The 57671-nt window shown below is 25.4% G+C and carries 50 protein-coding genes (2 of these 50 cut by a window edge); 46 read left to right on the forward strand and 4 right to left on the reverse strand.

Annotated features, from left to right (window positions below):
• From BN346_RS16310 to BN346_RS16430, 25 genes are all read left to right on the forward strand, one after another.
• A protein-coding gene (locus BN346_RS16310; protein WP_040330032.1) for an FtsX-like permease family protein crosses the window boundary here: on the forward strand, nucleotides 1-1836 show its 3' portion. Its footprint begins 36 nt before the window's first position; 1836 of the gene's 1872 nt are visible here — the last part of the coding sequence; its start codon lies off the left edge, out of view; the stop codon is at nucleotides 1834-1836.
• Nucleotides 1837-1952: 116 nt separating this feature from the next.
• The gene (locus tag BN346_RS16315; protein ID WP_040330033.1) at nucleotides 1953-2630 is read left to right on the forward strand and encodes a TraX family protein; all 678 of its coding nucleotides are present in this window, start codon (nucleotides 1953-1955) and stop codon (nucleotides 2628-2630) included.
• A gap of 154 nt (nucleotides 2631-2784) precedes the next feature.
• Nucleotides 2785-3741, forward strand: a complete 957-nt coding sequence (locus BN346_RS16320) for an ATP-binding cassette domain-containing protein (RefSeq protein WP_040330034.1) — start codon at nucleotides 2785-2787, stop codon at nucleotides 3739-3741.
• Nucleotides 3734-4420, forward strand: coding sequence for an ABC transporter permease subunit (locus BN346_RS16325; protein WP_040330035.1), 687 nt, complete (start codon nucleotides 3734-3736; stop codon nucleotides 4418-4420). Before BN346_RS16320 ends, BN346_RS16325 begins: the two co-directional genes overlap by 8 nt.
• A gap of 235 nt (nucleotides 4421-4655) precedes the next feature.
• The gene (locus tag BN346_RS16330) at nucleotides 4656-5231 is read left to right on the forward strand and encodes a VanZ family protein (RefSeq protein WP_040330036.1); all 576 of its coding nucleotides are present in this window, start codon (nucleotides 4656-4658) and stop codon (nucleotides 5229-5231) included.
• A 20-nt stretch (nucleotides 5232-5251) separates the two neighbouring features.
• Nucleotides 5252-5950: an ABC transporter ATP-binding protein gene (locus BN346_RS16335; protein ID WP_040330038.1), complete on the forward strand. Its 699-nt coding sequence runs from the start codon at nucleotides 5252-5254 to the stop codon at nucleotides 5948-5950.
• Nucleotides 5937-6773 (forward strand): hypothetical protein, encoded by an 837-nt coding sequence (locus BN346_RS16340; protein ID WP_040330039.1) that lies wholly within the window; start codon nucleotides 5937-5939, stop codon nucleotides 6771-6773. The genes BN346_RS16335 and BN346_RS16340 overlap by 14 nt, the downstream gene beginning before the upstream one ends.
• A gap of 12 nt (nucleotides 6774-6785) precedes the next feature.
• Nucleotides 6786-7985, forward strand: a complete 1200-nt coding sequence (locus BN346_RS16345) for a hypothetical protein (protein ID WP_040330040.1) — start codon at nucleotides 6786-6788, stop codon at nucleotides 7983-7985.
• Nucleotides 7986-7999: 14 nt separating this feature from the next.
• Nucleotides 8000-8356 (forward strand): GntR family transcriptional regulator, encoded by a 357-nt coding sequence (locus BN346_RS16350; RefSeq protein ID WP_040330041.1) that lies wholly within the window; start codon nucleotides 8000-8002, stop codon nucleotides 8354-8356.
• Between the two features lie 133 nt (nucleotides 8357-8489).
• Nucleotides 8490-10907: a hypothetical protein gene (locus BN346_RS16355; RefSeq protein WP_040330042.1), complete on the forward strand. Its 2418-nt coding sequence runs from the start codon at nucleotides 8490-8492 to the stop codon at nucleotides 10905-10907.
• Entirely contained in the window at nucleotides 10908-11846 is a 939-nt protein-coding gene (locus tag BN346_RS16360; RefSeq protein WP_040330044.1) for an ABC transporter ATP-binding protein, read from the forward strand.
• The gene (locus BN346_RS16365; RefSeq protein ID WP_040330045.1) at nucleotides 11833-12726 is read left to right on the forward strand and encodes an ABC transporter permease; all 894 of its coding nucleotides are present in this window, start codon (nucleotides 11833-11835) and stop codon (nucleotides 12724-12726) included. Before BN346_RS16360 ends, BN346_RS16365 begins: the two co-directional genes overlap by 14 nt.
• Before the next feature lie 159 nt (nucleotides 12727-12885).
• Complete coding sequence (locus tag BN346_RS16370; RefSeq protein ID WP_040330046.1) at nucleotides 12886-13959, forward strand: coiled-coil domain-containing protein; 1074 nt, start codon at nucleotides 12886-12888, stop codon at nucleotides 13957-13959.
• Nucleotides 13960-14208: 249 nt separating this feature from the next.
• Nucleotides 14209-14409, forward strand: coding sequence for a hypothetical protein (locus tag BN346_RS16375; protein WP_040330048.1), 201 nt, complete (start codon nucleotides 14209-14211; stop codon nucleotides 14407-14409).
• A gap of 527 nt (nucleotides 14410-14936) precedes the next feature.
• On the forward strand, nucleotides 14937-15941 hold the full coding sequence (locus BN346_RS16380; RefSeq protein ID WP_040330050.1) for an AAA family ATPase: 1005 nt from the start codon (nucleotides 14937-14939) through the stop codon (nucleotides 15939-15941).
• A gap of 15 nt (nucleotides 15942-15956) precedes the next feature.
• Complete coding sequence (locus BN346_RS16385) at nucleotides 15957-16820, forward strand: DUF58 domain-containing protein (protein WP_040330051.1); 864 nt, start codon at nucleotides 15957-15959, stop codon at nucleotides 16818-16820.
• 1 nt (nucleotide 16821) lies between these two features.
• Complete coding sequence (locus BN346_RS16390; RefSeq protein WP_040330052.1) at nucleotides 16822-18627, forward strand: vWA domain-containing protein; 1806 nt, start codon at nucleotides 16822-16824, stop codon at nucleotides 18625-18627.
• Nucleotides 18628-18639: 12 nt separating this feature from the next.
• The gene (locus BN346_RS16395) at nucleotides 18640-21414 is read left to right on the forward strand and encodes a VWA domain-containing protein (RefSeq protein ID WP_040330054.1); all 2775 of its coding nucleotides are present in this window, start codon (nucleotides 18640-18642) and stop codon (nucleotides 21412-21414) included.
• A gap of 177 nt (nucleotides 21415-21591) precedes the next feature.
• Nucleotides 21592-22425, forward strand: a complete 834-nt coding sequence (locus BN346_RS16400) for a hypothetical protein (protein WP_040330055.1) — start codon at nucleotides 21592-21594, stop codon at nucleotides 22423-22425.
• A gap of 15 nt (nucleotides 22426-22440) precedes the next feature.
• On the forward strand, nucleotides 22441-23661 hold the full coding sequence (locus BN346_RS16405) for a hypothetical protein (RefSeq protein WP_040330056.1): 1221 nt from the start codon (nucleotides 22441-22443) through the stop codon (nucleotides 23659-23661).
• A gap of 2 nt (nucleotides 23662-23663) precedes the next feature.
• Complete coding sequence (gene rlmH, locus BN346_RS16410; protein ID WP_040330057.1) at nucleotides 23664-24143, forward strand: 23S rRNA (pseudouridine(1915)-N(3))-methyltransferase RlmH; 480 nt, start codon at nucleotides 23664-23666, stop codon at nucleotides 24141-24143.
• A 67-nt stretch (nucleotides 24144-24210) separates the two neighbouring features.
• Nucleotides 24211-24864, forward strand: a complete 654-nt coding sequence (locus BN346_RS16415) for a VanZ family protein (protein WP_051540465.1) — start codon at nucleotides 24211-24213, stop codon at nucleotides 24862-24864.
• A 161-nt stretch (nucleotides 24865-25025) separates the two neighbouring features.
• Nucleotides 25026-26465, forward strand: coding sequence for an FAD-dependent oxidoreductase (locus BN346_RS16420; protein ID WP_040330058.1), 1440 nt, complete (start codon nucleotides 25026-25028; stop codon nucleotides 26463-26465).
• 277 nt (nucleotides 26466-26742) lie between these two features.
• A complete protein-coding gene (locus tag BN346_RS16425) occupies nucleotides 26743-27183 on the forward strand; it encodes a GNAT family N-acetyltransferase (protein WP_051540466.1) in 441 nt (146 codons plus the stop codon).
• 58 nt (nucleotides 27184-27241) lie between these two features.
• Complete coding sequence (locus tag BN346_RS16430) at nucleotides 27242-27916, forward strand: hypothetical protein (RefSeq protein ID WP_040330060.1); 675 nt, start codon at nucleotides 27242-27244, stop codon at nucleotides 27914-27916.
• A gap of 219 nt (nucleotides 27917-28135) precedes the next feature.
• Here the strand turns inward: BN346_RS16430 and BN346_RS16435 are convergent, their stop codons facing one another.
• A complete protein-coding gene (locus BN346_RS16435; protein WP_040330062.1) occupies nucleotides 28136-28705 on the reverse strand; it encodes a YcxB family protein in 570 nt (189 codons plus the stop codon).
• Nucleotides 28706-28814: 109 nt separating this feature from the next.
• Complete coding sequence (locus BN346_RS16440; protein WP_040330064.1) at nucleotides 28815-29444, reverse strand: GNAT family N-acetyltransferase; 630 nt, start codon at nucleotides 29442-29444, stop codon at nucleotides 28815-28817.
• Nucleotides 29445-29554: 110 nt separating this feature from the next.
• Here BN346_RS16440 and BN346_RS16445 point away from each other — a divergent pair, with 110 nt between their 5' ends.
• From BN346_RS16445 to BN346_RS16515, 15 genes are all read left to right on the forward strand, one after another.
• On the forward strand, nucleotides 29555-30358 hold the full coding sequence (locus BN346_RS16445; protein ID WP_040330065.1) for a MerR family transcriptional regulator: 804 nt from the start codon (nucleotides 29555-29557) through the stop codon (nucleotides 30356-30358).
• Between the two features lie 66 nt (nucleotides 30359-30424).
• Nucleotides 30425-32116, forward strand: coding sequence for a GGDEF domain-containing protein (locus BN346_RS16450; RefSeq protein ID WP_040330066.1), 1692 nt, complete (start codon nucleotides 30425-30427; stop codon nucleotides 32114-32116).
• A 135-nt stretch (nucleotides 32117-32251) separates the two neighbouring features.
• On the forward strand, nucleotides 32252-32809 hold the full coding sequence (locus tag BN346_RS16455; protein WP_040330068.1) for a GNAT family N-acetyltransferase: 558 nt from the start codon (nucleotides 32252-32254) through the stop codon (nucleotides 32807-32809).
• Nucleotides 32810-32956: 147 nt separating this feature from the next.
• On the forward strand, nucleotides 32957-34111 hold the full coding sequence (locus BN346_RS16460) for a DUF116 domain-containing protein (protein ID WP_242838444.1): 1155 nt from the start codon (nucleotides 32957-32959) through the stop codon (nucleotides 34109-34111).
• A gap of 1 nt (nucleotide 34112) precedes the next feature.
• Nucleotides 34113-34631 carry a GNAT family N-acetyltransferase gene (locus BN346_RS20690; RefSeq protein WP_051540467.1) on the forward strand — a complete coding sequence of 173 codons (519 nt, stop codon included), beginning with the start codon at nucleotides 34113-34115 and terminating at the stop codon, nucleotides 34629-34631.
• A gap of 128 nt (nucleotides 34632-34759) precedes the next feature.
• A complete protein-coding gene (locus BN346_RS16470) occupies nucleotides 34760-35611 on the forward strand; it encodes an AraC family transcriptional regulator (protein ID WP_040330071.1) in 852 nt (283 codons plus the stop codon).
• A gap of 622 nt (nucleotides 35612-36233) precedes the next feature.
• The gene (locus tag BN346_RS16475; protein WP_040330073.1) at nucleotides 36234-36611 is read left to right on the forward strand and encodes a PH domain-containing protein; all 378 of its coding nucleotides are present in this window, start codon (nucleotides 36234-36236) and stop codon (nucleotides 36609-36611) included.
• Nucleotides 36612-36798: 187 nt separating this feature from the next.
• Entirely contained in the window at nucleotides 36799-37077 is a 279-nt protein-coding gene (locus tag BN346_RS16480) for a CD3324 family protein (RefSeq protein WP_040330075.1), read from the forward strand.
• Between the two features lie 122 nt (nucleotides 37078-37199).
• Entirely contained in the window at nucleotides 37200-37769 is a 570-nt protein-coding gene (locus BN346_RS16485; protein WP_040330076.1) for a hypothetical protein, read from the forward strand.
• A gap of 60 nt (nucleotides 37770-37829) precedes the next feature.
• Nucleotides 37830-38402: a hypothetical protein gene (locus BN346_RS16490; RefSeq protein WP_040330078.1), complete on the forward strand. Its 573-nt coding sequence runs from the start codon at nucleotides 37830-37832 to the stop codon at nucleotides 38400-38402.
• Nucleotides 38403-38534: 132 nt separating this feature from the next.
• Nucleotides 38535-40559: a methyl-accepting chemotaxis protein gene (locus BN346_RS16495; RefSeq protein WP_040330079.1), complete on the forward strand. Its 2025-nt coding sequence runs from the start codon at nucleotides 38535-38537 to the stop codon at nucleotides 40557-40559.
• A gap of 428 nt (nucleotides 40560-40987) precedes the next feature.
• Nucleotides 40988-42433, forward strand: coding sequence for an aminoacyl-histidine dipeptidase (locus BN346_RS16500; RefSeq protein WP_040330081.1), 1446 nt, complete (start codon nucleotides 40988-40990; stop codon nucleotides 42431-42433).
• 166 nt (nucleotides 42434-42599) lie between these two features.
• On the forward strand, nucleotides 42600-46118 hold the full coding sequence (nifJ, locus tag BN346_RS16505) for a pyruvate:ferredoxin (flavodoxin) oxidoreductase (RefSeq protein ID WP_040330082.1): 3519 nt from the start codon (nucleotides 42600-42602) through the stop codon (nucleotides 46116-46118).
• Nucleotides 46119-46492: 374 nt separating this feature from the next.
• Entirely contained in the window at nucleotides 46493-47500 is a 1008-nt protein-coding gene (locus BN346_RS16510; protein ID WP_040330083.1) for a CAP domain-containing protein, read from the forward strand.
• A 224-nt stretch (nucleotides 47501-47724) separates the two neighbouring features.
• On the forward strand, nucleotides 47725-48294 hold the full coding sequence (locus BN346_RS16515; protein ID WP_242838445.1) for a TetR/AcrR family transcriptional regulator: 570 nt from the start codon (nucleotides 47725-47727) through the stop codon (nucleotides 48292-48294).
• A 39-nt stretch (nucleotides 48295-48333) separates the two neighbouring features.
• On the opposite strand, the gene BN346_RS16520 is transcribed toward BN346_RS16515, so the two are convergent.
• Complete coding sequence (locus BN346_RS16520) at nucleotides 48334-48954, reverse strand: GntR family transcriptional regulator (RefSeq protein ID WP_040330085.1); 621 nt, start codon at nucleotides 48952-48954, stop codon at nucleotides 48334-48336.
• Nucleotides 48955-49373: 419 nt separating this feature from the next.
• On the opposite strand from BN346_RS16520, the gene BN346_RS16525 reads away from it, so the two are divergent.
• A complete protein-coding gene (locus tag BN346_RS16525) occupies nucleotides 49374-50885 on the forward strand; it encodes a BCCT family transporter (protein ID WP_040330086.1) in 1512 nt (503 codons plus the stop codon).
• A 135-nt stretch (nucleotides 50886-51020) separates the two neighbouring features.
• On the opposite strand, the gene BN346_RS16530 is transcribed toward BN346_RS16525, so the two are convergent.
• The gene (locus BN346_RS16530; protein ID WP_040330087.1) at nucleotides 51021-52211 is read right to left on the reverse strand and encodes a coenzyme F420-0:L-glutamate ligase; all 1191 of its coding nucleotides are present in this window, start codon (nucleotides 52209-52211) and stop codon (nucleotides 51021-51023) included.
• Between the two features lie 133 nt (nucleotides 52212-52344).
• On the opposite strand from BN346_RS16530, the gene BN346_RS16535 reads away from it, so the two are divergent.
• The 5 genes from BN346_RS16535 to BN346_RS16550 form a co-directional block, all read left to right on the forward strand.
• On the forward strand, nucleotides 52345-53238 hold the full coding sequence (locus tag BN346_RS16535; RefSeq protein WP_040330089.1) for a LysR family transcriptional regulator: 894 nt from the start codon (nucleotides 52345-52347) through the stop codon (nucleotides 53236-53238).
• Between the two features lie 173 nt (nucleotides 53239-53411).
• Nucleotides 53412-53579, forward strand: coding sequence for a hypothetical protein (locus tag BN346_RS21775; protein WP_158644508.1), 168 nt, complete (start codon nucleotides 53412-53414; stop codon nucleotides 53577-53579).
• A gap of 459 nt (nucleotides 53580-54038) precedes the next feature.
• A complete protein-coding gene (locus BN346_RS16540) occupies nucleotides 54039-55406 on the forward strand; it encodes an MATE family efflux transporter (protein ID WP_040330090.1) in 1368 nt (455 codons plus the stop codon).
• A 138-nt stretch (nucleotides 55407-55544) separates the two neighbouring features.
• Entirely contained in the window at nucleotides 55545-56924 is a 1380-nt protein-coding gene (locus BN346_RS16545; protein ID WP_040330091.1) for a GTP pyrophosphokinase, read from the forward strand.
• Between the two features lie 66 nt (nucleotides 56925-56990).
• A protein-coding gene (locus BN346_RS16550) for a Bax inhibitor-1/YccA family protein (protein ID WP_040330092.1) crosses the window boundary here: on the forward strand, nucleotides 56991-57671 show its 5' portion. It continues 63 nt past the right edge of the window; 681 of the gene's 744 nt are visible here — the first part of the coding sequence; its start codon is at nucleotides 56991-56993; the stop codon falls past the right edge of the window.

Genomic DNA, 57671 nt, shown 5'->3' on the forward strand with positions numbered 1-57671 from the left:
AGAAATCTTAGAACATATATAAATTATATATTAAGTAGTGCTAGTGCTATTTTTATATTTTTTATAACATCATCACTTATAAATCATCCTGTTATAAATCAACATAATGGAGAAGATATAAAGCTTGCTATTTTGTATACAAAGCTTGGCGTTTTTATAATTTCTATATTTTTTATAATATATTCAATTGATTTATTTGTAAAAATGCAAAAAAAGAACTTTGGAATATTTTTAGCATTAGGAGTGGATAAAGTTAAGTTTTATAAAATTTTTATTATAGAAAATTTAATTATTGGAGGTATTTCATTAATCTTAGGAATTATATTTGGAGTTATATTTTTAAAATTATTTTTAATAATATTTAGTTCTATAACTAATATAGACAATATAAAATTTTACTTGCCTGTAAGTAGCATAATAGAGTCTATAATTGTATATGGAATTGTATTTTTTTTAATTTCTATATATGAGTGTAAAAAAGTTTTAGAAGAAAATTGTATAGAACTTTTAAAAAATAATAAAAGTACTAATATTAAAATTTCTAAAATATTCAAAGTGTTGTTTTTAATTTTAAATGTAATGTCAATTATTATGTTTAGCATAATGATAATATATAGAGATGCTAAATTTATGAATTATGCAAAACTAATTTTTATGCCATTAGTGTTAATAAGTTTAAATATATTTTTGTTGAAATATATTATTCCATGCATTATACAAGTATTGTCAAATTTGAAATGGATTAAATTAAAAGCTAATAATATTATATTGTTTGCATCTGTTAAAGAAAGTTTTATAAATATGGCAAATATAATAGTATTAGTTACATTTTTATTTACAGTTACATTTTTTATAATATCTATAAACTATGTTAACATTGTTACTATAAAAAGGAACTTAGAAATGGAAATACCATCTACATATAATATAATTATCAAAAATAAAAAACAGAGTATACCTTTTGAAAATGAACTTGAAAGTGTATTAAAAATGAACAATTTTAAATATGACAAAAGTAAATGCAAAATTTTAGTAACAGGAGAGAAGTATGATGATATTTCATTAATAAGTAATAGTGATTATAATAAATTAGCTATTTTAAGCAATAGGAAAACTGTAGAAGTAGAAGAAGATAAGTCATTTTTTGTGCCTGTATTTTTTACTGATTATGTAAGAGTAAAAATTTTAAATATTTTAGATGAAGAATTAATAGTAAATAATCAACAAGTAGAGAATGTAATTTATGGTCTATTTAATAATAATTTATATGTTGTATCTGATGAATTTTATAAAAAATTTGAAAAACATTTAGATTATATATATTATGTAGCATATAACTTAGAAGATTGGACTGATGCAACTAGTATAATTGAAGATGTTAGACAGCAATATTATAAGTATGATGAAGATAAACATTTTTATATGATATCTAGAGTAACAAGGTATGAAGAAAATATGTTAAGTGCAAAAATAGTAATGTATTTTTCAATTTTAGTTTGCATTTTACTATATTTTATGGCATTAAGTCTGTTACATATTAGATTTTATAATGAAAAAATAAATAATCAATATAACTTTAAAAATCTAAAAAGTATTGGAATAACTAATAAAGAAATAAAACAGATTATTTCTAAAGAAATGACAATAATATTCTTTATTCCATATATAATAGGAATATTTAATACATATATATTTATGAATATAATTAAAAAAATTTATGTTATAGATATAACAAAACAAATACAATTTATATTAATAAGTATATTGATTTTTAATATACTATACTTTTTTTTATGGAAATTCAAAAGTATAGATAAAATTTTGAGTGAATTATAATAAATGTATATTACAACATTGTAAGCTAATTGAAAGAAAATTAAATGTGTTCATTTTAACATATATAATAAAATATTTTTGTAGAAAGAAAAAATATTTTATTAGGAGGATTATAAATGGATGTATTTACACTTAAAATTTTAGCAATAATATGTATGGTATTAGATCATGTAGCAACAAATATCCCTGGTATGCCAGTATGGTTTCATTGGTTTGGAAAATTAGCTTCGCCTATATTTTTCTATTTTATAGTTGAAGGATTTTTCTATACAAGAAGCAAAACTAAATATATGGGAAGATTATTTGGATTTAGTATATTAATGATAGGAGTAGATTTAATATTTAATATTCATAACAACATATTTTTATCACTTGGAACATCAATATTATTATTAACAATAATAGAATACACAAAGAATAGCAAAAAATATATAATAGGTATCCCAATTGCTATAATAGCAGGACTTTTAGGTGCTTTTACAGAAGCATCATTATTTGGTGTAGGAATGACTTTAATATTTTATTTCTTTAGAGAAAAGAAAATAGCAATGTCAACTGTGTATATATTATTTTCGTTGTTAATAACTGGAACAATATCTATAGTGATGCAAGGCAATGCATATGAACAATTATTTATAAATGATCCACAATGGATGATGATATTTTCTATAATACCAATACTTTTATATAATGGGAAAAGAGGAGTAAATAATAAATTTACAAAATACCTATTCTATATATTTTATCCAGCACATTTAATAATAATTTGTACAATAGCTAAATTTATAGCATAGAAATATTATAATAAAAAAGAAGGATATCTACTTTATAAGTGTAGGTATCCTTCTTTTTACCATTGATTAATTGTGGATTTAGAACTTATAATTAATAGAGTGTATAATTTTAATATAAATTATATATAGAATCTTTTTATAAAGGTGGGATAAAATGATTTTTTTTGAAGAAGTAACGAAGATACATAATAGAGTAGTAAGTTTGGAAAATTTAAACATAGAAATTAATTCGGAAAAAATAACAGTAGTATTAGGCAAAGGGAAAAGTGGAAAGACTACAATGCTAAATATGATTAATGGTTTGGATAAACCAGATATAGGTGAAGTTTATATAAATAATATAAATATAAAAGAATTTGATTCAAAAATTTTAAAAAGCAATTGTGGCTATATGACAACTGGCGGTAATTTATTTTCTAATATGAGTGTAAAAAAGAATATATATTTATTACCTAAAAAATTGAAATGGGATAAAGAAAACTATGAAAGTAGGGTTCAAGAGTATTTTGAAATAGTAGAATTAAATTATTATGAGTATATAAATAAAAAAGTATATGAATTAAATGAAGTTGAATACTATAAGATAGCATTAATTAGAGCATTCTTAAATAATTCTAGTATTGTAATTTTAGATGAACCTTTTAAGGAAGTAACAGTAAATACAAGAATGGAACTTCAAGAGGATTTAATAAAATTTCAAAAAGCATTGAAGAGAACAATAGTATTTGCAACAGATAATATAGAAGAGGCAGTTAAAATAGGAAATTATATTATAATTTTAAATGAAGGTAAATTAGAAGTTTATGATAAGGCAGAGAGTATTATGTCTAACCCCAAAAGTAGTATTTTTACAGAAAGTTTATCAAATGACTTATATTTAAATATGTTAGAAAGTATGAAAATTGAAGATTATATGATACCTAAGTACGGAAAGGAATTTAGTGAAAAAATTTCTGAAAATAAAACATTGAAGGATGCACTTAGTTATATGTTTCAGAAAACTGTATATGATTTGGATATAATAGGTGAAAATGGAAAAATTGTAGGGGCTTTAAATGTTAAGGATATAATTAAAGCATTAACATATTTGAAAGGTGACCAAAATGAGTAAAAAAAGATATATATTAATATTAACATTATCAATAATTCTTGGAATTTCAGTTGTAGTTTTAAATTTATTTTCAAAACAACCATTTTGGAATATATCTCATAGTGTTAAGTATTTATTTCTAAGTCATATATCAATGGCAATTATAACTATGATAATAGGAATTTTATTTACAATATTTATATTTATAATTTTAAACACTAAGATATTAGCTAAATTTTATTATATATACAAATTAATTATAGATATTTTAAGCAATGTACCAAGTATAATAATGTTAGCAATTTTGGGCATTTTAGTAGGAATGGGTAGAAAATCTATATTTATAGTATTGATAATATCTAGTATAATTATTTTTAGTAAAATGATTATCGAGATGAAAAAAAATATGAATATAAATTTATTAAGAACAGCTAAATCTATGAATATGAATACTTTTGAGATTGGAATAAATATTTATATAAAAGAACATAAAAATAAAATATTTAAAAGTGTTGTAAAATCTATTAGAGAAAATATACAAATATTAATATTTGCGCCAATGGTAGGGGTGTATAGTTTAGGAACACCAATACTACTTGCAATTGAAAGAAAAAACATTGAGTTAGTACTAGTAGGAGCATTACCTATAGTAATAATGATGGTTATACTAACATTATTAATTAATAATAATGAACAATAAAGAAGAGAGAAATCTCTTCTTTTTAATTGCAAAAGAATTTAAATAAGTAGTCTAAGGTTTGTTTTTGCAAATTTAATATAAAATTTTAAAATAACATATTGATTTATTAGTGTATTAACTATATAATACATACATAAAGAAAAATAATTAGAATAGGTTCATATATTTTTTTGTCTTGAGTGTATTAATGTAATGATACATTCATTTTCAAGAATTATATAGAGGAGGTGTAATTTTGGAACTTAATCAAGGTATTGTATTTATTATTGGATTACCATTATTAATGTTAGTAGTTTTTATAAGAGATGTTAAAAGGAAAAATAAAAAAGAATATATAGACTATAATAGAGAATTTATATGGATTTTATTTGTAATATACATATTACTACTTATATCATTATTTATTTTTCCATTAAAAATAGATTTGAGAAATGATTTATCAAGACCTGATATTAATATAATTCCGTTTATCTATACTTTAGAGAAAATTAAAACTTTTGATTTACAAAACAAGGTATATATTATAACATTTTTAAAAACTATATTATCACATATGTTAATTGTTTTACCTATAGGAATGTTTTTACCAATACTGTATAAAAAATTTAATGATTTTAAAATTATAATTACTAGTGGATTTATAATATCATTTGTAATAGAAGGGACTAAATATATGTTATATTACCTTGGAAATGGTGAAAATTTTAGTATAGATAATATAATATTGAGAGTTTTAGGGATTCTATTAGGATATTTTATATATCATATATTTATGATAAAAATTAATAAATTTCTATTTGAAAATATATAAATTGAAGAGGTGAAGTTAAAGTGATAGAAGTAAAAAATGCCTTTAAAAAATTTGGTCGAATTAAAGCTTTAGATGGAGTAAGTTTTAATGTTCAAGAAGGAAAAATAACAGCATTACTTGGGATTAATGGAGTGGGAAAATCAACGACATTAAAATCTATAATGGGACTTGTAAAACTTGATTCTGGTGATATATTTATTGATGGTGAAAAGCTTAAACATAAAACATACAATAAAATTGCAATGGTTCCAGATGTGGACACACAATATCCTAATATGACAATAAAAGATGCTTTTGAATATATGGAAGTATTTTATGAAAATTGGGATACGGATAAAGCTTATAAAATGTTGAACGTGTTTAAATTAAGTGATGATAGAAAAATGGCTAAATTATCTAAAGGAAATTTAGCAAGAGTAAAAATAATTTTAGGTTTTTCACAAAACGCAAAATATCTATTATTAGATGAGCCATTTTCAGGAATAGATGTTTTTACAAGAGAAGATTTTATTGAATCAATGATAAATTATATGGATGAGGATATGGCTATACTAATTACTACTCATGAGATAAAAGAAGTTGAGAATATAGTTGATGAAGTTATTTTATTAGAAGATGGGAAAGTAGTTTTAGACTTTAATGCAGAAGAAGTGAGAGAAAATGAAGGATTATCTGTATTAGACAAGATGAGGGAGGTATATAGGAGTGCAAAAGAATAATAAATTTTCATATTTATTGAATAATGAAATTAATAGAGGAAAGAAAATTTTATTAACTATAATTATTGGACTTATGATACTTACATTGTTTATAGGAATATCAAGTTCAGTTTCAATAAATGAAGAAATAAAACAATTAATTAAAGAAGGTAATACTTTAGAGCAGGCCTTATATTTAAATTTTAATGGAAGGCTTATAGCACCAGGTGAAACACAAAATTATGTAAGATATGGTATAACACTAAGTTCACCTTTAATTGGTTCATTTATAATACTATGTTATGCAGCATTTTGTTGGTATAGAGAGTGGTTTGGTAGCAATAAAACTATATATTCACTAATTATGTTACCAGTATCTAAATCGGTAATAATACTTTCAAAATTAGTATCAGTTGTAATTTACTTTTGTGTATTAATTGGAACACAATTTATAGCAGAATTTATAAATTATAAAGTTTTTTATGCAATTTTACCTAAAGACGGTGTATTAAACGTAAATTTTTTAGAAGTTGTTAATAGAGGGAATTTATCTATTATATTTGGAGAATTTTTAAATCCTATAGAACTTATATTATTTTTAACTTCAGTTATATTAATTATATTTACTGCAGTTTTTATAGAAAGATTTATAAAAGGAAAAGGATTAATATTAAGCATAATTTATGGTTGTATATATATTGCATTATATACATATGTACCTTTTGAAATGCTTACATTATTTGCAGGTGAAAAATTATTATACTTCATAATTGTACCTTCAATATCAATAATATCTAATTTTTATTTATCTAAATACCTATTTGAAAATAAAGTTTCAGTGTAAGGAGGTAAAAGTATGAAAAAGACATTTAATTTAGTTATGACAATAGTAGCAGTTGGTTTGACTCTAACTTTTGCAATAAGCAGTGTTATAGAAAAGCAACCACATAATAAAGTTGAACTGAAAAAAATAAGTGGAGATTATTCGGCACTTAATGATATAAATTTAGAAATTTTAGAACCTAAAACTACTTATTCTGCTGATAAATTAGTGATTGGCAATGATGGTGAAAAGGTAAGTAAGGTTAAATATGATTCATATAGAAATGTATCAGAAGAAGTTTTAAAAAATAAAAAACTGTATAGAGATGCAATGAGGCATAGTGGATATATAAACTATGATAACGAAAATTACAAATTTGTTGTATCATCATCTTTTGATTATACAGGACGTTCAAACAGAAATAATTATAGAAATACTATACATGTAGCATATAAAAATAAGGAAAATAATAATATAGAAAAATTTGAAAAAGTTATAGAAGCAGATGGAAATATAAATTTATTAAAAGCATTTGATTTTGAAAATAAAGTAATGCTTTTACTTGAAAACTCATCAATGAATGAAAAAGGTGAATCATATAAAAGTTTATTTTTATATGAATTAGAATTACAAAGTAAAGATATTAAATTAATAAAAGAATTTAAAGTAGAGAAAATTTCAGGGGTAGGCTCAAAAGATGTATTCATTATTAATGACAATGTTTATATAAACAATATGAATAGTGTTCAAGATGATAAAATGAGTTTTATAGTATTAAACCTTAAAGAACAAACTATAAATACAATTGAAACTGAAAAATTAAACTTTGGTAAGAAGGATTTACAAGTGCATAGTTGTAGCGATTTAGATGGTGAATATATATATACATTAGTAAATATTAGAGAGCATTATATAACAAATAAAGAAGAACAATATTTTGTTAAATTTAATATAAAATCAAATAAATTTGAGGATATTAAAAAAATTGGGGATATTGACATGAGTGAAGGACAGTATAGTGACATAGTTGATTTAAAGGTTAAAGATGGAAACATGTATTTACTTTCACAAAAAGTTAAAGAAGAGTTAAATTATTATAACGATAAATTTGATTTGCAATTTAAAGTTTTAAATTTAAATGAAAATAAAAATAAATTAGAACTAAATATAGGCAATACGTCAGGATATTATAATCGCATAAAATTAACAGAAATGAATTTAAATGAAAATTAAAGGGAGATGGTTTAGTGAATTTTTTAGTTAATGATAAGGAACCTATATATCTCCAAATAATAAGGCATGTAAAACAGTCCATAGTAAAAGGTGATTTAATGCCTGGTGATACAATTCCATCTAGAAGAGAGCTGGCAGAAATATTAAAAGTAAACCCCAATACAGTTCAAAGAGCATATAAGGAGATGGAAAGTATGGAGATGATAAATACAGTTAGAAATTTTCCAAGTAGTATAACAACTAATGAGGAAATTTTAAAAAATATAAAAGAAGAACTTATAAATGAATCATTAGAAGTATTTATAGAAAATATGAAAGCTATAAATGTTTCTAAGAATGAAGTTATAGAAATAATTAATGAAAGATACTAAAATATAAAAATTTAAATAATTAAGAATTAAGATTTAAAGAATAAATTCTAAGATATATATTAGTTTTTAATCTACAATCATTAATTCTTAATTCTTTAAAAAGTTCGATTAAGAAGGGAAAGGGAGTAAGTACATGAAAAAAATAAAGAAAATTTTTAATATTGCTATTTTAATATTGCTAATAATTCAATTTGTTGTGCCACAAAGTGTGTTTGCAAAAGATAATAAAAGTGATATTAAAATAAATAGTATTGAAGTCGGTTACGATAAAAAATATAAAGTTGGGTATGAAGTGCCAATAAAAATAGAAGTTGAAAATATAGGTAAAGATTTTAATGGACAAGTTCAAGTATTGGTACCTACAAAAGATAATAATAATATGTTTATGGAAAAATATTCTGGATATGTTGCATATTCAAATAATATTTCAATTGAGGCTAATACAAAAAAAACAGTGACAATATATGCTGAAATAGCTGATTATATTAGTAATTTAGTTAGAGTTACTGATGGAGAGAAAGTTATTGTAGAAGAAAAGTTAAAATCTTATGGTGGCTCATACTCAGATACTCCGTATATTGGAGTTTTAACGGATAATCCTACATCTATGACATATGTAAAAGACGCAATGTTAAATGGGAACTCTAAAAGTACTGTTATAAATTTTACAGAAAAAAATTTACCAGATGTTTATGAAGGATTAAGGGCATTTAACTCAATCATTATAAGCAATTTTGACACTTCAAAATTATCAGAAAGACAATATGAAGCATTAAAAAAATGGGTTTTAAATGGTGGAAGTTTAGTATTAGGAACTGGAGAAAATTATGAAAAGACACTTAGCATATTCAAAGATGATTTTATTGTAGGTGAAATTAAAGGTTCACAAAAAATAGATAGTGATAAAATAGTAAGTTTTGTAAAAGGTGATGATGGAAATATTCCATTAAATATAGCTAGTATTAAAGTTGATGGAATGAAAATTATTTTAGAGGAAAATAAAGAAAATCCATTAATAGTTAAAAGTAATAAAAATAGTGGAAATATAATTATAGCAGCTTTTGATTTTTCAAGTAACAATATTTCAGAGTGGAATAAAAATAGTAATTTAATAGCTAATATATTAAATAATAACAAATTAATTGCTGATAGTAATAATACTTTCTATGATAATATTTGGGAACTGCCTAATATATTATCAAGATTTTCAGAGATAAATCAAATAAAGATAGGTACGCTTACATGGGGATTACTAATATATATACTACTTATATTCCCAGGTGCGTATATAATTTTAAAGAAAAAAGATAAGAAAGAAAAAATGTGGGTAGTAGCACCAGGTATAGCAGTTATATGTTCTATAGCAATGATATTTTATGTAAAGATGTCAGGGGTTAATAAAATTTATGCAACATCAGTTAATTTTGTTAATTTGAATAATAATAGGGAAAGCACTCAAAGTTTAATATCATTAAATAATTTAACTAAAAAAGAAAGTAGAATAGAGTCAGAAATAGATATTAAAAGATTAGAAACTAATAAAAATCAATATGATGATGGTAATGCAAAAATGGAAATACCTAATAAAATAAAGGCAACAGTTAATCAAGATGACAATTCACTAGTTCTAAATGATTTGAATTTAGTGGAAACTAACTTATTAAAAGGATATGGAACAAAAGGCGAAGCAGGTGATATATCTTTAGAATTTAAAGTAGAAGGTACAGAATTAATAGGAATATTAAAAAATAATACAAAGTATAAACTAGAAAATGCATTTATAATATCTAATTCAGGAACAATTATGAACTTAGAATCAATTGAACCTAATGAAGTTAAAGAGTTTAACTTAAATGATGTTAAACTTTCAAGTAGTTTATACAATGGTTCATGGGATGTAATAAATGAAATATTAAAAATTGATAGAAATCAAGATATAAGTAGATTAAAAGGAAAAGAGAAAGAGGAAAGAATAAATCTTGAACTGAAAGCCTCTATATATGAAATATTATTTAGGATGCAACAAGAGCAAGTTCAGAATGTTGGAAAATACAGTATTGGGGCAATAATAGACAATTATGAAACATCACCTATATTAGTAGATGGAAAAGAAATAAAAAAATATAATAGAAGTACTTTATTTACTAGTATGGATGTGAAATTTGATATTCCAACAGGCAAGGAATTTGAACTTCCGGAGGAATTTGTAAATTTCACTGTACAGCCAATAGGGAAAGAATTTAACTTTGACAATTATAATAACACATTTTATAGCAATTCAATGGGAGAAGTAATATATTCATTAGGCAATGAATTTGAATATTCTAAAGTAAATATAAACTTTAGTGGAACGAATAGTGATTATGAAATATATAACTTGGAAAAAGGCGAATATGAAAAGCTAGAAAAAGATATTAAAAACAAAATTATTGATAAAGAAAGTATAAAAAAATATTTAGATGAACAAGCTCAAATAAAAATTAAAGTAAAAGTAAGTCCTGAGGGGGAAGCACTAGTGCCTAAATTATCAGTTAAAGGGGTGAAAAGATAGATGCTTAAGATAAATAATTTAGTAAAAAAATATGGCAACTTTAAAGCTGTAGATGATCTAAGTTTACATGTTAAAAAAGGCGAAATATATGGATTTGTTGGGCCAAATGGAGCAGGAAAAACTACGACAATGAAAATAGTGAGTGGGCTTTTAGCATGTACTAGTGGAGAGGTCTATATAGATGGTATAGATGCATTGAAAAATCGTAGATTAGTAAAAAGAAAAATAGGATATATGCCTGACTTCTTTGGAGTATATGATGATTTAAAAGTAGAAGAGTATTTAGAGTTTTATGCATCTATATATGATATTGAAGGAAAAGAAAAAGATGAATTAATAAAAGATCTTTTAGCACTTGTGAATTTAACTGATAAAAAAGATGCTTATGTTGATGATTTGTCTAGAGGTATGAAACAAAGATTATGCCTTGCCAGATGTTTAGTTCATAATCCAGAACTGTTAATACTCGATGAGCCAGCATCAGGAATGGATCCTAAGTCTAGAATTGAAATGAAAAATATATTAAGAACATTAAAAGATATGGGAAAAACAATTATAATAAGTTCACATATTTTACCGGAACTTGCAGAACTATGTACAAATATTGTAATTATTCAAGGTGGAAAAGCAATAATAAGTGGTACAGTTAAAGAGGTTATGGATAATGTGTATAAAACTAAATCTATAAAAATAAAAGTTATAGAAAATGCTGACAATGTAATAAATACATTAAAAGAATATGTAGAAGTGAGCAATGTAAAAACATTAGTAAATAATATAATAACTGCAGATTTTAATGGAAATGATGAAGTGATGAGTAGTATTTTAGAAAGGCTTATAATGAAAAAAATAAAAGTAGTTGACTTTACAACTATGGAAGGTAACTTAGAAGAAGTATTTATGAAGGTAATTGGAGGTGAAAACATTGAAGAACATTAAAATGAATCCTGTATTGAAAAAAGAAATGAAAATATCTATGAGAAGTATAAAGAGTAGTGTAGTTGTAGCAATTTATCTTGGTATATTAGTACTAACTTTATGTGGTTCATTATATTTAGAATCGGCTTATAGAGGTATGATTATAAGAAGGGATGCAACAATAGCTTTTGTAATTTTAATGATTATTCAGTTTAGTTTAATATCATTAATAGCACCAACAATTACAGCAGGAGCTATTTCAGGTGAACGAGAAAAGCAGACATTAGATATACTACTTACTACAGATATGAAATTTTCCTCTATAATTACAGGAAAGTTATATGCATCTCTAAGTAGAATAGTGCTTTTAATATTAACATCAATACCTATATTTATATTTTTATTATCTTATATTGGAATAAATTTAAAATATGCTATATGGATATTAATTATGAATTTGATAACAGCAGCATTTGTTGGATCAATAGGTCTTTATGCATCAACTTATTTTAAGAAAACTATGGTAGCGACAATAGTTTCATATATAGTTATATTTTTAATATATGTATTACCAGTTATAATTTGTGGAATAACACAAATTTATAGTGCAAGCAAAGGAATGACACCATTAGTAAACTATGATAGAACATACTATTATATTCTTGTAAGTCCAGCTGTAGGCTTTGTGTCACTTATACTTTCACAATTGGGAATTTCAGTAGAAAGTATGTTTGGAAGTACTTTAAGCTTGAATTATCTAGGATTAAAGTCATATGGTGTTACAGCAATAATAATGATAATACTTACAATAATACTAATTATATTAGCTACAAGAAGAATAAATCCAATGAGAGAACGTAGGAAAAAAAATAAAAGAAAAAAAGAAGTAGTAAAGAGTTAATTTTTTTAGAGTTAAAAAATAATTAAATAGTAATATTAGAAAATTGAGAATGAAAAATTAGAAATAATAAAAGAAAAGATATTAATAAAATTATATTTTATATTCATTCTCAATTTTAAATTGATACATAAAAGTTTTAAATAGAGGTGGTGAATATAAGTGGATGTAAGAGATATTAAAAAAAAATTATTAAAGTGCAAAATTAGAATAGCTATAAAAAATTTCCTGAACAATATAGTAATTGCGTTGAGTGTAGTTCTTGCAATAGGATGTTGTATAAAAATAGCATCTATGATTATACCAATTTATGATATTTTAAATAAAACTATATGGTTGTCTTTTATAGTTTTAGCATTATCTTGTGTTTATAGTATTTACAAAGTTCCCAGTTATAAAGTTGTTGGAAAAGAAGTTGATTTTCTTGGATTAAAACAGAGAGTCACAACAATTTTAGAAATGAAAGAAGAAGATACTCCATATTACAAATTACTTTTTAATGATGTAAAAAATGAGTTAGACAATTTTGAAGTAAATAGTATAAGCATATTTCCACAAAAAAAGTATTTAAAAATTTGCTGTGGATTAATAGTAGTTTTTGCATCAATATTATTTATTCCAAGTCCAATGAAAGATAAAGCAGAAAAATTAAAAGCATTAAATGTTGAGCAAAAACATGAAGTTGAAAAAGTGGAAAAAATAGAAAAAGAAATAAAAAACAATAATGAAATTAATGAAATAAAAAAATTACAGATAGAAAAAGAATTAAAAGATTTAAAAAAAGAAATAAAAAAGAGCAAAGATGAAAAAGAAATTACAAAGTCGTTGGAAAAAGCTACAGTGAAATTAGATAATATAAAGAATAAGAATTTAAATGCTGTGGCAAATAGTTTAGAAAAGAATAAAAGTTTAAAAGGATTATCAGAAGCTATAAAAAATAAAGATAAAGATAAATTAAAGGAAGAAATAAAAAAAGCAAAAGAAACTTTAAAAAGTGCTGATGATAGTGAAAAAAAGAGTATTGCAGAAGCGTTAAAAAAAGCAGCAGAAGACATGGATGATGCAAAATTAGGTGAAGCATTAAATAAAGTTGCAAAAAACATGGAAGAAAATGATGATGAATTATCAGAAGCTACAGATGCTTTAGAAAAAGAGTTAGAAGATGAAATGAATGAAGATGCCATTGAAAGTGTAAAAAAACAAGTTAAAAAGAATTGCAGTAGTGGTGGAACATGAAGTGCTAGTACGGATGGTAGTGGAACTACAAGTGCAAAGGGAACAGGAAATGGATCTGGAAATAGTGGAAGTAGTGGAAGTGGTTCAGGAAGTGGTGCAGGGAACGGAACTAAAGTATCAAATACTACAAAGGGTAGTACTAGTATTAGTACTGGTGTAGGAAAAGATAAAAAGAGCAATTATGAGGAAACTGAATGGGATAAAGTTTATGTAGGTGAAAGAATAAATAAAGATGGAAATGATGAAAAGATGAATGGAAAAGTAAATGATGATGGAAGTAGCACAATGCAGAAATCAAGTAAATCTAAAACTTCAGCTGGAAGTTATGTAGAGTACAACAAAGTTATAGGTGACTACAAAAATGAATCATTAGAATCTATGGAGAATAGCAGTATTCCAAAATCAATGAGAAATATAATAAAAGAATACTTTTCAATAATAGAAGAATAAACTTTTAAGCTATTCATGATGTGGTTGAGAATGAGAGCGTTGCAATGTTATACACAAATTAACAATTAACTATGAACAATTAACAATGAAGGATAAAACTGAAGTCTCAGTTTTTTAAAATCAATTTTTATAATGCATTACAAAGGAAATTATTTAAACACCATATAAAAACTAAATTTTATAAAATATACAAAGTAATAATTATATTTACTATTAAAACTATGGTTAGTAAGAATATTATAATGGGGAATTTATTCTCCAAAATGAACTTTTTATGGATAAATATTATATTAATTTTATTTGAAGTGCAAATAAAACATTGTAGCGAGGATTTCAACCATCATTGTTAATTGCTAACTGTTAATTGTTAATTGGTTACAAATATAATAATGGAATAAACTGTAGGAATAGTAGTATCATTTGATAAAGCTATTATTTTAAATTTGAACCCTAGAGTTATATTCAAGAGAAATTGAAGATTATATGAAATATAAATTGAAACACAATAAAATGAGGAGATGATAAAGATGGAAAAACAAATAAGTTATGATGAAGATAGAATTAAGGAAATTATAGATAAGATAAATAAAGTTGAGAATGAGATTGGAAAAGCTATAATTGGACAGAAAGATGTTATAAGACAGGTTATTATAGCAATATTACAAGGCGGAAATGTTTTGTTAGAAGGTTCTCCAGGGCTTGGAAAGACACAACTTGTAAAGACATTATCAAATGTTATGGATTTGCCTTTTTCGAGAATTCAATTTACGCCAGATTTAATGCCAGCTGATGTTGTTGGTACTAATATAATTGTGAAAGATAAAGATGGAAATAGTGATTTTTCATTTCAAGAAGGACCTATATTTTCAAGTTTAGTTTTAGCAGATGAGATAAATAGAGCAACACCTAAAACACAATCTGCATTGTTAGAAGCCATGCAGGAGCATACAGTTACAGTTGGAAAGAAAACATATAAGCTTAAGGAACCATTTATGGTGCTAGCAACTCAGAACCCAATTGAAATGGAGGGAACTTATCCACTTCCAGAGGCACAGTTAGATAGATTTTTATTTAAACTAATTGTACCTTTTCCAACATTAGAAGAACTTAAAGAAATAATGAATGTAACAGTAAAAAATAACGCTATAGATTTAAACAATGTGATTACTGGAGAAGAAATTTTAGAAATAAGAGAAATTTTAAGAGAAGTTCCAATGTCAGAAGCGGTTGAAGAATATGCATTAAGAATTGTTTTAGCAACTCATCCCGAATATGAAAAGGCTCCAGAAATAACTAAAAAATATATAAGATTTGGAGCAAGTCCAAGAGCAGCACAAGCATTAATTACTGCCTCAAAAATAAGAGCAATAATGGAAGGAAGATTTAATGTAGCTTTTGAAGATATTGAATATATAGCATATCCAGCACTGAGGCATAGATTCTTTTTGAATTTTGATGCTATAGCAGATGATGTAAGCAGTGAAGATGTTTTAAAAGAAATATTAAAAATTCAATTAAATAATCTTCGCTAGAATAAGGTGAATCAAATGGAAAATAAGATTTTTGATAAAGAGTTTTTTAATAAACTAAAAACTATGTCATTACAAATAAAAGCATTGACAGAAGGTGGACAGTCTGGTGTACGTCGCTCAAAATCAAAAGGTACATCTGTTGAATTTTCAGACTTTAGAGAATACAACATAGGCGATGATATAAGAAGAATAGATTGGAATGCATATGGACGATTTGAAAAATTATTTATAAAATTATTTGTAGAAGAAAAGGAAGCTAATATAAATATATATATAGATTGTAGTAAATCTATGGACTTTGAAGAAAAACGAGAAGTTACATTGAAGATTTCAGCAGTAGTAGCTTATTTAGCATTAAATAATCAAGATAAAGTAAATATTAATTTAATTACTAGGGATGGAATAAAAAGTGAAAAATATTCAGGTATATTATCTTTTCAGAGAATACTTAATTTTATAGAAAAAGAGACTTTTGAGGGAACTGTAAAAATCAATAATTCTATAAAAAGAAATAAAATAAAATCAAAAGGATTATCGATAATCATATCAGATTTTTTAAATGAAGAAGATATAGAAGATAGTATTAGATTTTTAAAATATTGTCATCAAGAAATATTAATTATAAATGTTTTAAGTGACAGTGAATTAAACCCAAAGTTAAATGGTGAGGTTACACTTGTAGATAGTGAAAGTGATAAAAAAGTTCAACTAACAGTAACATCAAAAATTTTAATAAATTACAAAAAAGCATTAGAAAGATTTACATTAAACTTAAAAAATATATCACAAAAGTATGGTGGAAAATTAATTCAGGTTTCAAGTAATGAATCAATAGATAAAATTATTTTTGATAAGCTTTTTAAGGAGGGAGTGATATAAAATGAAATTTTTCTCTCCAATGAATTTATGGTTTTTAATTTTAATTCCAATGTTTATAGCTATGTATATATTAAAGAGAAAACATGAAGAAGTGAATGTTTCTAGTACAATGCTTTGGAAAGAAGCATTAGAAAATTTAGAGGCAAGTACTCCTTGGGAAAAGTTAAAAACTAATGTACTCTTTTTTTTACAATTGCTAACATTATTGTTATTAATATTTTCACTTGCAACTCCTTTTATTTATAGCAATTTAAAAGGATATAGTAATGTAATTATAGCTTTTGACAATAGTGGTAGCATGAATTATAAAACTAAATCTGGAACTAAGCTTGAAGATAGTAAAAAGGAAGCAATAGATATAGTGAATAATCTTCCAAGTAGTGCTGAAGTTACAATAATAAAATCATCACCAAAGGCAGAGATAATTTTATCATCATCAAAGGATAAAAAAGCTGCAAGGAATATAATTAATGAAATAACTTCAAGTAATGCAATTGATGCAAATGATGGTGCAATCTCACTTATAAAATCTATGGCATCTGTAAATAAAGATATTGCATATTATTATTTTACAGATGAAGAAATTAAGATAGATAATGTAAAGGGGCAGGTAGTATCCTTTGAGAATGTAGGAGAAAATGCATTAGTTGAAAATTTAGCTACTGCTGTAGAAAATAATGAAATAAATGCATTAGCAACTATAAGTAATAATTCAAAGGAACCTAAAAATTTAGAGGTATCACTTTATGGAGATGATAAGTTACTTCAAATTAAAGAAATTTCAATAGGTGGAGAAGAAAGTTTAAATGTTCAATTTGATAAAGTAACTAATAACATAGAAACTATGTATGTAGAAATAGATATAGATGATAGTTTAAATGAAGATAATAGATATTACAGTGTGGTAAATCAAGCAACTAGGAAAAAAATATTGATGATAAGTGAGCGGAATTTATTTTTAGAAAAGGCTATATCATTAAGAAATGATGTTGAGTTTTTTAAAACTAATGATGCAAATGAAATAAAGGAAGGCTATGATGTATATATTTATGATGGCATTATGCCAGAAGAACTGCCTAAAGAGGGAAATGTTTTAATTATAAATCCAAGTTTAGAGAATAAATATGTATCACTAGATAATGAAGTAGAAGGTGGAAAAGCATTATTTGTTAAATCTAAAGTTACCGAGTATATAGAAGGTGAAGGCTTTGAACTTGCTAAATTTAAACCTATAAATCTAAATGGAAACTTTGAAAGCTTTATAGAGTTAAATGATAAATCATTAGGAGCAGTTGGAGTAGTGAATAACTCTAAAATAGCAGTTTTATCTTTTGATATACATGATAGTGATATGCCACTAACATATAACTTTCCAGTACTTATGAATAATTTAGTAAATTATTTATGTGGAAATAACATTATAGATAGAAGCGATTTTATTTGTAGTGAAGAGGTAAAAATATCTATTTTAAGTGATGTAAAGAACTTGAAAATCATAAACAATAATAAAGATGAAAAAACTTTCAATACAGATAATGAAAAAGAATTAATTTATAAAGATACAATTAATCCAGGAATATATGAAGCAATTCAAAATAGTAAAGAAATAAATTATGATAATAAATTTTCAGTAAATTTTCCAAGAGAAGAGAGTAAGGAAAGTAATTTCAAAAACAATGAAAGTGTAGAAAAAAGTAATGATAATACATCTGTAAAGGGAATTAACATTACAAATTTATTAATAATACTTGCGATTATATTAGTTGTATTAGAATGGTTTTTCTATATAAAACTAAATAATAAATAAGGAGGGGACAATATGAATTTTTACTTTGAGAATAAGATATATTTATTACTATTGGTTTTTGTTCCTTTCATTATTTATTTTGGAATTAAGAAACTTAAATATATAGATGATAAAAAGAAAAAAATTATTATAACATTAAGAACAGTAGTAATAGTATCTTTAATTTTAGCATTGAGTGGAACTAGCTTCTATTGGAATGCTAAAAATACAACTACAATATTTCTTTTAGACAATTCACAGTCAGTAAAGTCAAGTCAAAAAGATTTTGAGGAATTTGTAAATAAGGCTATAAAAATAAAACCTTCAAAGGATAGTATTGGGGTAGTATCTTTTGGAACAAAGCCATATATAGAAACTTTTGTTTCAAAGGATGGAAAATTTTCAAAAATATCTAATGAAGTAAATAATGAATATACAAATATAGAAAAATCAGTTCAATATGCATTTTCTTTGTTTCCAAACAATACAAAAAAGAGAGTAGTTCTTTTAAGTGATGGATTTGAAAATGACGGTAATGTTTCCAATGTAGTTTCATCATTAAAGGAAGCTGGTGTTGATTTAAAAGTATATAAGTCAAAAGAAAAATCTTCTAGTGATGTTGCTGTAGATGAGATAAAAGTATCAGAAAAAGTTAATTTAGGAGAAACTTTTGATGTTAATTTAAAAATAAAAAGTACAGTAAATACAAAAGTTAAAATAACACTTTATAGTGGTAATGTAATTGTAGGAAAAGAAGAAGTCAATGTAAATAAGGGTGAAAATAACTTTGTATTTAAAGATACAGCTAAAGAAGGTGGCTTTAAAAATTATAGAGCTAGTATAGAAGCTGATGTTGATGAAGAAATAAGAAACAACGAAGCAAGTGCATTTACAGAAGTAATGGCAAAACCTAAAGTACTTGTGTTAGAAGATAAAAAAGAAGAAAGTGATGAATTAATAAATATTTTAAATTCGTTGCAAATACCATATAAAAAAATAGATGCATCTGTAGCACCTAAAACTATAGAAGAATTAACAGCATTTAAAGCAATTATAAGTTGTAATGTAGCTGTTGATAATATGGCAAAAGAATTTTTAAATTCAATTGATAGTTATGTTAAAGATTTTGGGGGAGGATATATTGCTATAGGTGGAGATAACTCTTATGCATTAGGTAGTTATATGGGAACACCTCTTGAAAAAGTATTGCCAGTAAATATGGAAGTAAAGGGAAAGAAAGAAGTTCCTAAAATGGCTATGGGACTTGTTATAGACCGTTCAGGAAGTATGTCTGATACTATAGGAGGGCTTAGCAACTTAGATCTTGCAAAAGAAGGTGCAATAAGAAGCTTGAAATCTTTAAGAAATGGAAAAGATGAGATAAGTGTAATTACCTTTGATGATGCATTTTCAAAAGTAGTTGATAGGCAAATAGTTAAAGATGAAAATAAAATAATAGAAGATATTGGTTCTATAACATTAGGGGGTGGAACTAGTATAGTTCCAGGACTTACTGAAAGTTATGAAAGTATGAAATCAAGTGATGCAAAGGTAAAACATATTATACTATTAACAGATGGTCAAGCTGAAAAAAGTGGTTATGATGAGTTAATAAAAAACATTAATGAAAATAATATTACGGTATCCACAGTAGCGGTTGGTCAAGGTGCTGATAAAATTCTTTTAAAGAATATAGCTGAAAGATGTGGTGGAAGGTATTATGAAGTTTCACAAGGAACAGATATACCACAAATATTTGCAAAAGAAACTTTTTTAGCACAAAAGTATTACTTAAATAATAGAGAATTTACTCCAGTTATAAATTCAAAAGGGGGAGTACTTACAGGAGTCTCAGAGAATGGACTTCCAACATTACTTGGATATATAGGAGCATCACCAAAATCAACAGCAAATGTACATTTAAAATCAGATGAAGATGACCCAATACTTACAACATGGCAATATGGTCTTGGAAAAACTGTTGCATGGAACTCAGATTTAACAGGACAATGGACAAAAAATTATGTTGGTTGGAATAACTTTAAAACATTGTGGAACAATTTAATAAATTATAGTACTAATAATTTTTCAGAAGGTGGAAATTATATTGAAAGTACTAAAAATGGAACTGATTTAAATATTGTTTTTAGAAAAGAAAGTGAAACTAATGTTGAAAATTCTAAAGCTAAAGCAATAGTTGTAACTCCATCCAAAGAAAGAATAGAAATTCCTTTAAATCCAAAATCATCTAAAGAGTATAACGGTACAGTTGAAGCAAAAGAAACTGGAGTTTACATGATACAAGTTGTAGAAGAAGTAGATGGAAAGGTAAATTCTACAGCTATAGGGGGATATTCTAATCCGTACTCAGAAGAATTTTCTTTAGATAATAAAAAGGATGTTACAGAGTATTTAATTAGTGAGTTAAATGCAAAAGTTATAACAGATGAAAATGAAGTATATAAAGAAAATAAAGTGGCAAAAAAGGCTAAGAGGGAATTAAGTGATATGTTCATCATAATAGCACTGATTACATTCTTTTTAGATATAGCCTTTAGAAGATTAGATTTATATAGTTATATGGGAAAATTTAAGAGGAAAATAAAAGTAGAAAAAAGTAATACTGTAAAAAATACAGATGTAAAAGTAGAAAAAACACCTAATGTTGAAGTAGAAAATAATTTAGAAAATGGCACTGAACTTTTAAGTAAGAAAAGCAAAACAAAAAAGGATAAGCAAAAGAAAAAGACTAAAATCCATGATGAAAAGAAAATATTAGATACAAAGTCGTTATTGAACAAGAAATAAGTTGAAAATATGATTTAATAGAAGATAAAGTACTTAAAATATCATTAGTAATTTGTACTTTATCTTTTCATTAGAAAATATACAAAAATTTCTTGAATTGTTTAATTATTAATACTATATTAGTAATTGGTGTGATTAAATAGATTTCAATATAAAAATTTTAGGTGGGATGGGGTTATGAGAAATAGATTTATTATACTTCAATATTTGATAAGTAATGAGATGGATAGAGCAAAAAAAATTTTATTTCCATGTATATTAGCATTTATGGGATTAATTTTAGGCTATGGAACAGTAAAAACACTAAAATATAGAAAAAACATATTTCAATTAAAAAAAAATAATAGTAGTGATGAGATTATATTAAAGCAATTTGGTGATTATTTGACATCAATAAACTTATTTAAAGAAATATATACCTTTATGATTATAATTCTATTATTGGGATTCATATTTATAATGATTTATTCAGCATTTTCATGGTATAGAGAATGGTTTGGTGAAAATAAGACAATTTATTCTATAATTATGTTACCAATAAAAAAAAGCAATATAATTTTATCAAAACTTATAACTAGTATTATATATTGCTATTTATTCTTTTCAACTCAAATATTTTCATATTTTTTAATTCATAAAATTTTTTATATTGTAATACCAAAATTTTTTACTTCTAAAATAAAGTTTTTATATACAATTAGAATTATTGATTATAAAACTATATTTAAATTTGGAGCATTGGCTAACCTACATATGCTATTGTTTTTTTTATCTATAGTATTAATAATTTTTGTTATGGTATTTTTAGAGAGATGTTTTAAAAAGACAGGTATTATATTAGCTCTATTATATGGCAGTCTATTTGTATTTTTATATGGAATACTTCCATTTAAGTTTGTAAGCTTATTTTCTTTTGAAAGATTGGTGTATTTTGTAATTATATCAATTATATCAATTGTATTAAATTTTTATATAGCAAATACATTACTAAATGAAAAGATTTCAGTATAAATGAGGTGATGGTGAGTGAAAACTAGAGGGAATTCTATAATTATTGGAGCTACAGCTTTTATAATGCTAACATATATAACGTTATCTGTTGTTGGAGCTAGAGAAAATACAGAAATAGAAATAGAAAAAATAAATGGTAAAATATCACAATTAGGAAATGTAAAAGTTGTAGCTATTGCACCTTATAGTGATTTTAAAGCAAGAAAATTGATATTTAATAGTAATGGAAATAATGAAATAGAAGAGATAAAATATGATAGATTTTATAATGTAGATGAAAAAGTATTAAATAATAAGGACTTATATAGAGAAACTATGTATCCAACAACTAGCTTTGAAAATAGTGATGTACAAATAATCGGTAGTGGCGATTGGAATGAAATAGATATAGCTGAAAATTTGAATTCATACACTATAAATATAGCGTGTAAGGAAAAAAATAGTGGAAAGATAGAACGAATAAAAACTGATAAAAAGGTTTATGATATGTCATTATTAAAAATTCAAGTAGTAGGAAATAAAACATATTTAATAGCAGAAGAAGTAGAAATGAGCAATGATAAAATGGAACCTAAGCTTGTAGTGTATAATGTAGATTTTAAAAATAAAGCAATTGATGAAGTTAAGAGATATGATGTTTTGGAAAATACTAGATGCATTCCATCAAATAATTCTGTTAAAAATAATAAGTTTTATTTTTTAATAAATCATAATGCTGATGATTATTTAGGGAAAAAAAGTGCTTATAAGATATCAATAGGATGTATAAATTTAAATACACTAGAACTTGATACAGTGGATTATGATTTGTTTGAAGTAAATGATATGGAGTTAGATAGTTCTGTTCAATATTATATAGAAGGAAATAAACTTTATGGAATTAGCACTGTAGCCACTAATTATAATAAAATAAAGAGTGATTATTTTTTTCAATTTGATTTAGAAAAAAATAAGTTTGATATTGTAAAGGAATTAGGTATAAATGTTAATACAACTAAAAAAGAAGAAGATATAATAGATTTTAAAGTAGAAAAAAATAAAATGTGTCTATTATTAAGAAAAAAATATAAAGAAGATGATGGAAATCCGATAAGACAATCTGAGTGTTTTGTTAAAGTAATAAATATGGATACACAAAAAGAAGTAATGATGGCAAAAATATTGCCTAACAGTGAATATTATTATTCAATAAAACTAGATAAAGATTTGTCTAAAACTAAAGAAAAGGGAGCATAAAAATGAATATTACAGTAGTGTCAGTAGGAAAATTAAAGGAAAAGTATTTAAAATTAGCAATAGATGAATATAGTAAAAGGTTATCAAGATATTGCAAGCTTGATATAGTAGAGCTGCCTGATGAAAAAACACCAGATAATGCATCAGAAAAGGAAGAATTAGCAATAAAGGATAAAGAGGGACAAAACATATTAAAACACATTAAAGAGAATAGTTTTGTAATAGCATTAGATTTAAAAGGTGAAATGATAACATCAGAAGGACTTGCAAAATATATAAAAGATTTAGGGGTAAGAGGAAATAGTAATATAGTTTTTGTAATAGGTGGTTCATTAGGACTAAGTAATGATGTAATAAAAAGGGCAAATTATAAATTATGTTTTTCTAAAATGACATTTCCACATCAACTATTTAGAGTAATGCTTTTAGAACAAATATATAGATCATATAGAATCAATAACAATGAGCCATATCATAAGTAAAAAATTGAAGTAACTAATATTTTAAATAAAAGGGTAAGCAAATGATTGGTTAATGGAGAAATTTAAGATGGGATATATTTTAGAAGCGTTGGCAGAATACGTTTTTATGTTATCAATATTTATTGTAATAGAGATAATAATTTGTTTCTATTATAAAAAAAAGGGTGTAGTAATAAAAAAAGGTTTTATCATAGGATGGCAATTATTAGCATGCTTAATGACTATGATTTTCTCAATTACTGGAGCAAGTGGGATTAGTGATATCGGAAATCATGGTAAAGCTATAATAAGATTAGATGAAATAAACTTAATCCCTATTATTAAATGGGGTATTGGAGATTTATTTGGAGTAATTATGAATATAATTATGTTTATTCCTTTTGGTATTGGAATTCCATTACTTTGGAAGAATAGAACTACATTTGTTAGAACTACATTTGTTGGTTTTGTGTTTTCATTGCTTATAGAAATAAGTCAGTTATTTAATTTTAGAGCAACGGATATAGATGATCTAATAATGAATACATTAGGAACAATGATTGGATATGGAATATATTATTTGTTGTTGAGAAAAATAACAATATTTCAAATGGATAATAGCAATAAGAAAAAGGTGTTGAAAAATACTGCATTAATTAATGTTGTTACAATATTTGGAACGTATTTTTTTATAGGAAATAGCATCATAAATTTAATATGGAGAAGTATATATAAGTACTAAAATAGATGTATACCCCCTTAATAATTATTTTTTAAATATTAAGGGGGTATATTTTTATTAATAGATGGTGTAAATATAATTAAGAGATAGTTAAAAATTTAGTTAATATATATCTTGGATATATAATCTTAAAAATGAAATACTAAATATGAGGTGATTTCATGGAATCGGTATGGAGTGAAAGTTGTAAGTTTAGAAAAAGAGAAGTTTTAAGTAGAGATATAAAAGCTGATGTTTTAATTATTGGAGCAGGAATATCTGGAATATTGACTGCATATATGTTAAAGCAAAATGGTAGAGATGTAATTTTAATTGATGCAGCTGAAGTAGCAAGTGGAAACACAAAGAATACTACTGCAAAAATAACATCTCAACATAACTTAATTTATCATAAATTAATATCAGAGTTTGGAGAAAAAAAAGCTAGACAATATGCAAAAGCAAATGAACTTGCTATAAAAAAATATAAAGAAATTATTGAAGAAAGAGAAATAGAGTGTGATTTTGAACCGAAATCGTCATATATATATTCTTTAAATGAAGTAAATAGTCTTAAAGATGAGATAGAGGCAGCGAATAAAGTTGGTATTGATGCAGAATTTGTAGAAAAAGTTAATCTTCCTTTTGAAATTAAAGGAGCTATTAAATTTAATAATCAAGCACAATTTAATCCACTTAAATTTTTAAAAGATATTTCAAAAGATCTAATAATTTATGAAAACACTAGAGCAATAGAAATTAAACAAAACTTAGTAATTACAAATAAGGGAAATATAACAGCAAATCATATAGTAGTGGCAACACACTATCCAATAATGAATACACCTGGATATTATTTTTTAAGAATGCATCAAGAAAGAGCTCATGTTATAGCTTTAGAAAATGTAAATGATGTTGATGGTATGTATATAGATGTTGATAAAGATGGATACTCTTTTAGAAGTTATAATAATTTATTATTATTAGGAGGGGTGAAGCAAAGAACAGGAGAAAATGAAGATGGTGGAAATTATGATAAATTAAGAGATGTGGCAAAAGAGTTATATCCAAAATCAAAGGAAAAGTATCATTGGTCAGCACAAGATTGTATGACTATAGATGGCATACCTTATATAGGAAAGTATTCTGATGAAACACCTAATATATATGTTGCCACAGGATTCAATAAATGGGGAATGACAAGTTCAATGGTGTCAGCTATGATAATATCAGATATGATATTAGAAAATGAAAATGATTTTTCAGAAATATTTTCTCCAAAAAGATTTGATTTATCATTATCAATAAACAATCTTACTAAAGATATTGGGGAAACAGCTAAGAATTTTATTGCGCAAAAAATATATATTCCTAGTAGCAAAATAGAACATATTAGAAATGGTCATGCTGGAATTGTTGAATATAATGGAGAAAAAGTTGGGGTTTACAAAGATAATGAAGGAAAAGAATTTATTGTATCTACAAAATGTAGTCATTTAGGATGTCAACTTCATTGGAATGCAGATGAATTAACATGGGATTGTCCATGTCATGGATCAAGATTCGACTATAAAGGACGATTAATAGGTAGTCCTGCAACTAAAGATCTTGTAAATGATTAAATATGTATTAAAAAAATAAAAAAGCAAGAGTATTATTGAATTATAATTTAGTAAATTAGAAAATAACAAATTTCATTTTAGAAATTTGTTATTTTTTTATAGTATATTAAATATCATTATTTTAATAAAAGATTTAAAAAAATCGATAGAAAAGGGAAATTGGAATATATATTAAAATTTAAAAGGTAAATAATAACAAATATAGAATAAAAGATATATTAGAATTTAAATTAAGGATGAATTAATTTAAAATTTTGCAGGGTGGGTGAATATAACAATGGATTTAACTTATAAAAATGCAGATAAAAGTGATATTGAATGTATATTTAATTTAAATAAAAATCTTATAGATCAATATGAAGATATAAAAAGTATAGATTATGAAAAGGTGCTTTTATGGGTACATAAAAAAATTGAAAGACATATTTATGAGTATAAATGCATTATATTTGAGGGAAAAAAAGTAGGATATTATTTCTTTCATAAAGTTGATAGCAAAATGGAAATGGATGATTTATATGTATTTGAAGGCTATAGGAATTTAGGAATTGGAACAACTGTTTTAAATAATTGTTTTGAGAAAACAGATTTGCCTATTTTTTTATATGTTTTTAAGAAAAATATAAAAGCTATAAAACTTTATTCTTTATTGGGATTTAGAGTGAGTGAAGTATGTGGAAATACAAGATATATTATGCAAAAGCAAGATAATATTTAATGATTAATATCAACTAAAATAAAAAATTAATTAGTAAATAAAGCTGGAGGTGAAACATATGGAATTAAGAGAATGGAATAATTATATGAAGCAACTTAAGTCTATAATTTTAAAAGAAGATAGAATGGAAGAAAGCAAAGAAATAATTTTCAAAATACATTCAATGGTACATGCATCAAGTATGTTTGGAATAAATGAGATAACTTTTGAGGATAAAGTATGGGAGGGATTAGATGAATATACATTTAGAAGTTCAGTAAACGAAAAAGGGCGTACTGTAGCTTATGGAATTTGGCATTCTAGTAGAATAGAAGATATAACAATGAATATATTAGTTGCAGATACTAATCAGGTATTTAACGAGGAAAATTGGAAAAAAAGAATAGGATCCAAAATTAGTGACACAGGTAATGCCTTAGATAGAGAGGGAATATTAAGATTCAGTGAGAGTATAAATATGGAAGAATTAAAAAACTATAGAATTGAAGTTGGAAGAAGAACACAAGAAATTATTAAAAATTTAAATTGTAGTGATATGAAAAGAAAATTTAATAAAGACAAATTGCAACGTATATTAGATGAAGGTGCTGTTTTAAATGTAGAAGCATCAAATTGGCTTATTGATTTTTGGGGTAAAAAGAATATATCAGGAATAATTTTAATGCCAGCCACAAGGCATAATATGGTTCATGTAAATGAATGTTTAAAAGCAAAAAAGAGTTTGAAAAAATAAATTATATATTAAAAGAACAATGATATGTAAAATGAAATATTAAAAAAACATATAATACAAATAGTAGTTCTAATTTATAAGTTGAACTACTATTTTGGTGTAAAATATAAAAATAGACTTAATCATTTTTACATGAAGTATTATTGAAAAATGATGATAAATTTTGTATTTAAAATATATATGTTTTGAGAATTTAGATCAATTAATTTATTAGGTAAGTTATTTTGATGAAATATCATTATAATACTCATAATAATTTTTATTAAGTGTTGATTTTAATTTTGATCTACATTCTTTAATTTCATCATCAGAGAATGCAATTTTTTGAACTATAAGTGCTTGTGATTTAGTAATAAAAATGTATAGGACATCATTAAATTCATATACTTTGTGTAAAAATTCATACTTAATTTTAGATGTTCCATTCATTGAATCATTATTATTCTCTACCAATAATCTATCTTCAAAAAATATGTATTTAATTTTGGTATTAGCAATTTTAAAGTTGTTCTTCCAACATTTTCGAGGCATATATATCATTATAGTAATTGTTATTATACCCAGAGTTATATAAACTAAGGCTAAAGCTACGTAAGATCTATCAAATCCATTAAAAATTAATGATAAGATACATCTTATACTCCCTAAAAAACTTATTGCATAGATAAATGTAGGTATTATTTTATAAAATTTTGTTTTGTGTAAAGAGAAACAAAAAAAATTTCTAAAACTTTTATAATCTATACAACTTTCTACTTCTGCAATTTTATATTCATTCATTCCATCCATAAATTCATCCCTCCAAATTTATTATCGAATTATAATTATAAAAATATATAAAATTAGTTAAATTTATGAATAAAATGTTATTTATATGGTATTACATTATTAATGTCTTTTAAAATGTATATCCATATAAAAATATATTAAGGGTTGAGTTTAAAGAGTTAAAATAAATTTCTTTTTCAGCTAAACGGTTAAAGTTTTGACTATCATAAAACCCATAGTTGCAAATAGTATCTGTATATAAATATATAGATTTTACATTCATAGTTTTCATATAGTCACAAGCATATTTAATTAGAGCTTTGCCAATTCCTAAGCCTCTACATTTTTCAGTTACGATAAAAAGTTGTATACAACCTTGAAAATTAGATTCTTTTCCACTTATTAGTTCTTTATAAGTTTGAGTTATTTTTGAAAATTCTTTAAGATATAGTTTGTTTTCTTTTGAAGAAAATGATAATTTAATAGTATTTAGTGCAAGACTTAGTATATTATGAAATTTTTTAAGTTTATTATTATCATTTTTACAATCACCAAGAATAATTCCAATAATTTCATTATTTTTTACAGCAACTTTACTAAAAGAACTTGCAACAATACAATCTTCTAAATAAATAGTTAAAACTTTATCTAAAAACTTTTTATCTTTAACTATTTTACCAAATCCAAATGCTTCATTAATTAATTCTTTAATTTTATCATAATCATCTTTCAGTAATTCTCTATATATTATTTTATTCATATTTATAATCCTTCCATTTAATTAATTTAAATTTATTATCTAATTCTTTATAATGATAATAGAATCTCCCCTTAAAGGAGAGTCAAGTAAATTATAAAGGAAGTTAAAAAATGAAAAATCTATTTTCAATTGGTGAAGTTTCCAAGATTAAAAATATTACTATAAAGGCATTAAGATATTATCATAAGGTGGGTATACTTATACCCAAATATATAGATGAAGAAACAGGATATAGATATTATTCTATAGAACAATTTATATATATAGATGTAATAAAAGGCTGTAGAGCATTAGGTACTAGCATAAAGGAATTGCAAGAGATTTTTAAATCTTGTGATACGGATGAATTATTAAGATTTTTAAAAAAGAAAAAAATTGAAGCACAAGATAATATAAATAAAATGCAAGAAATAATAAATAATATCGATAATTTAAATAGCAGTGTAGAGTACTCTAAAAATGCATTAGTTAATGATAGTATAAGTATTAAATATTTTGAAGAACGTTATATAGTTGTAGTTCCTTGTGAAGAATCAGGAAGTTTAAAAGAATTAATATATTATTCTAATTTAGATAAACTTATAGAAAAAAATAATATAAAAACATCAATGGAAAGAGGGATAATATATAATGTTGATTTAGAAGGACAGGTAGAACCGAAATATGCATTTAGTGAATTAGGTGTTAAGAAAAATTTATATGATGATAAATTTATAAAAATTTTACAAAAAGGAAATTACTTGACATTATCATACACTAAAGATAATGAAAAGGAACGTGTAAATAAAGTATTTACATATATGAAAGAAAATAAATTAAAGGTAAAAAATTTTATAGAAATTGAGTTGTTTGATGATTTTTTTAATACAAATTCATATAGTTGTCAACTTCAAGTATTTATAGAAAGTTATTAATGATAAACATTGATGATTTAAAATATCAAATAATATTATATGAAAAAATGATTTAGGAGTTAAATAGTGAGTAAAAGTTTAAAAAAGAATATATTGAGTATTTTTTTTGTAATTACAATTATACTAGTTGTAATTACATTATTTATTACATGGAATAGTGAAAAAGCACACTTGAAATCAACAGAAACACCAGAAAAAATTGAAATATTAGGCACATACTATCTAGAAAAAGATAATAATGTTTACAAACTTCCAATTGATAATAATCTTGATTTATCTGGATATAACAAAATTATTGTTAAAGGAAATTTTGATAAAGATATACCGAAGAATAAAATGTTATCCATGAGAATTGATAACATGAAAGTTAAGATTTATGTTAATGGAAAAAACATATATTCTTTTGGAGATGAAAAAAATCAGTCTATAAATTTTAAATCTAATGGTAATTTATGGGATTTTGTTGTTTCACCTGGAATTTCTCATAATGATGATATAAAAATAGAATTAAGTAATATATACACAAATCATGTATCTAGTACATTTAAAACATTTTTAAATAATATTTATAGTGGATATGAAAACATTTTAATTTTAAACAATATAAGAAGTAAATATAAAAATTTATTTTTATCAATGTTTATACTTTGTATGGGAATTATAACGAGTGTATTTTCCGGTGTTATGTACTATAGAAAAAAATCAATGCCTATTTTAGTATGTTTTTCAGGATTAGCAATTAGTAGTGGAATTTGGTTTTTTATAGATTTTAAGGTAATAAGTTATTTTATTCCTTATCCTATATTTAATAATAGCTTAGATATAATAAGTATGTTATTTACTATATTTTTCTTGCTATTATATTTTTTCTTTAATTTAAAAAGTATATATAAAAAATATTTAAAATATATTGCATATATTTTTATTATACTAATCAATGTAACTACAATTATGCAATTTACTGGAAATATGGATTATTATGAATTTATACCTTTGATAGATGTATTATGTATAATTTCAGCTATAATAATTTCAATAATATTGTTTTATGAAGTAAAAAAAATGAAAAATATTTATGCTAATAAATTAGTATGGTCAATAGGGATAATTTGTATTGGAGCAACACTAGATATTATATGTAACTATTTTGAAATTATATCTTTATCAGTTTGGTTTAAAATTAGCTTTTTTATATTTTTAATATTACAATTCATTGGTGTTACACAAAGCATATATAATATTATATGTGAAAATGAAAAGGTTAAAACTTTGCAGGAAATAGCATATGTTGATGCTCTTACAGGAGTAAAAAATAGAAGAGCTTATTGGGAAAAAATTAATGAAATAAACAAAAATTTAAATTTAGGTAATATATTTATAGTAATAATTTTTGATATAAATAATTTAAAAATTATTAATGATACATTAGGACATGAAAAAGGTGACGAACTTATTAGAAATGCATGTAGGATAATTACTAATTTATTTAAAGAAAATTCTATTTATAGAATAGGAGGAGATGAATTTGTAGTTATTCTAGAAAATTTGAATTCTAGTGATTATAGTAACTTGTTAAAACAACTTAAAGATGAAATGCAAAAATTCATATATAATTGTATATGTGAATTAGATATTAGTTTTGCACATGGTGTTGCAATTTACAATGCTGATAGTGATAAATCTTACGAAGATGTATTTAATAGAGCAGATAAATCCATGTATATTAATAAATCACAAATGAAATGTATGCAAAAGTAATAAAATATAACTTAAAAATAGGTTGAAATCATATTTGGAGTATTGTTATTTGAGAAGAGTCTTTTAGGTTTATATTATAATAACATTATAGTAATATCAAATTGTAGCCAAATGTTTGAATTGGGGGACAATGAGATGTTAGAGAAAAATGATATATTTACTATAGAATGTGAAGATATAATTTTAAGAGAATTTCAAATGGAAGATTTAGATTCATTATATAAACTTACATTACAACCAGAGATAACAGATATTTTACCAGATTGGATAGGAACAAGAGAGCAATACAAAGATTGGATAGAAAATAAATATATAAAAGGAAATATGAAGTTTAAAGATTCTATTCCAAGTATTGGTGGAAGATGGATATCACTAGGAATTATATTAAAAGAAACAAATGAGTTTATTGGTTGGTGTTGCAATGGAGAAAGTTATGAAATGCCAATACCTAATAGAGATATAGGATACGCAATTTCTAAATATCATAGAAATAAAGGGTATGTGACACAAGCAGTTAAAGGACTAATAAAATATTTATTTGATAATACAGATGCTCAGTATGTTGATGCAATAGCATTAATAAATAATGGACCATCAAATAGGGTTATAGAGAAATGCGGATTTAAATATATTGAGGATATAAATATTGGAGATAAAAAATTTCATAGATATAAACTTAAAAAGAAGAAATGAAATAACATTGTAAAAGCACTGATTTTTATAGAAATTAGTGCTTTTAGTTTAAAATAAACTTTAAATTTGCATTATGAGTTTACATTTGTTGTAAAATTAAATACTATGATATTAACAAGCTTAAAAATTAAGTATTTTGATTGGGGGGTGAAAAATACAATAATGCAAGAAGTTATAACTTACTCATTATGCAAAGAACATGAGAATTCAAATATATATTATGAATATATAAGAAACTTTACTGATGAAGTTATAAAAGAAATGAATGTAAAAACTGAGAAAATAGTTTATGATTTTGGGATGTTTATATTGGAAAACAATGTAGAAGAAATAAGAAAAAATATAGAATATTCTCTTGAAATACTTACACTAGGAGTTTTATGGCAATGTTATATAAAAAGAGCTATAAAATTAAAAAATATTTCAAAAATGGCACTTATAAAATTGGGAGAGTTAAGAGAATATGAGTATTTAAAAAAATCATCAGATTTTTTAAGAGGGATTTTAGAAACAAAATTATTAACTAAAATAGATAATGAAAAAGTAGAATGTACATTAGATAATTTTAAAAAATTAATTGATTGGTTAATGGCTACAGGCGAATTTAAAGAAGAAGTTAAAAGACTAAGTAATTGGAATGAATTTTTTGAGAGTAAATCTGAAAAAGATATAACAAGTATAATAAATATAGCAATAGATTTAGCTAATTGGTTTAAAGAAGAAAGTGAAAAAAAACTAGGTAAGTACACGGAAAATGTTAAGAAATTCTATAAGTTAAAATACAATAAACATAAATGGAAAGAGGATTATATATATTGTGGAAGAAAAGAAATAGAATATCATCTTAATATGGTAGGTGCAGAAATATTAAATGGTGTATATAGTGAAGCATTTTTAAAAACAAAGGATAAAAGATTACTTTTGCCAGCATGTATGAGATTAAATTTAAATAATTGTAAAGCAGGTAAAACTAAATATGGATATGTATGTAGAAGTTGTATAAACAATTGTAAGGTTAGTGAGTACACAAAGTTGGGCAAGAAATATGGTTTTAAAGTTTATATTATTCCACATGAATCATCAGCTTTTACAAAAGAAAAAATTGAAAAGAATTATGTAGGAATAATAGGAGTAGCTTGTGTTCTTAATCTTATTTCTGGTGGATGGAAAGCAATAAGGTTAGGATTAATTCCACAATGTGTTTTGCTAGATTATTGTGGTTGTAAAAATCATTGGCACGAAAGTGGTATTGTAACAGATATAAATAAGGATAGGTTGTTATATATTCTTGGAGAAAAATAAGATGATTAGATTAGTGTTAAAATATGGGGATGTGTGGGAAATGAATGGTATAAGATTAAAAAAAAGGGAACTTAAACATGTGATAAAGTTTTGGGAAGAATCTAAAGATAGTGAATTACAAAGGCTATTTCCATTTCAAAATAATACATTAGAAGAAACAATAAAATTATATGAAGATTCATTATTAGAAAATGCTAAAAGCTACGGGAAAACAATTTATGTTGATGATTGTTATGTAGGAGATATATGGTGTTATTCTATAGATGAAACTTATGAAAAAAATTGTTTTGTTAGTATTGTTATTTTTGATAAAAATTATTGGAATAAAGGAATAGCAAGTATTGCATTAAGGGAGTTTAATAAAATAATTGCAAATAAATACGAAATCAATAGAATTTGTGCATTTACTTATAAGTTTAATATTGCATCAAGAAATTTATTAGAAAAAAATAATTTTAAATATGTTGAAGAATTTAAGGAAGATAATATAGAATCTTTATATTATGAATTGAAGATATAAGTAATAAAAGAATTAAGTTTATAAATATATAATATATAATGACTTTAACCTCTCATATTTACGTCAAAAAATGAGAGGTTTTTAGTGTTTTAAAATACTATACTAGTATTTGTAAGGGGATGATGTAAGTGGAATGGTTGGAAAGATTAAATAGTGCACTAAATTATATTGAAGATAATTTAAATGGAGATATTGAATATGAAAAAGCTGCAAAAATAGCATGTTGTAGTGTATATCATTTTCAAAGAATGTTCTCATATATAGCAGGAGTATCTTTATCAGAATATATAAGAAACAGAAGAATTACTAAAGCTGCATTGGATTTGCAAAATGGTGAAAAAGTGATTGATGTTGCAATGTGTTATGGATATGAGTCGCCAACAGCTTTTACAAGAGCATTTAAAAAGATACACAATGTCTCACCATCTAATGCTCAAAAGGAAGGAACTATTTTAAAAGCATATCCCCCTATAAGTTTTAAAATAACAATAAAAGGAGTAGTGGAAATGAATTATAGTATAGTAAAAAGAGAAGAGATTAGAATTGTAGGAGTTAAAGCTTCATTGTCAAATGATATTGAAAAAAACTTTAAACAGGTTCCTAAATTGTGGGATGAAGTTTCTATAAGTGGAAAAATTAATGAGATAGTAGAACTTATGAATAAAAATTCTAAGGGCGTATTAGGGGTTTGTTGCACTTGTATGGAGAAAGTAAGTGATTGGAGTTATTATATAGCAGTTGAAACAGATAAAGAAATACCAGTTGGTATGGATGAATATATAATACCAGCTTGTACGTGGGCAATTTTTTCTGGTGAAGGTGAAATGCCAATTGCAATTCAAGAAGTTGAAAAAAGAGCAATTACAGAATGGTTGCCTACATCAGGATATGAATATGCAGATGCGCCAGATATTGAAGTGTATTTAAATAAAGACCCTAAAAATGCAAAATTTGAAGTGTGGATACCTATTAGAAAATGATAATTAAACAATAATAAATTTATAAACCAATGAGTTTAAATCATTGGTTTATTTTATTATTTATGAATCTAAGTTCAAAGTCATGTCTAGGCAGTCGCTGAACCCGTCCTTGGGTTCAGGTCTTGAAAATAAAACACAAATTAATAAAATTTTCTAAATCAATTTTTAAAGAAATACTAATTTAAACAATTCCTGTTTCTTGATGAAATAAAAGTTTCAGTTGAGAATTTTAATTAATTTAATTGAAAATGGAAAATGGAAAGTTGAAAATGAATGTAAAAATTGGATTTCCAATTTTAAAGAATGATTTTTTATTAAGTTTACTAAGCAAATTAATTGAAAACAATATAAAAACGTAGTTTTTAAGCATTTCTATTTTTAGATATTAGGAACGAAGCGAGTAATATCTACCATAACTTTTCACTCTTCACTCTTACTTGGTTCCAAATACAAAAACAGGAATAAACTGTAATATAAATAGTATCACTTGATAAAGATGTTATTTAAACTTCGAACTTGGAACCCTATAATATTAAGAAAGTAATAAATTATTTATTAAGAATAGTGTAAAACAATAAATATTATGATATATTGATATAAATAAAAATATAGGAGGTACAACATGGGATTTTTTGATGGTTTAATAGGTAATGCATCAGAAGTAAAAGTTGAAAAAATAGTTGAGGAATATGAAAGATTGTTAGCGCCAAGTGAAAGAATAGAAAAAGCGTATAAATTAGTTAGAGATGTATTTATATTTACAAATAAAAGGTTAGTATTAATAGATAAACAAGGGGTTACAGCTAAAAAGGTTGAATATCATTCTATTCCGTATAGAAGTATAACACATTTTTCAATAGAAACAGCTGGACATTTTGATTTAGAAGCAGAACTTAAAATATGGATTTCTGGAACTTCAGAGCCAATAGAAAAAACTTTTAATAGCAGTTTAAATATATATGAAATTCAAACTGTTCTTGCTGAGTATGTATTAAGATAGAATAATAAAGGAATTTTAAATTACTCATAGAATATAATAAAATAGAAATGTTTTATTAATAAGGAGTGAGTTTTTTTATGAAAAAATATGTTATTTTTGCATAGCAGGGGCTATTGCAATTTAATTAAATAAATTTTGATATAGCCTTTGCTATTCCTGAAAGATTAAATTTTTTAGGAGGGCAAAAATGAGCTATAAAAAAGCTACAAAGGTTTTACCAATAGAAATTGTAAAGTTAATACAAGATTATATAGATGGTGAATATATTTATATTCCTAAAAAGGAAGAAAATAAAAAAAGTTGGGGTAGCAAAACCTCAACAAGAATTGAACTTAAGTCTAGAAATTCTAATATTTACAATGATTATTTAAATGGAATGAAGACAAGAGATTTAGCTGAAAAATATTATTTATCATTAAAAAGTATTCAAAGAATCATTTTAAATGAAAAAAAGTCATGTATATAAATAGAAAGAGTCTGTATGAAATTTATCATAGGGACTTTTTTTATTATCAAATATATAAATTTGTACCCTATATTTAATTGTTGAGTAATATATTATTAAATCAATTTAATATGTGGTGAAATATGAATTCTAATAATCTAAAAGATATAGAAGAGTTATTAAAGATAATAGGTTGTAATATAAAACAGGATGAAAGTAAAAAAAATGGACAAACAAAGTGTAAAGTTACAATAGACCCAACTGGGGGATCAGATACTAACTGTTGTGCTAATCAGGATTTAGATATTCCAAATGGGTTCCAAGATGTAGATCCTAAAGTTTTTGTTGTTTTAGGGGAGGTAGTAGGAAATGTTCTTTCTGGTGGATTACCACTAAATACCGCTAATGCAATATCAAATTGGTTTAACTTAATTGGGCAAGTAATAGAAACGTATTCATCTCAACAACAATATTTCCAATCAGGACCAGGAAGATTATATGATAAAAAATATAAAAATATTAGTAATCCATTTTGCACTTGTAATTGTACAACAGTAGATGAGAATGATAATAGCCAAAGTGAAAAATCAAATAATAATAGTGATATAATTGATATTAAAAATCAAATGGATAAGATATATAGTCATTTTGAAAGTGAGATATCAATTTTAAAAAATGAATTAGAGCTTTTAAAAAAAGAAAGAGAATATTAATGTAGACAACAGTTTTTTTTTGAGTATTATAGTAGTGAAATCATTTATAAGTGGTGAAGTATGGATTCCAATAACTTTCAATCATTTTGTAATATATTAAAATCTTTAGGTGTAACAAATTCAAATTCCCAAAACATAAATGATATTCAAATTGATCCAACGGCTGGAGCTAGTGGCAATAGTTGTAAATATGCTAATTTAGATATTCCATGCGGATTTCAAGATTTAGATCCTATGATAATTACTGTAGTTTCTGAGATGGTTGGAAATTTGTTATCTGGTGAGTTGCCTATAAATGTAGCAGGAGCGTTAGGAAACTGGTTTCAATTAATAGCACAAATAATAGAAATGTATATAGCACAACAACAATACTCACAGAGTGGACCAGGAAGATACTATAGTCCTGAGTATAGAAATGTTTCCAACCCATTTTGTGCTAATCCAGCTCAACCTGATGGACTTGAAGAAGTTGCTCCTAGAGTAAAACCTAAAAAGAATAATAAAAAAAAGATTAATAATGAAAATAATGATAAAGGAATGGAGGAGCTAAGAAAAGAGGTTGAGATATTAAAAGAGGAAGTAAATATGTTAAAGCAACAGATATCTATATTAAATAATAGAAATAGCACATAAAATGTAAAGCAATGTATTATTACTTTACATTTTTTGTTTTATAAAGAAAAAGTTAAATTATACTTTAATATATAAAGAAAAGAAGTAAAAATTGCGATAATAAGTTCATAGTGCAAGAAAGGAGTACAATAAATGAAAAAAGGAAAAAGTATAAAAAGTTATTTAATTAGTTATCTAGGTATAACATTTGTGAGTGTGTTTGTTGTAGCATTTTGTATGACATTCATAATTTCTAAAAATCAATTAGTTGATTTAAAGTTAGATAATATGGAAAGAATGCTTGAAGATTCTACAAAAATTTTAAATGCTAAATTAGAAAAGAGTATAACTATAGCAAAGGCAATTGCTACAGATGAAATTGTAGCTAACCCTAATATAAATTTTGAAGAGAAAAAATCTTCATTATTAAGATATGTTGAAGTATATGATTTGCAAGCTATAGCATTTATAGATGAAACAGGTTATTTAAAATCTACTGATGGATATGAAGAACACTTGTCAAAAGAGGGATATTATAAAACTATATTGGATGGAAAAATACATATGAGTGATCCAGTGTTAAATCCTCAAACAGAAAAACAAATTATATTTATAGCTGTTCCGATAATAGAAAACTCAAAAGTAGTTGGAGGAATAACAGTTACAATTGATAGTACATATTTATCAGAGTTAACTCAAAACTTAAAGTATTATGGTCTAGGTGGATCATATATTTTAAATAATACTGGAACTACAATTGCATCAGATGACATTGAAAAAGTAAAAGAAGGATACAACCTTATAGAAAAATCAAGTGAAGATAAAAATTTAAAAGAACTAGCAGAAATTCATAGAAAAATGATAAATGGACAATCGGGACTTGATGAATATAAAGAAAATGAAAAAAAATATGTTGTATATAAACAAATAGAAGATACAAATGGTTGGACAATGGCATTTGAAGTAAATAAAAAAGATGTAATTAAGGAAGTAAATAAGTTAATAACAGTATATGTGTTAATGACATTAGTTGGATTAACTATTTTAGTAAGTATTGTATATGTTATTGGAAATAAAATTGGAAACAGATTAACAATGTTAAAAGATAATATAGAAGTTCTTAAAGAAGGAGACTTTAATATTAAGATTAGTGAATTGGAGATGAAAAAAGATGATGAAATAGGAGTAATAAATAATTCACTGCAAGAAACAATAATGTATATAAGAGAACTTCTTAAATCTGTAAAGGATGGAATACATATATTAAATAATCAAGCAGAGGGACTTAATACTACATCAGAAACTATTACAACTGGTTCAGATGCAATTTCATCTGCAATGAATGAAATTGCTACAGGAAATAGTGAACAGGCTGTTGAAGTTTCTAAGATTCAAAAGGAAATGGACGAATTTGGAATAAGTGTTACGGATATAGATACTAATATAGGTAATGTTTTTCAAATTGCAGCAGATACAGGCTCTAAATTAGAAGTTGGAAAAAAAGAAATGGAAAAGTTAAATGAATCTGTAGTTAATTTTGATTCTAAATTTAAAGAGTTTAATACTGATATAGAAAATATGAATGATAAAATATCATCTGTAAATGCAATAACAACAACAATTAAACAAATAGCTGAAAAAACTAATCTACTTGCGTTAAATGCGGCTATTGAATCAGCAAGAGCAGGTGAAGCAGGAAAAGGATTTAGTGTTGTTGCTGAGGAAATAAGAAAATTAGCAGAACAAAGTCAACAGTCACTAGAACAAATATCTAAAGTTATTGAAAATGTATTACAAGAAGGCGACAAGATAATATATTCAACTAATGGAATGAATAAGGAAATGATTAATCAAAAAGAAAACATAGAAAAAACAATTGAATCATTTAATAATGTGGCAATGTCACTAGAAAACATTATACCTAAAATAGAAGTTATATCTGAAATATCTTATAACAATAATAACAGAACAAGCAATATAATAAGTTCTGTTGAAAGTGTTACAGCAGTATCAGAAGAGCTTGCGGCTACAACTGAGGAAGTTGCAGCTACATCACAAGATTTTACTCAATCAAGTAAAACTATTGAGGATGTTTCAAATAGTATATTAGAAATTATGAGTGATTTAAATGAAAAAATTGAGAGATTTAAATTAGATGAGGAAAAACAACAGTCATAATTAAATAAGAAAAATCGTAGAATTTAAAATACAAAGTAATTCTGCGATTTTTTTATTGTATATGAAGTTAAAATTAGAACATTATATGTTTGTTTATTTTGAGGAGTGATATATTTAAAAATGAATCAAATAAAGTTTAAGGCTGATATATCTTTAAAATCTTTAAATTACATATTTAAATCAAATAAAATACAATAATTTAAATATGATACATTATTATTTTATTTTTTAAAATTTAATAATAATAGTAATTAAATAAAAAGAAAAAATATGGGAATTTTTAAAAAAAATAAAAAAAATTAAAAAAAAGTTTACAAAGTTAATTGATTTTACATAAATATAAGTTTAATATAAAATTATAAAAATTTATATTTTATACAATAATGCAAAATATTATTGGTTTAAATAGATGGAATGGAGTGATTTTTGTGAACGTATTAAAAGATTTAAATCCTAAAAAGGTTTTTGGCTTTTTTGAAGAAATGTGTCAAATACCACATGGTTCAGGAAATGAAAAGGCTATAAGTGATTACTTAGTTAATTTTGCAAAAGAAAGAAATCTTGAAGTAATTCAAGAAGAAAAAGAGCCTAATGTAATTATAAGAAAACCAGCTACTGAAGGATATGAAAACATACCAGCTGTTATAATCCAAGGACATATGGACATGGTTTGTGAAAAAGATAGTGATGTAGATCATGATTTTGAAAAAGATCCACTAAATCTAATGATTGATGGAGATTTTGTAAAAGCTAAAGGAACTACTTTAGGAGCAGACAATGGAATAGCAGTAGCTTATGGACTTGCAATTTTAGATGCTTGTGATTTAAAACACCCTGCAATAGAATTATTTGTTACAACAAATGAAGAAACAGGAATGTATGGAGCAATAGCAGCAGATCCTAAAAATTTAAAAGGAAAAACACTTTTAAATATTGACTCAGAAGAAGAAGGAGTTTTCTTAGTAAGTTGTGCTGGTGGAGTTACTAACACTGTAAATATAAAAGCTGAATATGAAGATGCTAAAAATGAAGCATTAAGAATAGAAATTAATGGATTAAAAGGTGGACACTCAGGTCAAGAAATAGGAAAACAAAGAGGAAATGCTAATAAAATAATGGGAAGATTATTAAATAGCATTAAAAATGAAGTTGAATTTAATATAGTTACTATATGTGGTGGTTCTAAACATAATGCAATTCCACGTGAAGCTGAAGTAATAATAACAACAGAAGTAAGCAATGTTTCAAAAGTACAAGAAATAGCTTCAAATGTATTAAAAACAATAAAAGAAGAACTAAGAGTTCAAGATCCAGATATAACAATAACTGTTGAAAAATCAGAGTGCAAAAAGCAATTAACTAAAGATGTTACTGAAAAAATAGTTTCATATTTAGTTTTAGTACCAGATGGAGTTCAAACTATGAGTGAAGACATTAAAGGCTTAGTTGAAAGTAGTTTAAACTTAGGAGTAATAGAATTTAATGAAGATAAAATAACATTTGTTTCATCAATAAGAAGCTCAGTTAAATCATTAAAATATGCAATAGCTGATAAAATTGCATATTTAGCAAAATTAATTGGAGCTGAACTTGTAAGTGATTCAGATTATCCAGAATGGCAATACGAACAAAATTCTAAAATAAGAGATTTATCTATGCAAACATATAAAGAATTAACTGGAGAAGATGCCAAAATAGATGCTATACATGCAGGTCTTGAATGTGGTCTTTTAAAAGAAAAAATGCAAGATGTAGACATGATAAGCTTTGGACCAAACTTATATGATGTTCATACTCCAAGTGAACGTATGAGTATATCATCAGTTGAAAAAGTATGGAATTTCATAGTTAAACTATTAGAAAACATGAAATAATATTTACAACATGTAAATAAGTAAGCATTTATTTTAATGAGAAATAGATGCTTACTATTTTTTTTTACATAATATTTAGCTTTTTAGAACAAATTATATAAAGAATATAGTAGCAATTATACTGTAAAAAAATATGATAAAGTTTTGAAAAGAAAGAGGTAAAGAAATGAGAAAGATGAAAAGTATGGATGGAAACACTGCAGCAGCATATATTTCCTACAATTTTACAGAAGTAGCTGCAATTTACCCAATTACACCATCAACACCTATGGCTGAAGTAGTTGATGATTGGGCTGCAAAAGGTAAAAAAAATATCTTTGGTAATACAGTAAAAGTAGTAGAAATGCAATCAGAAGCGGGAGCAGCGGGAGCATTACACGGTGTTTTACAAGCCGGAGCATTAGGAAGTACATACACTGCATCACAAGGGTTACTTCTTATGGTACCTAATATGTATAAAATGGTTGGAGAAAGACTTCCAGGGGTAATACATGTAGCTGCTAGAGCACTTGCAACATCATCATTAAGTATATTTGGTGATCATCAAGATGTTATGGCAACAAGACAAACTGGATTTGCGATGCTATCAGAAGGTTCAGTACAAGAAGTAATGGATTTATCAGCAGTAGCACATTTAACTGCAATTAAATGCAGAGTACCATTTGTAAACTTTTTTGATGGATTTAGAGTATCTCATGAAATACAAAAAGTTGAACTTTTAGAACAAGAAGATTTAATGCCTTTAGTTGATTTTGATGCTATTGATAAATTTAGAAAGAGTGCATTAAACCCAAATCACCCAGTTACTAGAGGAACAGCACAAAATCCAGATGTATATTTTCAAATGTGTGAATCAATAAATGGATTCTATGAAGATGTTCCAGATATTGTTGAAAATTATATGAGTGAAATAACTAAAATAACTGGTAGAGAATATCATTGTTTTGATTATTATGGAGCAAAAGATGCTAATAAAATAATAATTGCCATGGGTGCAGTTACCGAAGTAATAGAAGAAACTATAGATTATTTAAATAGTAAAGGTGAAAAATTAGGTCTTGTAATAGTTAGATTATATAGACCATTTGCAGTAGAAAAACTTCTAAAAGTTATTCCAGACTCAGTTAAGAAAATTGCAGTATTAGATAGAACTAAAGAGCCTGGTTCTATTGGAGAGCCACTATACTTAGATGTAGTAAAATCATTATTTGGAAAAGAGAATGCACCATTAGTTGTAGGTGGAAGGTTTGGATTGGGTTCAAAAGATCCAACACCATCAGAAATAGCTGCAGTTTATGAAAATCTAAATGAGACTAAACCAAAGGATAGGTTTACTGTAGGAATAGTTGATGATGTTACCAATACATCCTTAGAAGTAAAAGAAAAAATAGATGCAACTCCTGAAAGTACAAAATCTTGTAAGTTCTGGGGTCTTGGTTCAGATGGAACTGTAGGTGCAAATAAAAGTGCTATTAAAATTATTGGTGATCATACAGAGATGTATGCGCAAGGATACTTTTCATATGACTCTAAAAAATCAGGTGGTATAACTATTTCACACTTAAGATTTGGTAAAACACCAATAAAATCACATTATCCAATTGATAAAGCTGACTTTGTTGCTTGTCATAATCAATCATATGTTTATAAGTATAATATATTAGAAGGGTTAAAACAAAATGGAAAGTTCTTATTAAATACATTATGGAGTGAAGAAGAACTTGATAGTAGATTACCAGGAAAAATAAAAAGGTATATAGCTGAAAATAATATAGAGTTCTATACACTTAATGCTGTTAAAATAGCTCAAGAAATTGGTCTTGGTGGAAGAATTAATATGATAATGCAAGCAGCATTCTTTAAAATAGCTGATATAATTCCCGTAGATGATGCTATTAAGTATTTAAAAGATGCAGTTGTTACATCATATAGCAAAAAAGGCGAAAAAATAGTTAATATGAATCATGCAGCAATTGATACAGGAGTACAATCTATAGTTAAAGTAAATGTACCACAAATTTGGAGAAATGCTGAAGATGATAAATTAGATGAAAAAGAAAATGTTCCAAGTTTTATAAAATCAATTGTAGAACCGATGAATAGTATGGAAGGTGATTCAATTAAAGTGTCAACTTTCATAAATGAAGGTGTTGAAGATGGTACATTTATGTCTGGAACAGCAAGGTATGAAAAAAGAGGTATTGCAGTTAGTGTTCCAGAGTGGATTCCAGAAAATTGCATACAATGCAATCAATGTTCATATGTATGTCCACATGCAACTATTAGACCTTTCTTGCTAAATGAAAATGAAAAAACAAATGCACCACAATCAATGAAGTTAATTGAACCAAAAGCACTTAAAGCTGAGGAAAAATTATATTACACAATAGGAGTTACTCCACTTGATTGTGTTGGTTGCGGAAACTGTGCAGAAATTTGTCCAGCACCAGGTAAAGCATTAGTAATGAAATCACAAGATAGTCAACATGAACAAATAGAAGCTTGGGATTATGCAGTAGAAAAAGTATCTAAGAAAGAGAATCCAATGAATAAGAAAACTGTTAAAGGTAGTCAATTTGAAGAACCATTACTTGAATTCTCAGGTGCTTGTGCTGGTTGTGGTGAAACTCCATATGCAAAACTTGTAACTCAATTATTTGGAGATAGAATGATGATAGCAAATGCTACAGGTTGTTCTTCAATTTGGGCTGCTGGTGGACCTGCAACTGCATATAGTACTAATAAATGTGGTCATGGACCAGCTTGGGCAAACTCTCTATTTGAAGATAATGCAGAGTTTGGCTTAGGAATGCATATGGCTGTGAAAACAATAAGAGAAAGAATTGCTGATAATGCTAGAGAAGCTATTACATCTAACATATCAGATGAAGCAAAAAGTGCATTACAAGATTGGCTAGATAACATGAAAGTTGGAGAAGGTTCAAGAGAAAGAGCTGATAGAGTAATAAAAGCACTTGAAAGTGAAAATAATGATATTGCTAAGAAGATTTTAAATGACAAAGAGTTTTTAGTGAAGAGATCTCAATGGATGTTTGGTGGAGATGGTTGGGCTTACGATATAGGATATGGTGGATTGGATCATGTATTGGCATCTGGTGAAGATGTAAATGTATTAGTATTTGATACTGAAGTTTATTCTAATACAGGTGGTCAATCATCAAAAGCAACACCAACAGCTGCTGTAGCTAAATTAGCAGCATCAGGAAAGAGAAGTAAGAAAAAAGATTTAGGCATGATGGCTATGAGTTATGGAAATGTTTATGTAGCTCAAGTTTCTATGGGTGCAGATAAGAATCAAACAATTAAAGCAATTGCAGAAGCAGAAGCATATGATGGTCCATCATTAATAATTGCATATGCTACATGTATAAATCATGGAATTAAGAAAGGTATGTCAACATCACAAGAGGAACAAAAAAGAGCTGTAGAATGTGGATATTGGAGTTTATACAGATATAATCCAATGTTAAAAGAAGAAAATAAAAATCCATTTGCATTGGATTCAAAAGAGCCAAAGAGTGATTTTAGAGAATTCTTAATGGGAGAAGTAAGGTATGCATCTCTTGCAAAAGCATTCCCAGAAGAAGCAGAGATGCTATTTGAAAAAACAGAATTAGATGCAAAAGAAAGACTAAATAATTATAAAAAACTAGCAGAACAATAATAATAATAATAATAATAATAAACTGCTTTGAAATAATTCAAAAAATTATTTTAAAGCAGTTTTTTATGTAAGAATTAAGTTGAAAAGATAGAAAATTTGAAAATTAAACGTGGTAATTACAACCAAGGAGTATATTGGAAAAGTGATATTTTCTAGAGAATATCTAGGTTTTGATAAAATATACAGTTTCCATATGAGGACAATATTTCATCTAAAGTAGTATATAACAATGAAGGGAAAGAATTGGAGTAAAGAAAAAGGTAGTTGTTATGGTATAAATATATATGTCAGCAGTAGTGAAGTAAAAAGTACTTTAACTAATAAAATATTGAATTCAACATAAGAATTCGAAAAAATAAAAAGGAGTGGTACGAATGAAAAAGAAACTAATTGCGATGTTATTAACGACTACTATTATAGGAGGGGCTGGAGTTACTACTTATGCAGCAACAGAAGATGCAGTAGTTATTCAAGCTAATAGTGATTATTCTACAAAAGAAGTAAGTAAAAATAATCATTATTTAAAATTGACAAATACTAGTGAAGTAAAAGAAGATTCAACAGATAAAGTTGGATTTGTACAATATGTATATATAAGTATTAGAGATATTATAAATAGACTTAATGAGTTTATGGAAAATATTCTAAATGGTGATAATAATGAGCAATGTCCAGATGTAGGAGATGGAAATGTAAACAGCAAACCTAATAATGGACAAGACAACATAGTAAATAAACCTAGTAATAAGCCAAATGATAATAATGTTGGAAATAGTGAAAGTAATGGAAATAACACTGGTAATGTAGGCAGTAATGAAGGTAATGTTGGGACAAGTACCGAAGAAAAACCACCAATAGTGAATACACCTTCAGAAAATGAAAAGCCACAAGTTCCACCAGCTGTTGAAACTCCACCAACAACTGAAGAGGAAAAACCACCAGTTGTGGAAATTCCAGAAACTCCAAACAGCAGTGATAAATTTATGGCTGAAGTTGAAACATTAATAATACAAAAAGTTAATGAAGAAAGAAGTAAAGCAGGATTATCTTCATTAAAAGATAATAAAACTATGGAAAAGTATGCGAGAATCAAATCACAGGATATGGGAGATAGAGGATACTTTGATCATAATGATCCTGAAGGTAATCTTATAACTGTTCAAATGCAAAAAGATGGAGTTAGTTACAATGCATGGGGAGAAAATATAGCTTATGTAGGTGGTACATCTGATGCAAGTTCTTTAGCCAATCAATTTATGGATATGTGGATGAATTCACAAGGTCATAGAGCAAACATACTATCAAGTAATTTTACTGATATAGGAGTTGGAGTATATAAAATAGGAAATACGGTGTATGCAACACAAGAATTTTATAGATAAATAAAATAAAAGGTAAACTTATTGAGAATAAGTTTACCTTTTATTTAAGTTATAGAAATTTTTGTCATATAAAAAACACATATATTTAATATAATAAATAATATAACGTAATTATTACTGCATAACTAATATAGTTATACCATTGAATTATTTAGTAGAAATTTATAAATTTAAATTATATATAATGAGAGATTGCAGATTTAATGTATATGTAAGTATGGTGCATGGGGTATTTAAATATGACATTAATGACTAAAAGAGAGCTTGCAACCTCTTTAAAAAAATTAATGCAAAAAAAGCCACTTGAAAAAATAAGGGTAAAAGATGTAGTGGCTGATTGTGGAGTAAATAGGCAAACATTTTATTATCATTTCAAAGATATTTATGATTTATTAGATTGGATATACAAAACAGAAGCAGTAGACAGAATAGCAGGTTACAAAACATATGATACATGGAAACAAGGGTATTATATGATATTTAAATATGTGGCTGATAATCATGCATTTTGTATGAATACATTCTATTCACTTGGAAGAGATCATTTAGATAAGTTTCTTTATAATATAACGTTTCATTTATTGATTGGAGTTATAGATGAAATTTCAGTTGAATTAAACATAAAAAAGGAACAAAAAAATTTTGTTGCAGAAGTATACACATTTATTCTTATTGGACTTGTGGTTAAGTGGATGAAAAATGGAATGAAGGAAAATCCAGAAGATATAATTGAAAAACTTAATAAATTGATTGAGGGAGAAATAAAAAATGGACTTCAAAAATATATACAATAAAAAATATAATATTATGGGAGATTTTAATCTCCCATAATATTATAATGAGATAAATTGTTGTACATTTAATAAAACACCTTCATTACCAACATATATTATTATATCATTAGCCATTAATGTAAAGTATGGACCAGGTGATAGAAATGTTTCATTATTACGAATTATTCCAATTATTGTTGCTTGAGTGTTGTGCCAAAAGTTTAATTCACCTATGCTTTTGCCTATTATAGAGCTATTAGAAAGAATTTTACTTTCAAAAGGGATTATCTTTCCAACATTACGAAGTTGAGTAGCAAAATTAATTACAGAATTTAGATTTTTCTCAATTTGTTCATCAATTTTTTTCCTTTCTTTTAGTAACTCATAAGTTTCACATTTTAAACTGTTAAAATCAGATTCAGTTTTAAATTTGTTTAAAAATTCAACAGCATTTTTTTTATTGTTAATAATTATTCCACTTTTTTCATTTACAGTTACAACATTCATACTTTTTAATAAAGATATAGAACGTCTTATAGTTTCAGGAGAAACTTGATAAATGCTAACTAAAGTAGTTCTTCCAGTTATCTTGCTTCCCTCAATAAATTCATTATTTATTATTCTATAAGCTATATCAGTAGCTATTTTTATATAATTTGGAACTTTAAATTGTTTTTTCATAAATATGCACTCCTCTAAAATTATATAGGAATAAACCTTATCAATTAGTATTATAAGAATAAAATAAATTAAATACAAATTGATAAAATATTTATAATGATATTGTAACAAAAATACATATGTGTTTGAAATTTGAAAACTTATATGTTATTATAAGTGTGTCAGATAAATTTTTCTAAAATCTAAATTCATTTATATATTGTGAAAATTAGATTCCTATTTAAATCTTATCAAAATCAATTAATAATTTTATAAAAATCCAACATATGATTATAAAATTTTATAAGACTTCAATAAAGGATAATTTTGTAAATATAAGTACTTATATTGTTATAACTAAAAATAGTTTAAAATTATAAAATTTAAACTAACTGACAACTTTATAATTATAATAAAGTATTCAATTAAAGGGGGATTTTATGGATATAACTAGATACAAATGTGAAAGAAGAAAATTGATAGAGGAAAATATAGTTTATTATAGTTCAATAATATTTGCTATATTTGTTTTGATATGTGGACTTTTTTTCAGGCAGAGATTAGAAGAAGTAGTAAGTATATCGTATAATTTAATAATAAATAAATTTTCTTGGGTTTATTGCAGTTTAATGCTTATATTTTTCTTTTTTTGTATTTGGATAGTCTTTAGTAAATTTAAAAATGTAAAGCTAGGTGATGATGATTCCAAGCCTGAATTTTCAAACTTAACTTGGTTTTGTATGCTTTTTAGTGCTGGGATTGGAATAGGATTAGTATTTTGGGGAGTTGCAGAACCATTAACTCATTATATAAATCCATTGAATTTACAAGGCGGAAGTGAGGCGGCTAAAAAGTTTGCTTTTACAAAATCATTTCTCCATATTGGAATATCAGCTTGGGCATGTTACTCAGTTTTAGCATTAGCAATAGCATATATGCATTTTAGAAGAAAAAAACCTATACTTATAAGTAGTTTATTAATACCAATAATTGGAGAAAAAGGATCTGCAGGCATAGTGGGAAAAATTGTAGATATATTTACAGTATTAGCAACTATAGCAGGTATAGTAACTTCGCTTGGAATGGGAACACTTCAAATAAATAGTGGATTAAATTATTTATTTAATATACCTGATAATAATAAAGTGAAAATAATAATAATAACTATAATAACCATATTGTTTTTGATATCTGCATGTACAGGAGTGAATAAAGGAATAAAAATATTATCTAATACTAATATGTTTTTAGCAGCATTATTATTATTAATGGCAACATTAATAGGACCTTTTGGGGATATGATAAATAACCTGTTTATTGGATTAAAGGGATATACTGTAGAACTTTTAACTACTAATAATAATATATTTGTAAAAGGTGATTGGTATGGGAAATGGACTATATTTTATTGGGGCTGGTGGATTGCTTGGGCTCCATCAGTAGCTATATTTATTGCTAGAGTTTCTAAAGGTAGGACTATAAAAGAATTTATAATGGGAGTATTATTTGTTCCAGCTGGATTTTGCATTGTATGGATGAATGTATTTGGTACTTTAGGCATTAATGCTCCTATGAATATAGGTGTTAAAGCAATAGAAAAGGTTGAGACAGCATTATTCATGATATTTGAGGCATATCCATTAGGAGGGCTAATGTCTATAATAGCAATAGTGTTATTATTTACATTCTTTGTGACTAGTGCAGATTCAGCAACATATGTTTTAGCAATGATTACTTCAAATGGGAAATTAAATGTGAAGAATTCTAAGAAAATAGTTTTAGGAATAATGCAATCAGCAGTAACTATGGTTTTATTATTTGTTGGAGGATTAACTATGGTTCAAAATACATCTATAATTATGGCCTTACCATTTGGAATAATTATGCTTATTGCAATTATAGCTTTTACAAAGGAATTATATAAAGTTGAATGTAAAATGGAAAATAAATAAAAATATTTAGTTAAAAAATAATTATATACTAAAATAAAAAAATAAAGACATCTCAAAACTTTATATATTGAGGTGTCTTTACTTATTTCAATCTTAGGGTAAGCCTTAATTATTTTAAGGTCTAAGAGATATTTGTTATTTTGTATAATTATCGAAATAACCTTGAATAAATATTACAGGAGTACCTTTATCCCCACTTCCTGATGTTAAATCTGAAAGGGAACCAATAAGATCAGTAAGTCTTCTAGGTGTAGTTCCTTGAGACTCCATAGAACCTACAAGATCATCTTCTTTGTTTTTAATGTATTCAGAAATTGCATTTTTTAATTCATCACCTCTTAAAGATGCGAAATTATTATCTGCAAGATATTTAAGCTTAACTTCGTTAGGTGTTCCTTCAAGTCCAGAAGTATATGCTGGAGAAACTACAGGATCTGCAAGTTCCCAAATCTTACCTACAGGATCTTTGAAAGCTCCATCTCCATAAATCATAACTTCAACGTTTTTACCAGTTTTTTCTTTAAGAAGAGATTGTATAGTATCAACAACTGGTTGACAATTACGAGGGAAAAGTTTAACAGTTTCTTCTGTAGATTTATTAGAGCCTAAAAGACCATAACATTCATTGTATCCACTGCCATCAATAGATTCACATAATATGTTATCAAGACTGTAAATATTTTCTCCACCGTTAGCTTTTAATATTTTTTTAGTTCTAAATCTTGTATGAATATCACAAGTAAGAACATTTTTAGTGTAATTTAAAATTGTTTTAGGACTATTAGAGAATATAACTTCACATTCAGTACCATATTCTTCTATTAGTGATTTATAATAGTCTATATAATCTACTCCAGTAAAAGTATGTTTTTTATATCCAAAATAATCACGGAATTGTTTTTCAGTTAAAACATCTGTCCAAGGATTAACTCCTTTTTCATCTAACTCATCTATATCTATTAAGTGATTTCCAACTTCATCTGATGGGTAGCTAAGCATTAACACTACTTTCTTAGCACCTTTTGCAATACCACGAAGACATATAGCAAAACGATTACGGCTTAAGATTGGAAAAATAACGCCTACTGTATTATCTCCAAACTTAGATTTTACATCTTTAGCTATATTATCAATAGATGCATAATTGCCTTGAGCACGAGCAACTACAGATTCTGTTACTGTAACAATATCTTTATCATTAATTTTAAATCCTTCTACTTCAGCTGCTTTTAATACACTATCAACAACAATTTCCTCAATATTATCTCCATTATTAATAATTGGGCAACGAATACCTCTAACAACAGTTCCTACTACTCTTTCCAATTTAATCTCTCCTTTAAACATCTTTAATTTATATAAAGTAAAATTTGTTTCATAACTTATACTTGTAATATATAATAAAATCATGGTATAAGTAAAATAAATATATAGTATATTAGATATAAGGAGAGCTTATATGATAAGTAAATTAGATTTATATAGAGTATTTTGTGAAGTTGGAAAATGTCATAGTTTTTCTAAAGCTGCTAAAAACTTGTATATGACACAACCAGCAATAAGTCAGTCTATAATGCAATTAGAAAATGAAGTAGGAATGAGATTGTTTACTAGAATTCCTAAAGGTGTAGAACTTACTAATGAAGGAAGATTGCTATTTGAGTATGTAAATTCTGCAATAAATTTAATAAATACAGGTGAAAGAAAACTTTTAGAATCTAAAAATCTCATGATTGGGGAGCTAAAGATAGGTGTAGGAGATACTATATCAAGATATTTCTTATTATCTTATTTAGAAGAGTTTCATAGAGAATACCCTAATATTAAGTTGAAAATTATTAATAGAACTACACTTGAATTATGTGCAATGATCAAATCAGGAAAAATTGATATTGCTATTTGCAATTTTCCAGTGGAGGATTCTACATTAGAGAAAAAGAAGTGCATTGATGTACATGATATATTTGTTTGTGGAAATAAGTATAGAGGTTTAACTAAAAGAAAATTAGAGTTTGATGAACTTGCACAGTTGCCATTAATTCTCTTAGAACCAAAGTCAAATTCAAGACAGTATGTTGAAAAGTATATGATGACTAAAGGTGTTAAGATTTTACCAGAAATTGAATTAGGAGCACATGATTTATTGTTAGAATTTGCAAAGATAAATTTAGGTGTATCCTGTGTGGTTAAAGAATTTTCAGAAAAATATTTAGAAGAAAATATTTTATATGAAGTTAAAACTGTTGAAGAAATACCTAAGAGAAGTATAGGCTATTGTTTTCTTAAAAGTGTATCATTATCTCCAGCAGCTCAAAAATTTATAGAGATATTAGAAAGTAGTAAACAAATGTGATGATACATAGCGAAAAATAAAAGTATTCTAATTAATATATTTCGCTATACTATGCTTTTTTATATGTAAAAACGACAAAAAAGTTATTAAAACGAAAATTATTTCAGAATATTGATAATATATACTTTAAAGAGTATAATTAAATTGAAAATATTGGGATATGAGGTGGAGTTATGTCGTTTTTACATAATAATAAAATAATAGATAGTTATATAAATAATATGGAAAATCAGTGTAATGATGAAGAAACAATAGATATTATAGAAGAATATTTTAATAAAAAATTTGATTTAAACGAATTATTAGATATAGACTTAAAAGTTAAATCTAATATTTTATAGAAATTTGAACTGTGTTGATGCATACTTTACAGTATAGTTAATATAATTTTACTATAAATATAGTATAGCGAAGATTAAAAATTTACATATAAAAGAAATAGAAAAATTACAAACTATTTATTTAAGAAGAAATTTATTTAGGAAAAGCTAATATAAAATTTAATCAATATCTTAGGTTTATAGAATGAGGCATGTGAAAACATGCTTTTGTTATAGTATTATTTATAATATAAAATTTAAGGCATATATTAATAGTATAAAACATTTAATATAGTAATTAATTAAGTGATAAAAGTTGACAATATAAAAAAAATAATATAATATAACCATTGGTGAAAATTTAATAATTTATAATACTTAGTATAAGTATTAGCAAGTGTTTGAAACATCCACTTTGACAAAAAAACTCAAAGTTGGATGTTATTTTTATGTTTATTAATAACTAATAAGGAGGAATATATGAGTTTAGTTAAAAGCTTTAAAGAAGATAAGAAATTTTATAAGAGATTATTTTTAATAACACTTCCAATAGTTATACAAAATCTTATAGCATCATCACTTAATATGTTAGATACTATGATGATTGGACAAGTTGGTGAAGTAGAATTAGCATCAGTTGGAATAGCTAATCAATATTATTTTTTATTTAATTTAATTATAATGGGAATTAGTGCAGGTTGTGGTGTGTTTATAGCACAATTATGGGGAAAAAAAGATGAAAAAAATATAAAAAGAACATTAGGTATTGGGCTTATAGGTGGAATTTTAGCAACGTTAGTATTTGGACTTATCGGACTTTTAATTCCAGAAAAAATAATGGCCATATTCAATATAGATCCTAAAGTAATAGAAATAGGTAGTGAATATTTAGTTATTGTTGTAATGAGTTATTTATTTACGTCTATAACTTTTAATTATGCTGCAGCATTAAGAAGTGTAGGAAACACAGTTCTTCCTATGTGGGCTAGTTTTATAGGACTACTTACTAATGGATTCTTAAATTATGTACTTATATTTGGAAAGTTTGGTGCACCTGTTTTAGGTGTAAAAGGTGCAGCATTAGCAACTGTAACTGCAAGAGTATTTGAGTGTACAATAATTTTAATTGGAGTTTACTCTAAAAAGAATGTATTAAGAGCAAAATTAAGTGAGTTTGTTGGAATATCAAAAGAGGTATTTAAGGGGCTATATAAAGTTACTCTACCAATAATATTAAATGAGGCTTGTTGGGGACTTGGAAATGTAACTTATGCCGCAATATATGGAAGAATAGGGACTGGTGCTTCAGCATCAATACAGATATGTACAACTATAATGAATTTATTTATGATAATAACATTTGGACTTGCAAATGCATCAGTAGTTATAATAGGAAATGAAATAGGTGCTAATAGAGAAGAAGAAGGAAAAGTTTATGCTAAGAGAATTTCAAAATTAGCCATAATTGTTTCTATTATATTAGCAGGGATATTAGCATTATCAGCATCATCAATATTATCTATGTTTAATGTATCAGAAAATGTTAAGAGAGATTCTTTATATATATTATATATATATTCAGCTATATTAATAATAAGAGTTTACAATGCAGTAATGATAGTAGGAGTATTAAGAGGTGGTGGAGATGCTACATATGGTTCATTAGTACAAGGAATTACACTTTGGTGTATAGGAATACCACTTGCATTCATTGGAGCATTTGTAATTAAATTACCAGTATATTTAGTTGTACTTATGACATTTGCTGAAGAAGCTATAAAAGTTGTCGTTATGTTAAAAAGATTTAAATCTGGAAAATGGATACACAATATGGTTAAAGATATTTAACTGAAAAACCCTATAAATTTTACTAAGTAGGTTATAGTAAAATTTATAGGGTTTATTTTTCATACATTAAAATGAAACAAAATAGACATAAAAGTATTATAATATGTAAATATTATAGTTGTTTTGGAGGAAGTATTTGTGGAACTTAAGATATTTAGTTTTATAGAGGAATCAATAAATTTATTAGAAGAAAAAAGAATAGAACTTAAAGGTATTTCTAAGGAAATAGAGGAGTATTTTGAAGAAGTTTTACTATGTGTAAATGATGGTGAATTAAATGTTGTTACAAGAGTAAAATCTAAAGCTAGTTTAGAAGATAAGATAATAAGAAATAATTACTATAAAAAATACAATAGTTCGAAAGAAGTAATACTTAATCTACAGGATTTAATTGGTGCAAGAATAGAGTGCAGATTTATAGATGATGAAGAAAAAGTATATAATGAATTATTAAGTTTTTTTGATAGAAAACATAATGATGGAACTTCTTATAATGAAATAAATTCTAAAATAAGATTAAATTTAAAAAGTGAACAACCACAAAAACAAAAAAATGGATTTAAAATTTATAGAATTGATGGTATATATGATGATGGAATAATAAAATATAATTTTGAACTTCAAATAAAATCACTTGTAAATATGTTTTGGGGAGAAATCGAACATAAAGTAATATATAAAAATAAGAATTATATGGTTGTGGATGATTTCTTTAAAAATATATTAACTTCAATCAAAAAAAATTTATCTATGATAGATAATCAATTATCTTTAATTTGTGATTACTCTGTTAAATCAGATACTATAGATCCAATGATACGAAAAAAACAAGTAGAAACTATGTTATCTAAAATAGTATATGATTTATTTTCCAATAAAATGAAAGAAGACATAGGGTTTTCAGTAGATTTTAAGAAGAGTTGTGATGCTATTGTAAATTACTTATTTAGAAGCAATAATGCTAAGGAATTAGAAGATTATAATGAAACTCTTATAAAAATGCTATCAAGAGTAAATGAAATAAGTAAAAATGATATTAAATTTAATCAAGAAATAATATTTGATAGAGAAGTAAAATATGATAATAAATTTAGCAAAAAAGCAGGTACAAAACTTTTAGAAATTATAAATATAGATTTTGATTGGAACTTATTTTTTAGAATATTATTTGAAATAGAACCTGGTAGCAATGCAGAAGACTTTGAAAGTTTCACAAGTTATGTACAAAATAGATTTTATAAAAATGATAAGTTTAATATTTTAAAAGATAAATTTTCAAATGAAGAATTGAAGTATATCAAGTTAGATTTATTAGACACAGTATGTGAAATGTTCTGTGAGAAAAGTTCAATTGCTTTTATTTATGATAAGAATATAAATAAAATTAATAATATTATAGGAGAAATTATATTATTAATAAATGAAAGAATAAATACAATAGATGAATGGGAAATTTCTAAAAATGCATACAAGCAAATGTTATACATAAAGATTAGTACTGAAATAAAGTTATATTAAAGTATAAAATTTATAAATTTGTAAAAAATATAATGTAAAGTAATTATTTGAAAGGAAGAATGTTGTATGAAGGATTTGCAATCAAATCCATTTATAAATAGTGGATTTGAGAAATCAAAAAGTAATTATGCCGAAGATACAATGACAATTTCATCAACAATAATTAAGACATTAGTGTTAATAGCAGTATTATTCATATCATTAATGTTAACATGGAAAGTGTTATCTAATGGAATAAAGAATTTTAATAGTCTTTTAGTGATATCATCTATAGGAGCTTTTATACTTGCTATAATAACAAATTTTGTACCTAAAATAGCGCCTATAACATCTATATTTTATGCTGTGTTCGAAGGAGTATTACTTGGGAGTTTATCAAGACTTATGGAGTTTAGATTTCCAGGAGTAGTATTATCAGCAATTTGTTTGACTATAGCAGTATCTATTTCTACATTACTTATATATAGAAGAACTCCAACATTAGCTGGTAAAGTGAGAAAAGGAGTTGTTATATCAACAGTATCTATAGCTTTAATTTATTTAATATCGTTTATGTTAAGTTTATTTGGAGTAAATATACCTATATTTGGATCTGGATTTTTAGGGATAGGATTTAGTGTGTTTGTAGTAGCTATAGCATCAATTAGTTTAATACTTGATTATGATTTTATTCTAAGAGCTGCTCAGTATGGAAGTCCCAAATATATGGAGTGGTATGCAGGGTTTGGATTGTTAGTTACACTTATA

This window comes from Clostridium ihumii AP5 (assembly GCF_000612845.1).
Lineage (GTDB): Bacteria > Bacillota > Clostridia > Clostridiales > Clostridiaceae > Clostridium_J > Clostridium_J ihumii.

What these genes read in the sequence shown, in the direction of transcription:
- BN346_RS16510 (WP_040330083.1), top strand. Translation starts at nt 46,493, where the DNA reads ATGAAAAAGAAACTAATTGCGATGTTATTAACGACTACTATTATAGGA.
- BN346_RS16380 (WP_040330050.1), top strand. Translation starts at nt 14,937, where the DNA reads ATGGAAAAACAAATAAGTTATGATGAAGATAGAATTAAGGAAATTATA.
- BN346_RS20690 (WP_051540467.1), top strand. Translation starts at nt 34,113, where the DNA reads ATGATTAGATTAGTGTTAAAATATGGGGATGTGTGGGAAATGAATGGT.
- BN346_RS16535 (WP_040330089.1), top strand. Translation starts at nt 52,345, where the DNA reads ATGATAAGTAAATTAGATTTATATAGAGTATTTTGTGAAGTTGGAAAA.
- BN346_RS16345 (WP_040330040.1), top strand. Translation starts at nt 6,786, where the DNA reads ATGAAAAAGACATTTAATTTAGTTATGACAATAGTAGCAGTTGGTTTG.
- BN346_RS16445 (WP_040330065.1), top strand. Translation starts at nt 29,555, where the DNA reads ATGAAAAATCTATTTTCAATTGGTGAAGTTTCCAAGATTAAAAATATT.
- BN346_RS16395 (WP_040330054.1), top strand. Translation starts at nt 18,640, where the DNA reads ATGAATTTTTACTTTGAGAATAAGATATATTTATTACTATTGGTTTTT.
- BN346_RS16520 (WP_040330085.1), bottom strand. Translation starts at nt 48,954, where the DNA reads ATGAAAAAACAATTTAAAGTTCCAAATTATATAAAAATAGCTACTGAT.
- BN346_RS16495 (WP_040330079.1), top strand. Translation starts at nt 38,535, where the DNA reads ATGAAAAAAGGAAAAAGTATAAAAAGTTATTTAATTAGTTATCTAGGT.
- BN346_RS16375 (WP_040330048.1), top strand. Translation starts at nt 14,209, where the DNA reads ATGAATGGAAAAGTAAATGATGATGGAAGTAGCACAATGCAGAAATCA.
- BN346_RS16425 (WP_051540466.1), top strand. Translation starts at nt 26,743, where the DNA reads ATGGATTTAACTTATAAAAATGCAGATAAAAGTGATATTGAATGTATA.
- BN346_RS16440 (WP_040330064.1), bottom strand. Translation starts at nt 29,444, where the DNA reads ATGAATAAAATAATATATAGAGAATTACTGAAAGATGATTATGATAAA.
- BN346_RS16525 (WP_040330086.1), top strand. Translation starts at nt 49,374, where the DNA reads ATGGATATAACTAGATACAAATGTGAAAGAAGAAAATTGATAGAGGAA.
- BN346_RS16315 (WP_040330033.1), top strand. Translation starts at nt 1,953, where the DNA reads ATGGATGTATTTACACTTAAAATTTTAGCAATAATATGTATGGTATTA.
- BN346_RS16385 (WP_040330051.1), top strand. Translation starts at nt 15,957, where the DNA reads ATGGAAAATAAGATTTTTGATAAAGAGTTTTTTAATAAACTAAAAACT.
- BN346_RS16420 (WP_040330058.1), top strand. Translation starts at nt 25,026, where the DNA reads ATGGAATCGGTATGGAGTGAAAGTTGTAAGTTTAGAAAAAGAGAAGTT.
- BN346_RS16490 (WP_040330078.1), top strand. Translation starts at nt 37,830, where the DNA reads ATGGATTCCAATAACTTTCAATCATTTTGTAATATATTAAAATCTTTA.
- BN346_RS16390 (WP_040330052.1), top strand. Translation starts at nt 16,822, where the DNA reads ATGAAATTTTTCTCTCCAATGAATTTATGGTTTTTAATTTTAATTCCA.
- BN346_RS21775 (WP_158644508.1), top strand. Translation starts at nt 53,412, where the DNA reads ATGTCGTTTTTACATAATAATAAAATAATAGATAGTTATATAAATAAT.
- BN346_RS16475 (WP_040330073.1), top strand. Translation starts at nt 36,234, where the DNA reads ATGGGATTTTTTGATGGTTTAATAGGTAATGCATCAGAAGTAAAAGTT.
- BN346_RS16415 (WP_051540465.1), top strand. Translation starts at nt 24,211, where the DNA reads ATGGGATATATTTTAGAAGCGTTGGCAGAATACGTTTTTATGTTATCA.
- BN346_RS16480 (WP_040330075.1), top strand. Translation starts at nt 36,799, where the DNA reads ATGAGCTATAAAAAAGCTACAAAGGTTTTACCAATAGAAATTGTAAAG.
- nifJ (WP_040330082.1), top strand. Translation starts at nt 42,600, where the DNA reads ATGAGAAAGATGAAAAGTATGGATGGAAACACTGCAGCAGCATATATT.
- BN346_RS16435 (WP_040330062.1), bottom strand. Translation starts at nt 28,705, where the DNA reads ATGGATGGAATGAATGAATATAAAATTGCAGAAGTAGAAAGTTGTATA.
- BN346_RS16430 (WP_040330060.1), top strand. Translation starts at nt 27,242, where the DNA reads ATGGAATTAAGAGAATGGAATAATTATATGAAGCAACTTAAGTCTATA.
- BN346_RS16515 (WP_242838445.1), top strand. Translation starts at nt 47,725, where the DNA reads ATGGGGTATTTAAATATGACATTAATGACTAAAAGAGAGCTTGCAACC.
- BN346_RS16320 (WP_040330034.1), top strand. Translation starts at nt 2,785, where the DNA reads ATGATTTTTTTTGAAGAAGTAACGAAGATACATAATAGAGTAGTAAGT.
- rlmH (WP_040330057.1), top strand. Translation starts at nt 23,664, where the DNA reads ATGAATATTACAGTAGTGTCAGTAGGAAAATTAAAGGAAAAGTATTTA.
- BN346_RS16540 (WP_040330090.1), top strand. Translation starts at nt 54,039, where the DNA reads ATGAGTTTAGTTAAAAGCTTTAAAGAAGATAAGAAATTTTATAAGAGA.
- BN346_RS16485 (WP_040330076.1), top strand. Translation starts at nt 37,200, where the DNA reads ATGAATTCTAATAATCTAAAAGATATAGAAGAGTTATTAAAGATAATA.
- BN346_RS16400 (WP_040330055.1), top strand. Translation starts at nt 21,592, where the DNA reads ATGAGAAATAGATTTATTATACTTCAATATTTGATAAGTAATGAGATG.
- BN346_RS16355 (WP_040330042.1), top strand. Translation starts at nt 8,490, where the DNA reads ATGAAAAAAATAAAGAAAATTTTTAATATTGCTATTTTAATATTGCTA.
- BN346_RS16360 (WP_040330044.1), top strand. Translation starts at nt 10,908, where the DNA reads ATGCTTAAGATAAATAATTTAGTAAAAAAATATGGCAACTTTAAAGCT.
- BN346_RS16325 (WP_040330035.1), top strand. Translation starts at nt 3,734, where the DNA reads ATGAGTAAAAAAAGATATATATTAATATTAACATTATCAATAATTCTT.
- BN346_RS16455 (WP_040330068.1), top strand. Translation starts at nt 32,252, where the DNA reads ATGTTAGAGAAAAATGATATATTTACTATAGAATGTGAAGATATAATT.